The organism is Psychrobacter sp. P2G3 (genome assembly GCF_001593285.1).
Classification (GTDB): Bacteria; Pseudomonadota; Gammaproteobacteria; order Pseudomonadales; family Moraxellaceae; genus Psychrobacter.
Genome location: NZ_CP012529.1, coordinates 2,766,401 through 2,824,071 on the forward strand (window position 1 = coordinate 2,766,401; position 57,671 = coordinate 2,824,071).

General features: G+C 41.3%; 55 protein-coding genes and 1 tRNA gene (2 of these 56 running past the window's edge). 27 read left to right on the forward strand and 29 right to left on the reverse strand.

Annotated elements, in window-relative coordinates; genetic code table 11:
* Both AK823_RS11275 and AK823_RS11280 read left to right on the forward strand, forming a co-directional pair.
* A protein-coding gene (locus AK823_RS11275) for a hypothetical protein (protein ID WP_068329300.1) crosses the window boundary here: on the forward strand, positions 1 to 228 show its 3' portion. 213 nt of this gene lie to the left of the window's left edge; the window shows 228 of its 441 coding nt (coding positions 214-441); the start codon falls outside the window, past its left edge; its stop codon occupies positions 226 to 228.
* A gap of 107 nt (positions 229 to 335) precedes the next feature.
* A complete protein-coding gene (locus AK823_RS11280) occupies positions 336 to 791 on the forward strand; it encodes a cell division protein ZapA (RefSeq protein ID WP_068037608.1) in 456 nt (151 codons plus the stop codon).
* Positions 792 to 860: 69 nt separating this feature from the next.
* Here AK823_RS11280 and AK823_RS11285 read toward each other — a convergent pair whose 3' ends face one another.
* The 4 genes from AK823_RS11285 to AK823_RS11300 form a co-directional block, all read right to left on the reverse strand.
* On the reverse strand, positions 861 to 1,148 hold the full coding sequence (locus tag AK823_RS11285) for a hypothetical protein (RefSeq protein ID WP_082785715.1): 288 nt from the start codon (positions 1,146 to 1,148) through the stop codon (positions 861 to 863).
* 387 nt (positions 1,149 to 1,535) lie between these two features.
* Positions 1,536 to 3,629, reverse strand: coding sequence for a glycine--tRNA ligase subunit beta (gene glyS / locus AK823_RS11290; protein WP_068329302.1), 2,094 nt, complete (start codon positions 3,627 to 3,629; stop codon positions 1,536 to 1,538).
* 9 nt (positions 3,630 to 3,638) lie between these two features.
* Positions 3,639 to 4,625 (reverse strand): glycine--tRNA ligase subunit alpha, encoded by a 987-nt coding sequence (gene glyQ, locus AK823_RS11295; protein ID WP_068037610.1) that lies wholly within the window; start codon positions 4,623 to 4,625, stop codon positions 3,639 to 3,641.
* Positions 4,626 to 5,050: 425 nt separating this feature from the next.
* The gene (locus AK823_RS11300; RefSeq protein WP_068037612.1) at positions 5,051 to 5,263 is read right to left on the reverse strand and encodes a PspC domain-containing protein; all 213 of its coding nucleotides are present in this window, start codon (positions 5,261 to 5,263) and stop codon (positions 5,051 to 5,053) included.
* A 902-nt stretch (positions 5,264 to 6,165) separates the two neighbouring features.
* Here AK823_RS11300 and nadR point away from each other — a divergent pair.
* From nadR to AK823_RS11315, 3 genes are all read left to right on the forward strand, one after another.
* Positions 6,166 to 7,251, forward strand: coding sequence for a multifunctional transcriptional regulator/nicotinamide-nucleotide adenylyltransferase/ribosylnicotinamide kinase NadR (gene nadR / locus AK823_RS11305; protein WP_343286422.1), 1,086 nt, complete (start codon positions 6,166 to 6,168; stop codon positions 7,249 to 7,251).
* A gap of 79 nt (positions 7,252 to 7,330) precedes the next feature.
* On the forward strand, positions 7,331 to 8,074 hold the full coding sequence (gene pnuC / locus AK823_RS11310) for a nicotinamide riboside transporter PnuC (protein ID WP_068329307.1): 744 nt from the start codon (positions 7,331 to 7,333) through the stop codon (positions 8,072 to 8,074).
* Positions 8,075 to 8,237: 163 nt separating this feature from the next.
* Entirely contained in the window at positions 8,238 to 8,678 is a 441-nt protein-coding gene (locus AK823_RS11315) for an Mpo1-like protein (protein ID WP_068329310.1), read from the forward strand.
* 377 nt (positions 8,679 to 9,055) lie between these two features.
* Here the strand turns inward: AK823_RS11315 and AK823_RS11320 are convergent, their stop codons facing one another.
* The 3 genes from AK823_RS11320 to AK823_RS11330 all read right to left on the reverse strand — a co-directional run bounded on the left by AK823_RS11320 (position 9,056) and on the right by AK823_RS11330 (position 11,771).
* The gene (locus AK823_RS11320) at positions 9,056 to 9,664 is read right to left on the reverse strand and encodes a nitroreductase family protein (RefSeq protein ID WP_068329312.1); all 609 of its coding nucleotides are present in this window, start codon (positions 9,662 to 9,664) and stop codon (positions 9,056 to 9,058) included.
* A 190-nt stretch (positions 9,665 to 9,854) separates the two neighbouring features.
* A complete protein-coding gene (locus AK823_RS11325) occupies positions 9,855 to 10,793 on the reverse strand; it encodes a pirin family protein (RefSeq protein WP_068329314.1) in 939 nt (312 codons plus the stop codon).
* Between the two features lie 264 nt (positions 10,794 to 11,057).
* Positions 11,058 to 11,771 carry a pirin family protein gene (locus tag AK823_RS11330; RefSeq protein ID WP_068329317.1) on the reverse strand — a complete coding sequence of 238 codons (714 nt, stop codon included), beginning with the start codon at positions 11,769 to 11,771 and terminating at the stop codon, positions 11,058 to 11,060.
* A gap of 281 nt (positions 11,772 to 12,052) precedes the next feature.
* Here AK823_RS11330 and AK823_RS11335 point away from each other — a divergent pair, with 281 nt between their 5' ends.
* Entirely contained in the window at positions 12,053 to 12,388 is a 336-nt protein-coding gene (locus AK823_RS11335) for a GNAT family N-acetyltransferase (protein WP_068037640.1), read from the forward strand.
* 97 nt (positions 12,389 to 12,485) lie between these two features.
* Here the strand turns inward: AK823_RS11335 and ycaC are convergent, their stop codons facing one another.
* From ycaC to AK823_RS11360, 5 genes are all read right to left on the reverse strand, one after another.
* Positions 12,486 to 13,154: an isochorismate family cysteine hydrolase YcaC gene (ycaC, locus tag AK823_RS11340; protein WP_068037643.1), complete on the reverse strand. Its 669-nt coding sequence runs from the start codon at positions 13,152 to 13,154 to the stop codon at positions 12,486 to 12,488.
* A gap of 321 nt (positions 13,155 to 13,475) precedes the next feature.
* Positions 13,476 to 14,132, reverse strand: coding sequence for a YoaK family protein (locus AK823_RS11345; protein ID WP_227514166.1), 657 nt, complete (start codon positions 14,130 to 14,132; stop codon positions 13,476 to 13,478).
* A 285-nt stretch (positions 14,133 to 14,417) separates the two neighbouring features.
* Positions 14,418 to 15,071: a YoaK family protein gene (locus AK823_RS11350; RefSeq protein ID WP_068039432.1), complete on the reverse strand. Its 654-nt coding sequence runs from the start codon at positions 15,069 to 15,071 to the stop codon at positions 14,418 to 14,420.
* A 106-nt stretch (positions 15,072 to 15,177) separates the two neighbouring features.
* Positions 15,178 to 15,732 carry an NAD(P)H-dependent oxidoreductase gene (locus tag AK823_RS11355; protein ID WP_068037654.1) on the reverse strand — a complete coding sequence of 185 codons (555 nt, stop codon included), beginning with the start codon at positions 15,730 to 15,732 and terminating at the stop codon, positions 15,178 to 15,180.
* 78 nt (positions 15,733 to 15,810) lie between these two features.
* Positions 15,811 to 16,218, reverse strand: a complete 408-nt coding sequence (locus AK823_RS11360; RefSeq protein ID WP_228138855.1) for a DoxX family protein — start codon at positions 16,216 to 16,218, stop codon at positions 15,811 to 15,813.
* Between the two features lie 439 nt (positions 16,219 to 16,657).
* On the opposite strand from AK823_RS11360, the gene AK823_RS11365 reads away from it, so the two are divergent.
* From AK823_RS11365 to AK823_RS11380, 4 genes are all read left to right on the forward strand, one after another.
* On the forward strand, positions 16,658 to 17,266 hold the full coding sequence (locus AK823_RS11365; RefSeq protein WP_068329320.1) for a YceI family protein: 609 nt from the start codon (positions 16,658 to 16,660) through the stop codon (positions 17,264 to 17,266).
* Between the two features lie 187 nt (positions 17,267 to 17,453).
* Positions 17,454 to 18,359 (forward strand): LysR family transcriptional regulator, encoded by a 906-nt coding sequence (locus AK823_RS11370; protein ID WP_068329326.1) that lies wholly within the window; start codon positions 17,454 to 17,456, stop codon positions 18,357 to 18,359.
* Positions 18,360 to 18,482: 123 nt separating this feature from the next.
* Entirely contained in the window at positions 18,483 to 19,652 is a 1,170-nt protein-coding gene (locus tag AK823_RS11375) for a hypothetical protein (RefSeq protein ID WP_203226559.1), read from the forward strand.
* Positions 19,652 to 20,455: an SDR family NAD(P)-dependent oxidoreductase gene (locus tag AK823_RS11380; RefSeq protein ID WP_068329328.1), complete on the forward strand. Its 804-nt coding sequence runs from the start codon at positions 19,652 to 19,654 to the stop codon at positions 20,453 to 20,455. The genes AK823_RS11375 and AK823_RS11380 overlap by 1 nt, the downstream gene beginning before the upstream one ends.
* A 155-nt stretch (positions 20,456 to 20,610) precedes the next feature.
* Here AK823_RS11380 and AK823_RS11385 read toward each other — a convergent pair whose 3' ends face one another.
* Both AK823_RS11385 and AK823_RS11390 read right to left on the reverse strand, forming a co-directional pair.
* The gene (locus tag AK823_RS11385) at positions 20,611 to 21,402 is read right to left on the reverse strand and encodes a glucose 1-dehydrogenase (protein ID WP_068329330.1); all 792 of its coding nucleotides are present in this window, start codon (positions 21,400 to 21,402) and stop codon (positions 20,611 to 20,613) included.
* A 292-nt stretch (positions 21,403 to 21,694) separates the two neighbouring features.
* A tRNA-Gly gene (locus tag AK823_RS11390) sits at positions 21,695 to 21,769 on the reverse strand.
* Between the two features lie 570 nt (positions 21,770 to 22,339).
* On the opposite strand from AK823_RS11390, the gene AK823_RS11395 reads away from it, so the two are divergent.
* From AK823_RS11395 to AK823_RS11410, 4 genes are all read left to right on the forward strand, one after another.
* Positions 22,340 to 23,152, forward strand: a complete 813-nt coding sequence (locus AK823_RS11395) for a M48 family metallopeptidase (RefSeq protein WP_068329332.1) — start codon at positions 22,340 to 22,342, stop codon at positions 23,150 to 23,152.
* Positions 23,153 to 23,504: 352 nt separating this feature from the next.
* On the forward strand, positions 23,505 to 23,825 hold the full coding sequence (locus AK823_RS11400) for a BolA family protein (protein WP_068329335.1): 321 nt from the start codon (positions 23,505 to 23,507) through the stop codon (positions 23,823 to 23,825).
* A 74-nt stretch (positions 23,826 to 23,899) separates the two neighbouring features.
* A complete protein-coding gene (locus AK823_RS11405) occupies positions 23,900 to 24,259 on the forward strand; it encodes a SirB2 family protein (protein ID WP_068329336.1) in 360 nt (119 codons plus the stop codon).
* Between the two features lie 144 nt (positions 24,260 to 24,403).
* Positions 24,404 to 24,805: a hypothetical protein gene (locus tag AK823_RS11410; protein ID WP_068037672.1), complete on the forward strand. Its 402-nt coding sequence runs from the start codon at positions 24,404 to 24,406 to the stop codon at positions 24,803 to 24,805.
* Between the two features lie 117 nt (positions 24,806 to 24,922).
* Here the strand turns inward: AK823_RS11410 and trxC are convergent, their stop codons facing one another.
* Both trxC and AK823_RS11420 read right to left on the reverse strand, forming a co-directional pair.
* A complete protein-coding gene (gene trxC, locus AK823_RS11415; protein ID WP_068329345.1) occupies positions 24,923 to 25,360 on the reverse strand; it encodes a thioredoxin TrxC in 438 nt (145 codons plus the stop codon).
* A gap of 101 nt (positions 25,361 to 25,461) precedes the next feature.
* Entirely contained in the window at positions 25,462 to 26,331 is an 870-nt protein-coding gene (locus AK823_RS11420; protein ID WP_068329346.1) for an MBL fold metallo-hydrolase, read from the reverse strand.
* Positions 26,332 to 26,738: 407 nt separating this feature from the next.
* On the opposite strand from AK823_RS11420, the gene AK823_RS14355 reads away from it, so the two are divergent.
* The 5 genes from AK823_RS14355 to AK823_RS11445 all read left to right on the forward strand — a co-directional run bounded on the left by AK823_RS14355 (position 26,739) and on the right by AK823_RS11445 (position 30,772).
* On the forward strand, positions 26,739 to 27,026 hold the full coding sequence (locus AK823_RS14355) for a metalloregulator ArsR/SmtB family transcription factor (protein ID WP_068039438.1): 288 nt from the start codon (positions 26,739 to 26,741) through the stop codon (positions 27,024 to 27,026).
* Between the two features lie 74 nt (positions 27,027 to 27,100).
* Positions 27,101 to 28,810 carry a SulP family inorganic anion transporter gene (locus AK823_RS11430; protein WP_068329347.1) on the forward strand — a complete coding sequence of 570 codons (1,710 nt, stop codon included), beginning with the start codon at positions 27,101 to 27,103 and terminating at the stop codon, positions 28,808 to 28,810.
* A 148-nt stretch (positions 28,811 to 28,958) separates the two neighbouring features.
* The gene (locus tag AK823_RS11435; protein ID WP_068037681.1) at positions 28,959 to 29,285 is read left to right on the forward strand and encodes a sulfur transferase domain-containing protein; all 327 of its coding nucleotides are present in this window, start codon (positions 28,959 to 28,961) and stop codon (positions 29,283 to 29,285) included.
* Between the two features lie 113 nt (positions 29,286 to 29,398).
* Positions 29,399 to 29,731: a TIGR01244 family sulfur transferase gene (locus AK823_RS11440; RefSeq protein ID WP_068329349.1), complete on the forward strand. Its 333-nt coding sequence runs from the start codon at positions 29,399 to 29,401 to the stop codon at positions 29,729 to 29,731.
* A 180-nt stretch (positions 29,732 to 29,911) separates the two neighbouring features.
* Entirely contained in the window at positions 29,912 to 30,772 is an 861-nt protein-coding gene (locus tag AK823_RS11445; protein WP_068329351.1) for a bile acid:sodium symporter family protein, read from the forward strand.
* A 68-nt stretch (positions 30,773 to 30,840) separates the two neighbouring features.
* On the opposite strand, the gene ahpF is transcribed toward AK823_RS11445, so the two are convergent.
* Positions 30,841 to 32,418, reverse strand: coding sequence for an alkyl hydroperoxide reductase subunit F (gene ahpF / locus AK823_RS11450; protein ID WP_068329353.1), 1,578 nt, complete (start codon positions 32,416 to 32,418; stop codon positions 30,841 to 30,843).
* A gap of 513 nt (positions 32,419 to 32,931) precedes the next feature.
* On the opposite strand from ahpF, the gene AK823_RS11455 reads away from it, so the two are divergent.
* On the forward strand, positions 32,932 to 33,180 hold the full coding sequence (locus AK823_RS11455) for a DUF465 domain-containing protein (RefSeq protein WP_068329355.1): 249 nt from the start codon (positions 32,932 to 32,934) through the stop codon (positions 33,178 to 33,180).
* A 168-nt stretch (positions 33,181 to 33,348) separates the two neighbouring features.
* Here AK823_RS11455 and ahpC read toward each other — a convergent pair whose 3' ends face one another.
* Positions 33,349 to 33,915 carry an alkyl hydroperoxide reductase subunit C gene (ahpC, locus tag AK823_RS11460; RefSeq protein ID WP_068329357.1) on the reverse strand — a complete coding sequence of 189 codons (567 nt, stop codon included), beginning with the start codon at positions 33,913 to 33,915 and terminating at the stop codon, positions 33,349 to 33,351.
* Positions 33,916 to 34,193: 278 nt separating this feature from the next.
* Here ahpC and AK823_RS11465 point away from each other — a divergent pair, with 278 nt between their 5' ends.
* Both AK823_RS11465 and AK823_RS11470 read left to right on the forward strand, forming a co-directional pair.
* Positions 34,194 to 35,102, forward strand: coding sequence for a hydrogen peroxide-inducible genes activator (locus AK823_RS11465; protein WP_068329358.1), 909 nt, complete (start codon positions 34,194 to 34,196; stop codon positions 35,100 to 35,102).
* Complete coding sequence (locus tag AK823_RS11470) at positions 35,083 to 35,742, forward strand: hypothetical protein (protein ID WP_068329359.1); 660 nt, start codon at positions 35,083 to 35,085, stop codon at positions 35,740 to 35,742. The genes AK823_RS11465 and AK823_RS11470 overlap by 20 nt, the downstream gene beginning before the upstream one ends.
* Here AK823_RS11470 and AK823_RS11475 read toward each other — a convergent pair.
* From AK823_RS11475 to AK823_RS11505, 7 genes are all read right to left on the reverse strand, one after another.
* Positions 35,731 to 36,333 carry a methyltransferase domain-containing protein gene (locus AK823_RS11475; RefSeq protein WP_068037712.1) on the reverse strand — a complete coding sequence of 201 codons (603 nt, stop codon included), beginning with the start codon at positions 36,331 to 36,333 and terminating at the stop codon, positions 35,731 to 35,733. The two genes, AK823_RS11470 and AK823_RS11475, sit on opposite strands and share 12 nt — an antisense overlap.
* A 252-nt stretch (positions 36,334 to 36,585) precedes the next feature.
* A complete protein-coding gene (locus AK823_RS11480; RefSeq protein ID WP_068329360.1) occupies positions 36,586 to 37,254 on the reverse strand; it encodes a YgjP-like metallopeptidase domain-containing protein in 669 nt (222 codons plus the stop codon).
* A gap of 146 nt (positions 37,255 to 37,400) precedes the next feature.
* A complete protein-coding gene (locus tag AK823_RS11485) occupies positions 37,401 to 38,957 on the reverse strand; it encodes a DUF1513 domain-containing protein (RefSeq protein WP_068329362.1) in 1,557 nt (518 codons plus the stop codon).
* A 3-nt stretch (positions 38,958 to 38,960) separates the two neighbouring features.
* Entirely contained in the window at positions 38,961 to 40,097 is a 1,137-nt protein-coding gene (locus tag AK823_RS11490) for an imelysin family protein (protein ID WP_068329364.1), read from the reverse strand.
* Between the two features lie 124 nt (positions 40,098 to 40,221).
* Entirely contained in the window at positions 40,222 to 41,862 is a 1,641-nt protein-coding gene (locus tag AK823_RS11495) for a di-heme oxidoredictase family protein (RefSeq protein WP_068329367.1), read from the reverse strand.
* Between the two features lie 276 nt (positions 41,863 to 42,138).
* Positions 42,139 to 43,593, reverse strand: coding sequence for an imelysin family protein (locus tag AK823_RS11500; RefSeq protein ID WP_068329369.1), 1,455 nt, complete (start codon positions 43,591 to 43,593; stop codon positions 42,139 to 42,141).
* Between the two features lie 418 nt (positions 43,594 to 44,011).
* Positions 44,012 to 44,668, reverse strand: coding sequence for an OmpA family protein (locus AK823_RS11505; RefSeq protein ID WP_068037728.1), 657 nt, complete (start codon positions 44,666 to 44,668; stop codon positions 44,012 to 44,014).
* 730 nt (positions 44,669 to 45,398) lie between these two features.
* Between AK823_RS11505 and AK823_RS11510 the strand changes: the two genes are divergently transcribed.
* The 5 genes from AK823_RS11510 (at position 45,399) to minE (ending at position 50,223) form a co-directional block, all read left to right on the forward strand.
* The gene (locus AK823_RS11510; protein WP_068329370.1) at positions 45,399 to 46,361 is read left to right on the forward strand and encodes an acyltransferase; all 963 of its coding nucleotides are present in this window, start codon (positions 45,399 to 45,401) and stop codon (positions 46,359 to 46,361) included.
* Between the two features lie 180 nt (positions 46,362 to 46,541).
* Positions 46,542 to 47,633 carry a hypothetical protein gene (locus tag AK823_RS11515; RefSeq protein WP_228138857.1) on the forward strand — a complete coding sequence of 364 codons (1,092 nt, stop codon included), beginning with the start codon at positions 46,542 to 46,544 and terminating at the stop codon, positions 47,631 to 47,633.
* 217 nt (positions 47,634 to 47,850) lie between these two features.
* Complete coding sequence (gene minC, locus AK823_RS11520; protein WP_068329373.1) at positions 47,851 to 48,675, forward strand: septum site-determining protein MinC; 825 nt, start codon at positions 47,851 to 47,853, stop codon at positions 48,673 to 48,675.
* 442 nt (positions 48,676 to 49,117) lie between these two features.
* A complete protein-coding gene (gene minD / locus AK823_RS11525; RefSeq protein ID WP_068037737.1) occupies positions 49,118 to 49,930 on the forward strand; it encodes a septum site-determining protein MinD in 813 nt (270 codons plus the stop codon).
* A 2-nt stretch (positions 49,931 to 49,932) separates the two neighbouring features.
* Positions 49,933 to 50,223, forward strand: coding sequence for a cell division topological specificity factor MinE (gene minE / locus AK823_RS11530; protein WP_068037739.1), 291 nt, complete (start codon positions 49,933 to 49,935; stop codon positions 50,221 to 50,223).
* A 118-nt stretch (positions 50,224 to 50,341) separates the two neighbouring features.
* On the opposite strand, the gene AK823_RS11535 is transcribed toward minE, so the two are convergent.
* The 4 genes from AK823_RS11535 to AK823_RS11550 all read right to left on the reverse strand — a co-directional run.
* On the reverse strand, positions 50,342 to 50,869 hold the full coding sequence (locus AK823_RS11535) for a cytochrome b (RefSeq protein WP_068329376.1): 528 nt from the start codon (positions 50,867 to 50,869) through the stop codon (positions 50,342 to 50,344).
* Positions 50,870 to 51,056: 187 nt separating this feature from the next.
* Complete coding sequence (locus AK823_RS11540; RefSeq protein WP_068329378.1) at positions 51,057 to 51,602, reverse strand: hypothetical protein; 546 nt, start codon at positions 51,600 to 51,602, stop codon at positions 51,057 to 51,059.
* Complete coding sequence (locus AK823_RS11545) at positions 51,599 to 52,618, reverse strand: chemotaxis protein CheB (protein WP_228138858.1); 1,020 nt, start codon at positions 52,616 to 52,618, stop codon at positions 51,599 to 51,601. The genes AK823_RS11540 and AK823_RS11545 overlap by 4 nt, the downstream gene beginning before the upstream one ends.
* Positions 52,608 to 57,671, reverse strand: the 3' portion of a protein-coding gene (locus AK823_RS11550; RefSeq protein ID WP_068329381.1) for an Hpt domain-containing protein. It continues 1,926 nt past the right edge of the window; 5,064 of the gene's 6,990 nt are visible here — the last part of the coding sequence; its start codon lies beyond the right edge, outside the window; its stop codon occupies positions 52,608 to 52,610. Before AK823_RS11550 ends, AK823_RS11545 begins: the two co-directional genes overlap by 11 nt.

Consider the following 57,671-nt stretch of genomic DNA (forward strand, 5'->3'; position numbering starts at 1 on the left):
GCTGAAGCCCATCATATGATCGGTGAGGAACAAGACAAGCTGCAAAAACAGCTGAGTGATTTGCAACAACAAAATAGCCAATTACAACAGCATAATGATGAGCTCAAGCAGCAAAACAGCGACATCAAAAAACAAAACCATGACTTGCAAGAGAAAAACCAGCTCGCTGCCGAACGTACGCAAGTCGTATTAAAACGGTTGACGCGTATTGATCAAATGGAAGGTTAAGCATTCTTTAAATGCATGCTTTATATAAATGATACTGCGGCGTGTCATATACTGATAGCGCCACTCTACTCATATTATTTTAACGACGTTAACTTGTAGGATCTTTTATGACTGATAATAATAGCAACGCCACTCAAAACGACAAATTGCAATCTGAGCAGAATCAAAAACAGCATGAGCACGCTGACAATGCTAAATCAACCAGTGCGCAAGCAGTAACTTCTAACAATACAGCTTCTAATGCCAGCACAAAATCTGCGGCTCCTGAACCACAAATGAAAAAAGTCGATATCGTCATCGCCGGGGTAACTTATCAGATTTATTGCCCAGTGAATGAAGAAGCAGAACTACGTTCAGCGGTCTACTACATCAATGACTTTCTTCTAAACATTAAAAGAGAGGCACCGAATTTAGGTCAAGAGAATTTACTCGTATTATGCTGCTTGAACCTTTATGAAAAAATCCATGCGCATAAAAAGACAGATAACGAGACTGCGCAAGCGTCCAAACAAGCTGAAGCACTACTCAGCAAAATTATGAAAGATGCACAGTCTATTTTGTAAATTTAAACACAGGCTCTTATCTTTCTTTGATAGTACAACATCCGCTAGTGTAGAAAGCAATGCGAATTATCATTTGTAACTCTTACCAGCATGGAAGTCTGCTTGATGCTCATAGTTGCAAAAGAATAACTCTTGGTTAGCTTCAATATTGCTATCGCTGTTTGCAGCTAAGCTAGGCTTGGTTTCAAGGACGCCGCGATATTCAGCTAAGCTGTTGCCGCAGAAATTACAATGACGCGGTGTGGTCACATCGCCCTCTTTTGGCATCATGCTTTTGGGCGCTCGTGGATACATGAACTTATAAAAGCCCCACATCGAAATCCAAATAATAATGATGATAATAATCGCAGCGAACACAGGAATGCTCCTCGGTTTGGCAGTTAATGCGCTATAGGGATATAGTCAATTCACTCTAAAAACGTTACAGCGAGTCTGATAGAAATTTTTGCAGCCTCTGTCTGCGTAGGCACAGCAAGCAAGAACATTTTCATCAGCCTCGCATGGAACTAAAATGCATGATACTCTTATTTAATATAGGCTATAGCTATGATGTAAAGTTTACTGTAAATCATGCTACTAGTACAATCACTGCTCTGTCTACTTACTGTCGGACTAATTATTAAAAAGCTTAAAGCATTTCTTACCTGTGCATAAAAAAACTGGCTACCTATAGCCAGTTTTTTATGGACGCTGTTTAATGCATAGTTTTTATTGATAGCATTTCAAATGGTTTAGACAACAACCTTACAGCTGCAGCTCACTAATATCAGCCACGGTTAAGAACAGCGCCCGTACCTGATTAAGCAACGCTAAGCGATTGTTCTTTAGCGCTGCATCTTCACTATTAACCATCACATTATCAAAGAACTGTGTCAATGGTTCATCTAAACTGGCTAGTGTTTGCAATACTTGCGTGTAGTCAGCCTTTTCGAGTAGTGGTGTCACCGCTGTTTGCGCTTGACGAACGCTACTATATAAAACCTGTTCGGCAGGTTCAGCTAGCAATGCCTCATCCACCTTATCAGCAACGGTTACTTCTGACTTGGCTAAAATGTTAGCCACGCGCTTGTTCGAATCAGCCAACATTGAGGCTTGCGGTAACTCGCTAAAAGTCTGTACTGCACGAATACGCTGATCAAAATCGAGCGGCATGTGCGGATTAATCGCCTGCACCGCCTGAATAGTATCGACGCTGACGCCTTGCTCAGTATACATTGCTCGATAGCGTGAATTTAAAAATGCCATTACTTGGGTAAAGGTATCGCCCATTTTAGCAATCTTACTGCCTTCAGTGCTAGTATAGTTTTTAATTGCCTGCTCAACCAAAGCGACCAAATTAATCGGCAGCTGCTTTTCAATCAAAATACGCAAAATACCAATCGCCGAACGACGCAAGCTAAACGGGTCTTTTGAGCCTGTTGGTGCTTGGTCTATCGCAAAAATACCGACCAGAGTATCCAAGCGATCAGCCAGTGCTAAGCAAATACCAATCGGCGTTTTAGGTAATACATCACCACTAAATTTAGGCAGATACTGCTCTTCCAAACTTGCAGCAACGGCAGCAGGTTCGCCATTTAAGCGCGCATAGTAAGTCCCAGCGATACCTTGCAACTCAGGATACTCACCAACCAGTGAGCTTGCCAAGTCCGCTTTTGCCAACATCGCCGCACGTACTGTTTCCTCAATATCAATTTGCTCACCTTGTTGCTGCATAAGTGTGGCAACAAACGCGGCAAGCTTGGCAATACGCTCAGACTTCTCCCAAATCGTACCCAGTTTGTCTTGGAATACGCGAGTTTTGAGACTTTCAGTCAGTGCAAACAATGGCTGCTTTTGATCTTGTAAAAAGAAAAATTCTGCATCCGCCAAACGCGGGCGCACGACTTTTTCATTACCCTCAATGATTTGCTTAGGATCTTTTGATTCGATGTTAGTAATAAAGATAAAGTAAGGTTGCAGCTTACCTTCTTTATCAGTCAGACAAAAATACTTTTGATCCGCTTGCATAGTCGAGATAAGCGCTTCTTGCGGTACTTGTAAAAAGCGTGATTCAAAGTCAGCTCGTAGCGCAATCGGAAAATCAACCAACGCCGTCACTTCGTCTAACAGATCCTGCGGTACAATCGCATTAGCATTTACTTGATTGGCTAGTGCTTTGACTTGGTTTTTGATGAGCATTTGACGTTTGTCAAAATCAGCAACGACTTTAAGACCTTTTAATAGCTCTTCATAGTCATTAGCATGAGCAATGGTATGATAATCAGGACTATGGAAGCGATGGCCACGGGTTTGCGTGCCGGTTTGATGGCCTTGGATAGTAGCATCAATGACAGCGTCATCCTGCATCAATACTGCCCATTGTACCGGACGGACGAATTCTTCCCTTGACGCACCTGAGCGCATACGTTTCGCTATTGGCAGGTTATCAAGCGCGGTCTGAAAAATAGCAGGTAACAGCTCCGTGGTCGCTTGACCATGAACCGTCTGCTCATAGCCAACATAATCACCTTTATCGGTGTTAATGGTCGTAAGCTCGCTTGCCTCAATACCTAGGCCTTTAGCAAAACCCATCGCGGCGCGCGTCGGATTGCCATCAGCATCAAATGCGGCTTTAATCGCAGGGCCACGCTTTTGCTCAGTACGGTCAGGTTGCTTGTCTGCAATCCCTTCAATCTGTAACGCTAAACGGCGCGGTGCGGCAAATGCTTTTATACTATCAAAGCTAATATTAGCTTCTGTTAGCTGTTCTTTGACGCTGTTCTCTAATGCATCGCGTAAGGGTTTTAAGCTCTTTGGAGGCAGCTCTTCACACCCCAGTTCAAATAAAATTGTACTCATGGGATGCTCCTATTTATTGTTGTTAGTTGATTGGTTTTTATTTGACTCTTTAGTTTCAGTTGCCGTTTCAGTCTCATCTTTTGGCAAATACTTATCTAAAGCTGCTTGACGATGGTCGTCATCTGCCAATGGGAAGCCCAGCTTGGCACGCGCTTCGACATAACTGACAGCCACTTTACGAGCTAAGGTACGCACACGCAGAATAAAGCGCTGACGTTCAGTCACTGAAATAGCACCACGCGCATCGAGCAAATTAAAGGCATGTGAGGCTTTTAACACCATCTCGTACGCTGGCAATGGCAAACCTGCTGCAACCAGCTTATCTGCCTGCTCTTCGTAAAAGTCAAAAAACTCGCCCATCTTTGGCACATCAGCGTGTTCAAAATTATAAGTGGATTGCTCAACTTCATTTTGATGAAAAACATCGCCATAAGTAACACGGCCAAATTCACCATCTGCCCAAACCAAATCATAGACGCTATCGACGCCTTGCACATACATGGCTAAACGCTCAAGACCGTATGTAATCTCACCAGTCACTGGGAAACACTCAATACCGCCAACTTGCTGGAAGTAAGTAAACTGCGTCACTTCCATACCGTTTAGCCAAATCTCCCAACCAAGACCCCACGCACCGAGCGTAGGCGACTCCCAGTTGTCCTCAACGAAACGCACGTCATGCACCAACGGATCGATACCGATGGCTCTTAGTGAGTCTAAATATAGCTCTTGGATATTGGGTGGATTAGGCTTTAAAACCACTTGGAACTGATAGTAATGCTGCAAGCGGTTTGGATTGTCACCGTAACGACCGTCAGTTGGGCGGCGCGAAGGCTGGACATAAGCGGCATTCCAGCGCTCAGGACCTAACGAACGCAAGAAAGTAGCAGTATGAAAGGTACCGGCGCCGACTTCCATATCATAAGGCTGCAATATCACGCAGCCCTTGTCAGCCCAGTAATTCTGTAAGGTTAAGATTAAATCTTGGAAAGTCATCGGTTGAGAATTCATAAGAAGATCACTATGGAATTAGGAGTGTTAGACCGAACCTGATAAACATTTATGCTCATTGTTCGTGCAGCGCATCCGGCTACATATCTATTTGCCTGCTCACCTTACTAAAAAATGGATATTTTATCCATATTTACAGCAACTAAATTTATCTTACGTTTCAAATATGACAAAAAACGCAGCTATCCTAGTAAATCAATTATCTGGTAAGTTATAAGGTTTAGAATCACATAGCAAAAAAAATACCCAGATGAGTTAACATCTGGGCAGGAGGAAAAGTGTATCGCTGCTATCCTGTTATGGTCAGGCTTTTTGCTTTTTATAGGCTACTTGATATCAACTACTATTTCTTATTAATATTAATCTTGCGTTGTTAAATTTGATGCTATTAATATTATTCTAAAAATATACTACTGATAAGACTGATTGGAAGCCTTAGGCATGACAATCCATAAAACGATATAGATTAAGATACCAGGTACTGCGGCGCTTAGAGTGGAAATTATTACAAATAGAAGGCGTACCCATGTTGGCGACCAACCTACATATTCTGCAATACCGCCCATCACACCAGCGATCATACGGCTGTTCTGTGAACGATGTAATTTTGCTAACTTAGCCAAAGCTTATACCTCTCTTTTTAGACTTATCTTTTAATTTTACTTAATATTATTATTATGAAATTTTTAAATATTACAATTAAGAAGTTAGTCTAATGTTGTTTGAAAAACATATTCTAATAGCTATCTTTTAATTGCTTCTTACTCTTCTTAACTTACGGACAATTATAGCAACTAATTAAGCTTTATCTGTTAGCGGTGTAGGTATGGTTTGTGACTTTATGCTACTTAAACTTGCCCTAACCTGTCCTAAATGGTCTGTAACTACCTGATTCTAAATAATTATTTCAAAATGTTTCAAGAATCGCTTTGTTGCTCCTATCTTACTACTATTCTACTGGCAGTTTGCTATATACTTTTGACTTCTCACATAAGACTGCTAGATTGATACTTTAATGACTAACGAAAACTAAATAATCGAATTATTTATATACGAAATTAGTGCTATATTTTTGAAATTTATGAAGTAAATTAAACAGTTAGTTATGAACAAGTAATTGTGGAAAAGCAGCTACAAGCAAGTGATTATAAATAAAAACATTACTATAAGTACTGCTCTGACAGCTTTTATTGGAAATAGAAATATCTAACGATGAAAAACGTTATGATTTAAACAGACTAAACTATTTATACAGGCTAACAAAAACCAAGCAGCAGTTTACAATAAGGCACCTGTATCAAGGTGCAAAGCTTTATATAGTCTGACCTTAATAAAATCGCTATCCAATGTAATGTGTAATAGAGAATCAATGAAATATTGTATAATCAGTCCTAAATAAAAGAAGTACAAAGATTATAATGCGCTACTAAGATGATTTTTACGCAGCCTCTGTCTGCGTAGGCACAGCAAGCAAGAAAAAATTATCTCAGTAGCGCTGTATTTATTTTTATAGCGGATCGACTGTATAAGTAACTTTTTAGGTAAAATTTTAGGAAATATTATGTACGATAATGGCTTGATGATTGGGCACTTTGAACCACTACATTTGGGGCAGATGCGTAGTATTTTGGATGCTGCAGGGCAAGCAAAATCCTTACACATCATCATTACCGCTCACCCGTCACCGCACCCAGATTTCACTATTACGCTACAAGACAAAGCGCGTTGGCTCCAGATGGCTTGTGCAGATTTGCCATTTATTCACATTCATACCACTCATGAGATTGAGCTGCCACTACACGACAGCTTCGATGATGTGACTATCGATATTGCTGCTAGCAATGCCAAATTGCAACGCCTGATTGAGGCATTAGACCTACCGGCAGAGGCCGTTTTATTCGTTGCGGACAATCATCCAGTGGCGCAGAGCAATATTCAGGAGCAATTACTAATGAAAGTGGTGACTACCCCGCTCCAGCCAGAATTTGACTCTTATGCTATCGCTCGTGATCCCGTCGCCCATTGGTCAGCGATTCATCCACAAGCGCGCGGTGATTACACAAAGACTGTCGCTATCGTTGGCGGTGAAAGCTCAGGGAAGACCACCTTAGTTCATAAACTTGCTAACTATTATGGGGCAAGTTTTGCGCTAGAGATGGGACGACTGTATGTCGGCACGGACCTGGGCGGCAGTGAGATTGGGCTACAATACAGTGACTACGGACCTATCGCGCTCAATCATGCCCAAGCTATGCGAGATGCTGCTGCTGTGGCGACAGCGCCTGTCACTATCGTTGATACTGATTTTGTGACCACACAGGCGTTTTGTGAAGAGTATGAAGGACGTACCCATCCCTTTGTCAGTGCCTGTATTGATGAATTTCGCTTAGACCATACCATTATGCTGGATAACAACACGCCATGGGTTGATGATGGCATGCGCTCTTTAGGTACGCCTGAGGCGCGTGGACGTTTTGAGCAGCGCCTCGTCGATATCTTTGCACGTCACAATATAGCGCCGCATTTGATCGATGAACCCGATTATGATGCCCGCTATCAGCAAGCGTTAATCATTATCGATCAATATATTTATGGCAAAAGCCATGATTAATATGTTCGAAAACACCAAATTTATAAAGTTGCTTTTGTCAGTATTCTGCTGATACTCATATTTTTTAGGAAAAGAAGTTATGCGCATTCAGCTATTGGACAACATTACCGGAAAGTGGGCCATGCAATGGATTGTCATCTGGTTCATTTGCGGCGTTATTGCGTTATCTACAGGGTTTTGGCTTACTACAGAACATACAACACTCGATATATTTTATTTGGGTGTCTCTTTTGTCGGTTTGGTCTGTGTGGTGTCGTTGTCCTTCCGAAAAAACGTTATGGGTAATGGCCTTGGTATGGCGGCGACCGCTGGCGAGGTAGTAGTACAAGCAACTTCTGGTGCAGTAGGCTTGATGCTGGCACCTTTATTTAACTTTTTTACCCATGTTTACGGATTATTTTATTGGTCCAAGCATACTGATCTTGATGGTGACATGGTACCTAAGTCAGCCAGTAAATGGGTCTGGCTTATCACAGCTGCGTTTATTGCCATTGGCTTAGCGCTATTCCCAGTGGTTAACGATCTACTTGCCAGCTATGGCTATGCCGTCGTAGAAGACGATAACAGCAAGTTCTTAGGGATAATTTCTTTCTTTTGGATTAACGTTTTAGCCTTCGTGCTGTCTATTACAGCACAAGCAGCAATGATTCTGCGCTATTCATTTAATTGGTGGCTTTGGATTATCGTCAACTTCGTCTGGTTGATAGTAAACTTGATGTCTGGCAACTATATTTTTGCTATTCAAACGATGGTTTATCAAGTTAACGCCTTCATCGGCTTGTACGAGTGGCATCGTAGTGAGCAGACTTCCTTAGAAGTCTAGGTTTAACAAAGACACTAGATAGAAAATAGATCTGCTAAAACAAGCTCTTATGACTGTATGGTCTAGCTGATAATGTGGTAGATCATCGCAAATAATGCTACAACTAGTAGTTCAGCTTAACCTTAAATACTGAAAGAGCTTAAACACTAACAAGGAGGTTAGTATGTCGCGTATCAATCGTACAGGTATGTCCAAACGTACACTTGAGCAATGGCTGAGTGAGTATGCCGTCAGCCATCAAAACTTAATCAATAAAAAGATCCATTGGCTTTGCGTTCCTACTATCTTCGTTAGTCTGTTAGGAATGGGAATGTCGCTATCGGTCTGGTTTACATTGGTACTTAGCGCCTTAGTATTGTTGTTTTATATGCGCTTATCTACCCCGTTATTTATGGCGATGGGAATTTTTATCCTTATTTGTCTATCAGTGATGACTTTATTGCCATGGGGCTTTAAGGTTTGGGCAGCTGTCTTCATCGTAGCTTGGATTGGACAGTTTATCGGTCACAAAATCGAAGGCAAAAAACCATCATTTTTTGAAGATTTACAGTTTTTATTGATTGGTCCAGCTTGGGTAGCCAATAGCCTTATGAAACGTGAGTAGCGATCAGATAGCAGTGATTATAGTGTTGATTGGTTATTGATCATTCTCATAAAATCTAGGGCGTGTCCTTATAAAACAAATACAGTGCTACTGGGGTAAATTTTGCGTAGCCTCTGTCTGCGTAGGCACAGCAAGCAAGGAAAATTTATACCAGTAGCACGTTATAATAATTGTATTTTTTTACTTAGCATCGACTAGATATCGGTAACGTTTCTTTATGTTTTGAAAAGTTAATTTGAACAGCTAAAAATTTGTAAAAGCCAAAAAAAAGCGCCACCCAACTGATAGTCGGATGGCGCTTTTTGTTGCTGCTTCAATCATCAAACACACAATTCATATAGTATGTTCAGAAGACTAAACTATTTGATAATATTCCATTAACCAAATACTTTCATACGCTCTTCAACAGACTTAAACTCTTTATCGCCTGCTGGCTGCTCAATAGCACCGAATACCATTTGCGCATTCAATTCCCAATGTTCATCAATGTTCCAAGTGTCAGCCACTTTTTTATCGATGATTGGGTTGTAATGCTGCAAGTTAGCACCGATGTCGAGGCTAGCCAATGCTGTCCAGATTACATACTGGTGCATTGCATTGGTTTGGTCTGCCCAGATTGGGAACTTGTCAGCATATAAAGGAGCAGCCGCTTGCATGTTTCTAATGACGCTATGGTCTTCAAAGAACATAACCGTACCAGCGCCAGCTTTAAAGCCATCCATCTTTTGCTTGGTCGCAGCAAATTGCTCTTCATTATCGACAATACCACGTAAAGTATCTTCGGTAATTTGCCAAAGTTTTTGATGGTCATCACCAAACAACACAACGATACGCGTTGATTGCGAGTTAAAAGCTGATGGGGTGTGCAAAATAGCATGCTCAACCAGTTTAACGACTTCATCATTCGATACTGGTAGTTGATTGCTCAACGCATAGACAGAACGACGCTTTTCAGCAAGTTGATGCAACTTCTGTAAATCTGACATAGTACTTCTCCAAATTATTAATATGAATGGGTTAGAATAAATGCTAGATGAGTATGGTTAAAGAGTTAGACTCAATAACCATTCGCTAAAACAATCTAACTGATTATAAAGAAAACCAGCTTAAACTCGTACTTTCTTTTCGTAAAAAAACTTAACAATGTAATATATTATAAAAGTTATATTAAACAAACTAACCTTTAAAACCTTCAGGCAATTCTGGAGCAGGCAGACGCTTCATATCAGAATCAACTTCACCGAAACGTTCATGACCATTGTTCCAGTCAATAATTGATTGTTCAATCTCAGCTTTGTTGTCTGCGACGAAGTTCCACCATAGTAGCACTTGGTTGTTCAAAGGCTCACCGCCGATAAACATCACACGCGTACCTTTTTTGGCGACTAGCTTAATGCTTTCATTGTTGGCGACATCGGTATCATGAAAGCGCAGTAATTGATCTTGTGGGCATACTTTGCCTTCAGACTCAATCTCGCCTTCTGTAACCAAGATACCATATTCAAAACCTGGCTCTAAGTTGAGCGTGACTTCACCATCTTCTAAAAAGTAGACATCAATACCGACCATTTTTGAATATTGGATGGTAGGCGCTTCATAGCGCTCGCCTGATACGCTAGTATAGCTACCTGTCGTCAGTATCATCTCCACGCTATCCTCGCGCCACGTTGGCAGCTCTGGATAATGATGGAAGTCTGGCTCAATTTCTTTATCGGTAGGCAATGCAATCCATAGTTGTACCATGCTCAGCGCACGTGCCGCATCTGACGAGCCACCAGTATCTGGAAAGACGCTCTGCTCAGTATGGCTGATGCCTCGGTTAAGGCCTGTCCCTGCGGTCATGACGTTGACTTGATTTTTAGTGATCACTTGCTCATTACCCAAGCTGTCTTTGTGCAGCACTTCGCCATTTAACATCCAGCTAAAGGTTTGCAAATTAGTATGCGGATGACGGCCGACTTGCATGCCTGCATCATCTTCATCGAATTCAGCTGGGCCTGCATGATCCAAAAAGCACCAAGCGCCAATAGGCTTTTTGCCCGTATTGGGTAAAAGACGGGCAATTGGAATACCGCCAACATCTGCCAAACGTGGTTCTAAGATATCGATACTCATGGTTCACCTCTTATTATCAATTATGTGATATTCAATGGGATGTACATGACACTGTGCAAAATATGGTATGTACAAAATACAATAGGCAGAAGTAAAAGTAGCGCCGATAAACGATTTACCTGTCATAAATATAAATGTTATCAATATTTCGATACGCTACTTTTAACTATAGTACCTTATGACTCTAATAACCTCTAAATATTAGCATTTAAAGAGTAGCACCAAAACAGTTTAGAAACTGCTTTGGTACCTCTAAGAAGTGTCTTAGAAACTCATCGGCACTTCCATTAGTAGTACCTTAGCATCTTCTTCTACGTCCATCGTGAAGTTCTTAGTATCCCAAGCACCAAGTCCATCACGAGTATCCAAAGTGTTACCGTTTACGTTTACTTTACCGCTAATGACAAATATATAGACACCGTTATTAGGGTCATTTAACTGGTAAGTCTGAGTCACGCCTTTGTCAAAATCACCCATGCTAAACCAAGCATTTTGATGAATCCACACGCCAGCATCATCAGCGTTTGGTGACAATACTTGATTGAACTCGTTTGGCTGCATGATTTCATCCATGCGTACTTGCTGATAACGAGGCGCTACGTTCATTTTGTTTGGAATGACCCAAATCTGTAAGAACTTTACGTCCTCTTTGTCATCGCCATTCATCTCACTGTGAGTAATGCCAGTACCAGCTGACATAACTTGGATTTCACCCGTTTCGATAATGCCATTGTTACCAATGTTATCGCCATGACCGAGCTTACCAGATAATGGAATACTGATGATTTCCATATCGCGATGCGAGTGCTTACCAAAACCTTGACCACCGATGACAAAATCATCATTGATGACGCGTAGTGCGCCAAAGCCCATACGCTCTGGGTTGTGGTAATTTGCAAAACTAAAAGTGTGCTTGCTTTTGAGCCAGCCATGGTTTGCATCGCCACGAGAATCTGCTGCATGATAGATAGTTTTCATAATTTATCCTTATTTATTGAGGAGTTAAACATGTCTGAAAATTTACTATTAACGAACTTGTCTAAACAATGGAACTATTATAATTGTTGTTGAAGAAGAGATAAACATGGTAAATCGCAAATAACTATTCTTATTCTAAGAACAATTAAACAACCTTAATAGAGTAATATATTCATAACAGAACAATCAGCATAAGCTGTTAATATTATTAATGTTAACTAAATAGAGTTAAGTCTATAAAATGTTAAATAGATAAAACCAACTAATAAGGAAAGTTAATTATGTCTAATGAGTCAAACAGAGAGTCTTTAAATTACGAGCTGATCGATAATACTGAGCGAAAACGCTTTGAGATTCATGTTGATGGTCATATTGCTTTTGAGGACTATGAGTTTTTTACCACTAGTCAGGGTGAAAAAGGCATTGAATATAAACATACTGAAGTGCCAAAAGAATTGAGTGGACGCGGTATCGCAGGTTACCTTGTTAAATCAATCTTAGATGATGCTGCTGCTAAAGGTTTACGGGTCAAACCCACCTGCCCTTACGTCAATTCTTATATCGACAAGCATCCAGAGTATAAAGCCAACTCTGTATTTCATGACGCAAAACCTTAATAAAGTATCAAGTCAATAATAAAAAACGAGTCAAAAAAAACGCCATGCTAAAAAGCATGGCGTTTTTGATTCAACAATAAACAGTCAATAGCTTATATTACTTATTGCTGTCATCAGTTAAAGCGTTGTAGCTGTCGATTAATGGAGCATAAGCTGGGATTGTTTGATAGAAAAGGTCTAGGTACCCTTCCATATCTTCACGCCAGTCACGACGGATTTCATTGGCTACAGCGAACCAAGTCAGTGGTTGTGCGCCAGCAGCTACCATACGATCGATAGCAGAGGTACGGCTAAGCTCATTAAATGTACCTGAAGCATCAGTCACCACAAATACTTCATAGCCCGCTTTTAGGGCAGATAACGCTGGGAATGCAACACATACTTCAGTCACGATACCAGCAATAATCAATTGCTTACGACCAGTGGCTTCAATGGCTTTAACAAAATCTTCGTTGTCCCAAGCATTGATCTGACCAGGACGAGCGATATAAGGCGCATCAGCGAACATCTCTTTTAGCTCTGGCATCATAGGACCGTTTGGACCTTGCTCAAAACTAGTCGTCATCACTGCTGGCAAGTCAAAGTACTTAGTCAATTTTGCAAGTGCCATGACGTTATTTTTGAATTCAGCTGGCTCGATGTCACGAACTAAAGATAATAGACCTGCTTGATGATCTACGAATAACACAACAGCATTATCCAAAGATAGACGGTTGTATAAGTTGTCATCAGTTTTTAAATTTTCATTAGTATTTGAATCAGACATAATACTTTCCTTTTTTAGTGAAAAAATCAAAGTGGTCTAGTGCCGTTATCATACACGAACCATTTATTATAGTTAAGTTTAACTTAAAACTTACTATGCAATAGTAAATATTTCTTAAAAATATATTAGCATAACAATTTTATATTTCATTAATATGCTAGTATGTTGTTTGTTAGCTTTATGTTAAAAATTCTTTTTAAATCATAATGATAGCTATTAAATTAAAAACCTATCTGAATTTAAATATTTTTATTTATCACTTCTATCATTATTTTTATTACTGTTACTTTCTATCATTACTACTATTTAATCGATATAGCATTACTTACCTGTTGCATGTTTCAAAGACTGCTTATTACGCATTTTAATTGCCGCGTACAGTACTGGTAGGATGAAAGGTGCTATCGCCCATAGACCGATATAAATGTATAATACCGCGCCAAAAAAGGCACCTAAGGTAAAGCTAGCAACCAAAGTAAAGCTATGTCTCAGACTGTCCATGTTGCAATTATTGCGATCAAATACATAGTCAGACAAGTCGATACCAAGCTGAGTAGTGTTACCTGTCATCAGTAATGTAGGTTTCATCTTACCCATTACTGTTTTACCTGCAGTATTACGAATGGCAAAAGCGGTTAGACCTAAAAAGCCAGTAAAGGCGACTTCTAGCGTACCAGCTTGCTCAAAAGGACCGAAATAGATAGCCGACGCTAAAAATGCGAGTAAAAAGGCGACTTCCGCAAACAGTAAATTACTAAGTATTGGTTTGTTTGCGCTGGCAATATTGATAGCGCGTTTGGTAAGAATGACTGTAATCAAGAATACTGGTAACGCGCCTAATTTGACCCAAAGCCCATCACCACCTTCGACAAGTCCACCACCTGCCATCACCAAGTTACCTGTCACATGGTTGGTAAAGAAGCCGAGCAGTCCGACGAAACCAATGGTATCAATAGCACCGCCAACCGTAGTTAACATTACAGGTATCTGGTAACGTTGCCAAAACGTTAGATTAGAGTCTGGGTTGTTGTCCCGTACCTCATCACTTTCATCTTTTCTCTCATCTATATTAGCCATTGGACTCTCCTATGAATTTTGTAAACTCATTAACAATTTTTTGTATAAACTTCTGATTACGTTCGCTGATTTAACTATTATAATTGTTGACTATAAATAGATAAACCACGATGAACACAAATATAAGTTCTTGTTTTAAGAACAATAGAGCTCATAATCATTCAAAAATTGAAAGCGCTTAAAGCCTTAACCAATATTTCGTAAAAAATCCTTATCTCTAGACAAAATCGACAAGTAAAGAACTGGCAGTACAAATAAACCAACTGCCCAATAGCTCAACTTAACATACAGAACAGCGCCTAATAACGCACCAATCACAAAGCTCATGACCAACGCTGAGCTATGAACTAACTTTTTAGCATTCTCAGACGTTCTATTTGATAAGTAATCTGATAGGCCTATTCCTAACTGCGTAGTATTGCCTGTCATCAGTACCGTTGGACTCATGTGCTTAATGACTGTTTTGCTGGCCGTATTACGAATCGCTAAAGCCGTTAAACCTAAGCCACCAGTTATCGCAACGGTAATAGCACCTGCATCGATAAAGGGTTGAAAAGACAAGCCCGCGATCATAAATGCGGTCAAAAACACTGCTTCAGCTAAGAATAAATGACTCAGGATCAGCTGCTGTTTTTTGCTTTTATCTATGTATATCTTCGTTACTACTACCGTCAAAATAAACAGCGGTACAGATGCAAGCTTAATCCATAGACCATCTTCGCCTTTCACCAAGCCGCTACCTGCTAGTACTAAGTTACCAGTAACATGAGCGGTAAAAAACCCAAACAAAGTTATAAAGCCAATGGTATCAATGGCACCGCCAACGACCGTGAGTAACACGGGCGCTTGATAACGTTGCCAAAAGCTTGATGGCTTACCATCTTGAGCACCACTCTTATCATTCTTAGATACAGTATTGTTAGATTCAATGTTGTTAGAGGCGCTGTTATGCACTGGCATTTCCGGCAAACACTACAAACTCATCCACAAACTTTTGCAGGAATTTTTGCGTGCGCTCACTGACGCTACCATCTTCATTTAGGCTATCAGTAGCATGGCCTAGGTATACTTCAGGGCTAATCATCATTTGAGCCGATAGCATTTGCATGCTTTTACGGACATCGAGACCGCTAGCTCTGCCACCATAAGTGCCAGGAGACGCTGTCACTACTGCTACTTTTTTGTCTGTCCAAGCGCTATCGCCATGAGGACGAGAGGCGATATCGATGACATTTTTTAAGGCAGCAGGCATCGTACGATTATGCTCTGGTGTGACAATCAATATGGCATCAGCATTTTTAATCTGCTTACGGACACGATCATAACTCTCAATCGTCTGGTCATCATAATCTTGATTATAAAGAGGCAAGTCTGCGATATTCACTTCTGTCACCGTGAGGCTATCTGGAAATTGCGACACCATATATTCTGCAAACTTACGATTGATTGATGCCTCTCGTAAGCTACCAATGATTAGGGCTATATTCGTCGATGCGTTCATAATGATGAAGACCTCCTCTTTACCGTACGTTAATTGATTTAATTGTGCTTAGCTTAGCGTTACTTAATTTAGCGTTGCTTAGTGTAACGTTCTTGTTCTGGGTGCATGATCTTTATCAACTGAATAAGCGCCTGGACCATGAGCAAATATCATTAAGAAACCACCAGCCATCGCGATGTTTTTCATAAATGGGTTCATCTGTGATTCGTCATTCCAGAATTGATGGAAAATAAGCGCAGAAACGATATTGAATCCAACAAATAACAATGATATTAGACGTGCTTTAAAGCCAATTAAGATAGCAATACCACCTAATAACTCAAGTGCAATCACTAGTGGCAATAGTAAGCTTGGTACGCCTACCGATTCCATATAACCTGCTGTTGCAGCGTAACCCGTAATCTTAGAAAACCCTGAAAAAATAAAAATCATTGATAAAAATAGGCGACCAATAGGGGCGCTCATATCTTGTAATTTATCCATCATTACTCTCCATAAATTTATGAATATATATTTACGAATGTAGATATATTTAAGTTTTTTTCGACTGTTTGTTCAGTGGAATTATTGTACACATTGACTAAATTTATATAAACAGCAATAATCACAAATATCTGTTCTTATTTTGAGAACAATTAATAATTACTTAATTACTTTAGCGGGGTTTATTTATTGAAGTATTTACAACAGCCCCAAATAGTACAAAAAATAACGGAAATATACATTTTTCGATACTGTTGAGCATCAAATACAGTCGTTTTTTGCTAAACTTATCAATTCAATGCATAAGCTATGCTTAACAAGCAAGCTTCCAAATTAAATCAGTCTTTGAGCTGATAACTGAAAAAGGCGGTATATTTACTCAACCCTGTACTTGCTTATATGTAACCTAATCAATTTACTTACTTAAAAAGGATTATCTATCATGACTTTAAAATCTATCAAACAAGCAAATCGCGTTGTGGCTTTTGCTGCTATCAGTGCTCTTGGCATGCTTAGCACTTTAGGTCACGCTGCTACTTACGAGCTTGACCCTCACCATACCGCAGTGCGCTTTTCTGTCGATCACTTTGGCACCACGACCAACGCTGGTGGCTTCCATAATCTATCGGGCACACTTGAGTACGCACCTGAAGATCAAAAAGGTTTTATAGGGATTACTATCCCTATGGGTAGCTTGAGCACAGGCCTCAAAATCTTTGATGGACATCTAAAATCTGCTGACTTTTTTAATGTAGAAAAATACCCAACGGCTTATTTTAAATCTACTGAGTGGCAGTTTGATGGCGATAAAGTCAAGGCAGTCAAAGGTGACTTAACGCTGCTTGATAAGACTCACCCTGTGACTTTAACGGCTACTAAGTTTAACTGCTATGACAACCCTTTATTAAAAGCTGAAGCTTGTGGTGGTGATTTTGAAACCACTATCGATAGAACCAAATGGGGTATCGATACTTATACAGATGGCGGTATGATGAAAGACATCAAACTGGTCATTCAAGTAGAAGCCAGCAAAAAGGCAGATCTTAAATAAGGCTGGTTCATCCCCTTAAAACAATATGTAATAACACATTATTTAATAGAAGTAGGCTGGGTTTTTTAACCCAGCTTTTTTGATTCTGCGAGATTTTGCAAGGGGAGTTCTACTTAAAGAACTCCCCTTGCAAAGCTATAAGATAAGATAATACGATATAGCGGGCAACGATAATAGGGTAGCTAGGATGGGACAACTAGAAGATATGGCAATGTTTGTACGCATTGTCGAAGCCGGTAGTATTACTAAAGCCGCTGAGCAGTTAGATGTTGCCAAATCGGCTGTGAGTAGGCGTTTAAAGGATTTAGAGACTCGCTTGGGCAATCAGTTGATAAGCCGGACCACTCGGCAGTCTAACTTGACCGAGGCTGGTGAGCATTATTACCGACAGGCGAACAATATACTCAGTGAAGTGGACGCACTTAACGAGCAGACCAGTGGTGCGCCTACACGCATTGAAGGCACGCTAAAGATGACAGCACCCCTGTCATTTGGGCTTATGCATCTGAATGATGTGATTGATGAGTACGCCAATCAACATCCCAATCTAAGCTTTGATTTGGATTTTTCTGATCGACACGTTGACTTGATTGAAGAGGGTTTTGAGTTAGCCATTCGTATTAGAGAGCTACAAGACTCCAGCTATCAGGCAAAGCGTTTAGCGCTGATTCGTTATGCGCTTTGTGCCAGCCCAGAGTATTTAGAAAAGATGGGAACGCCTGAGACCCTAGAAGACTTACAAGAACATGAGTTCTTGCAATATGGTCTGGGCAAAACAAGCACGTTAACCCTGACGGACGCGCAAGGGAAAAAACACAACCATACAATAAACGCAAAAATCAAAGCGACTAATGGTGAGTTCTTAGTGGATTTGGCAGTGAAAGGTCATGGTATTATTTTTATACCAACCTTTATCGCTTACCAAAGATTGGCCAAAGGTGAGCTAGTGCCTATTCTTAAGCAGTATCAATTGCCCACCCTTAATGCTTATGCGGTTTACCCTAAGAACCGCTTCTTGTCACAGCGCTGCCGTTATTTGATTGACTTTATTGCAGAGCGTTTTGGCGACCATCCTTATTGGGATGAGTTCTGATAAACAAATACATAATCTGACCTAACATAGTAGAACCCAACAGTTTTCTAAAGTCGCTATAAACCTTAAAACAATGTTGCTAGTATTGTCTCAAGATATCCATCAGTCATAAGGAGATGCATTATGGATTTGCAAGCACTAGGCATGAAAGCGATTAACGACTTTGATAACGTACGCCAAAGTCCACTACCTCAAGAGCGTCTAAACACAGCTCGCAAGCAGGCAAGCGCATTCAGAGAACGCTTTATGGATGAGCCACCTGTTCAATTTTATCAAAGCGCCGATATGGTTAGAGTGCCCTACCCAACATGGTACGCTTACAGCGGCGTCTATACCCAAAGCACTTATAAATTCCCCTACCTTCATATTCTTAACCGTATTTTTATCATTCAATATCATGACTTTTTAGGCGAATTAAAGACTTTGCTGTTCTCTCCTTCTGATATCGAAGCAGACCGCGAGACGCCGTTTTTTAAGCGCTTAACGGACAAGATGCCCAACTGGTCACCGCTTGAAAGCGTGGTCGCTCCCATCATCCGTGATGTGGCAGGTGCACTTGCGGAAGTCGGCTTAGCACCAGAAGATGTTGATTACATCAGCTATGATCATCTGCATACCCAAGATATACGTCGCTGGCTTGGCACTAAAAATACAGGCACTACAAACACAGGCACGAAAGATAACGCTGCCTACTTCCCTAATGCCAAAATTTTGGTGCATGAGCAAGAGTGGCTAAGTACCACTGCCTTGCTGCCAGTGCAAGCGGATTGGTATTGTCCCAACGGCATCGAAGGCGTCGACCCTGATAAAGTCATTAAGTTTACTGGGAGTATCCAATTGGGCAAAGGCTTGGCGCTGGTGCATACTCCAGGTCATACCGAGGGCAATCATTCACTAGTCGCGCGCGTGCCAGATGGTATAAGAGTCACCTCAGAGAATGGCGTCGGCGCAGATGCTTACGCTCCAATGAACTCAAAAGTGAATGCCTTTCGCCGTTATGCTCAGCAGACAGGCATGGAAGTCATCCTAAACGGCAACACGCTTGAAGGCAGTAATGAACAATATATCTCGATGGTCGTTGAAAAAACCATCGCCGGTCCCTCTAAAAACCCTGACTTTCCTAACTGCGCTTCAAGCAGTGAAGCGACCCCTTACTGGCTTATCCCTGGTCATAAAGTCAGTCATCTCATCGGTGAGGCAAAATTCGGAACTTTACAGAAAAAATCGGAAAAAAGTCGCTCAGCGCAGACAACTGCCACGAAAGATAGCTCAATGCAAAAGGAAAGTGCCTAATGGGTTATTTTACCAATAAGACGGTTTATATTACTGGCGCAGCCTCAGGTATTGGATTAGAGACTGCTAAGCAACTGATTAACCAAGGTTCTAACCTAGTACTGTTTGATGTACAACCGCTTGATGAGGTGCTATCAAGCTTGCAAGCTATGAATAAAAATGACGCTTCAATTGCAACCTATCAGTTGGATGTGACCGATGCGGATATGACCACTAAGCAAATCGCTACAGCTGCCGAAAGCTTATCGCCAGATATTTTAATGCATTTCGTGGGGATTACAGGGCCTTGGACTTTTGATGATATGAGCCAAGAGCAATTTGAGCGGGTGATGAACATCAATCTATTCGGTACACGCAACGTACTGTCTGCTGTGCGTCCGTTTTTATCACGTGGCAAGCAAGTCATGGTTACCGCTTCCATGTCATCCTTCACTGGTAGTTATGGCTACAGCTCTTATAGTGCCTCGAAGTTTGCCATTTGGGGCATGATGCAGTCGATAAACTTTGAATGGAAGCCATTGGGTATCGATATTACCGTCTTCGCCCCACCGCCGATAGATACACCATTGACACAATCTGAAGTCGGCGTCATGTCGCAAGCTGGCGTCGGTATGAAAAAGTTAGCAGGTGAGCTGAAGATTGAGGGCGCGGTTAAATCCATGTTAAAAGGCGTAGAAAACCGAGAGTTTCTAGTCGTACCAGGCGTAATAGCGAACTTAATTAGATTACAGTTGCGTTTTTTTCCAGTGAAATGGGTGAATTGGATAGGCAATAAAACCGTGGCATTGTCCATAAAGAAGTAAATAGTTTGTTAATTAACTTACAGACAAAAGCCAAGCATATTGCTTGGCTTTTTTTTGTGAAAATATACTGATAATAAAAAAAGCATCATCTAGTCAAAAGTCAGATGATGCTTTTACTTTAATACTTTGATTTCAATACTTTTATATCGTCAATTTTAATCTAAAGTTTGCACACCGCTACCATTTACAAACAGTGTCTGACCACTCACCCACTCTGATATGGGTGCGGAAAAATACAGCATCGCACCAGCGATATCCTCTGCTTCACCTAGACGTTTAATAGGCGTATGCGCTAGCATCTTCTCTTCAATCTCAGGCGTGAGCACTGTTTTTAGTGCGTCCGTTTGCGTGGCACCAAGGCCAACGGCATTAATACGTACTTCTGGGCCGAAGTCATGAGCTAGGTTGGCTACCATATGGTTCACCGCGGCTTTCGATGCTGCATATCCACTCATATCAGGGCTTTTATTGATACTCGACATCGACGTTGTGATAACGATTGAGCCGTAACCTGACTTTTTCATATGCGGTACACATAGCTGACATAGGCGCCATGCGCTAAAGACATTTAACTCAAAATCACGACGGAAGTCATTCACCGAAATCTCAAACGGATTCTCTTGGCCACCACCGCCACCACCAGCGTTATTAATCAATATGTTGATAGAACCAAATGTTTCCATAGCTTTATCAACCATAGCGACCAAATCTTCATCTTTTAAGATATTACACTCAACCGCCAATGCTTTGACACCATAGCTTTCGATTTCTTGTGCAGCCGCTTTAGCATCGTCAATTTTTAAATCAGCGATGACAATATTTGCCCCAGCTTGTGCTAAACGTAGCGCAGAAGCCTTACCAATGCCATTGGCACCGCCAGTCACGATGGCAGTTTTGCCAGATAAATCGAATAATTTATCAAAGGTTTTAGGTTCAAATGCTTGCATACTTATTCCTTATAATAGTTATTTATATCATTCTTTATATTACTGGCTATAAATTGGTTGTCGGCTCTAACTGAACCATTTAATAAGTATGCGTGGTTTGGCGCATACTTATTAAATGGTTGATGTGACAAATCATCAGTCTTTTGTAATCGACACTTTACAACGAGAACAGTCGTTATAAAAATATCGTATGTTCCAGTAGCTATTAGTATTAGAAATTAGCGCTATAAATTTTACCCATAAAAAAAGCCCCACAATGAAGTGAGGCTTTAGTGCTCTTTCAAGCCATATTTGGAGCGGGAAAAGAGATTCGAACTCTCGACCCCAACCTTGGCAAGGTTATGCTCTACCACTGAGCTATTCCCGCTGGATATCAAACCGTAATATTAATAACTACTACGTCTCGATAGGCTGGCTATTTTAGCAAATATTCTGTGAGTGTCAATATGTTTTTTAAAAATTATTGCTAATATTGTTATTTCCAGACTAAGCTAAAGAGATAATCTGGCATAAACTACTGATTTAATGACAAGTATTAATCGTAAATTGTGTTTGGATTATTTTACGGTGGTAAGAGAAATATATCTGATGTTATGCTTATTTTGTTAATAACCATACGTTTTACAGTTGTAATATATTCATCTACCCTACTTATAACTTTTTTTATCGCTCACTCTTGTCTCCATGTACTATCACCTACCTTGCCTTTCTGTACTTCACTTACAATCATACGTTGTATTGTTACTTTTCCTGCATTGGTTTTACCTCGTTAACATTATTATACTTATGTCTGACAATAGTTCGGGTAAAATTTTACTGGTTAGGTAGATTAGCAAACGGTAGTAGAACTTAAATAACAAACTATCATTTTGTCTACTGTACTAATATCAGCTTTGTTCAACTTTTCTTTTTACTATTTATATCGAGGATATTTATTATGAAAAAACTGCTTACCACTACGGTAATGACAGCTTCACTGTCGGCACTTGCATTGACTGGCTGTACCAGTACCACAAATAGTGGTGCCGTTGGTGTTGACCGTCAGCAGCTGTTACTAGTCTCGAATGAGCAAGTTTTGCAATTATCAGCGCAAAGTTATGCCAAAACAATGCAAGAAGCAAAGGCGCGCGGCTTACTCGACACCAATAAAGCCCAGCTCAATCGTTTAAAGAACATCTCTAACCGTTTAATCGGTCAAGTTGGTGTGTATCGTCCAGATGCAGTGAAATGGCAATGGGAAGTGCATACTATCAAGTCTGATCAGCTAAATGCCTTTGTCATGCCTGGTGGTAAGATTATGTTTTATTCAGGCATCATTGACCGTCTAAACCTGACTGACGATGAGATAGCTGCCATTATGGGTCATGAGATGTCTCATGCGCTTCGTGAACATTCACGCGAGCGTATCTCACGCGAATATGCCACTCAAACAGGTATCGGTGTAGCAGCCAGTATTTTTGGTTTGTCACAAGGTCAAGCACAGTTAGCAACCGTAGCCGGCGACCTAGGTCTAAGCCGTCCGCACAGTCGTACACAAGAAGCTGAAGCAGATCAAATTGGTCTTGAGCTAATGGCACGCGCAGGTTACAACCCGCAAGCTACTATTAGCTTATGGCAAAAAATGCAACGCGCTAGCCAAGGTGAGCCACCACAGTTCTTAAGTACTCACCCGAGTAGCAGCAATCGCATTGTCGAATTACAATCATTAATGCCTAAGGTAATGCCGCTATACCAAAAATCACGTCGTTAATCGTGAGTTTTTAGACGTTATATTTTGAGTAAGTTCCTGGAATAAGTTGCTATAGATCATAACAAGCAGAGTGCAAACCATGTGTTGCGCTCTGCTTTTTTGTATCTCTAGTTAAGAAGCTTTTGCACCAAAAAACCGTTTACTCGATAATTTTTGGCAGTTAGAGATTCTGTTCTTTAGAAGTTATATTTCTTAGAAGCCATGCCCAATTTAATAGCGCCCTGTACAGCTAGCAGCGTCTGCTATAATGGGCACAATATGTCATTCACAAATTGCTAAATTCTAAATAGTTACCATTAGACAAAATTTATTAAGAAAAAAACATCAAGCAAGAATACATTTAAGGATTGCTATGAATACCACACCTACTGCTGATGCTCTAAGTGCCGAGCTACAAGCCCTACAACCTCAGCATATCGAACTGATTAACGAGTCAATGAATCATGCTGGTTATTTTGAAGGTAAAGAAAGCCACTTTAAACTGACCATCGTGAGTGACGCCTTTGAAGGTAAGCGCTTGGTTGGACGCCACCAATTAATATACGGGCTGGTTACACCATTACTGACCTCACAAGGCGGCCAAGTACACGCCTTAGCTATTCATGCGTACACACCGACCGAATGGCAAGGCCAAAGCCCTGATAGCCCGTTATGTGCTGGACAAAACAAGTAGTCAGTCATATTCATATAATAATTAGATATTATAAATAAGCTTGCAAATTGCAACTGTAAAGGAAACCACATTCGATGAAACATTTACATATGCTAATGGCATTACTAGTCGTTGTACTATTTTTATATCAAAGCTATCTGGTATTAAGCGCCAATAGACGGGCACCACGTGTGGTTAAAATAGCCAATCATATTGTCTATGCTTTAGTCATACTTTCAGGGGCTATGATGCTGATGCAGCTGATGAGTGCGAACGCACCTGTCCAATGGGTATTTGCTAAAATAATCTTACTTGTCGCTGCCATTAGCGCTAGTATTAAAGCATTCAACAATCATGCGACACCTACCCAAAGAAAAACAGGAATTCTCATTGCGGCTGTTGCCTACATTGGTATTGTGATACTCGCCTTTGCTAAACCTGCAAACTTATTTTGATCCTGATTCGATCGTCGATTTATCCTTAATAAAATTATTAACTGCACGAAATTACATTTAATAATTGGTGTATTTTTCAATATCTTAATCACTTTATTTTTGCTATCTTAAACAAATACAATCACTTAGCCTTATGGAGCCACTATGAAAACTCTTACTGCAGCGACACTACTAGCATCAGCTGGCATTTTTGGTCTCTCAGGCTGCGCATCTACCGGTAATATCACGCCACAATATGTACCGCCAAGTACCTATCAGAACTATAACTGCCAAACACTTAGCCAAGAATATAACCGTGTAAATCGTTATGTTGATGCCGCTCGTAATGAGCAGTCAACTTTGTCTACTTCAGGTGTCGGTGTTGGGGTTTCTGCTGGACGCTGGGGGATCTCACCTAATATCAGCTTTGGGGTTGGTAAAAGCAACAATACTAAAGCCCGCGATGCTAAGTTATCACGGCTTTACGGCGAGCGTGACGCGATTGTTCAATCTGCCCGTATCCAGCGTTGTAGCTTCGTCAATGGCGTTAAGATTTATGGTGAATAAATAAACTATATATAAAGTCGTTAAGGTATTATCGTTATCTCATCAAAAAAGCCAATACGCAATTAACGTATTGGCTTTTTGTTGTCTAATCATAACGAGCAATAACTCAGTCTAAGATTAAGAATTTAAGCTTTGCACCCATTGAACGATTTGTCCGCTAGGTAATGCGCCTGACTGACGCGCGACTTCTTTACCGTTTTTAAAGGCCACCATCGTCGGCAAGCTGCGAATATTGTAAGGTGCAGTTGCTTGCTCGTATTTATCAGTCTGTACTTTAGCAAAGACCACTTGTGGCAATTGACTGGCTGCCGTCTTAAACTGTGGCGCCATCATAATACAGGGCTGACACCAGCTCGCCCAAAAGTCAATAATGGTCAATACATCGTTTTTTTGAATGATTTTATTGGCTGTTTGCGCGTTTAGCTCATGAGGGCTACCGGTTAATAATGGTTGACCGCATTTACCACATTTTGGCGCAGCACTCAGCCGTGCAATTGGTACACGATTGGTTGCTTGGCAATGCGGGCATACTAGATGAGAGTTTGGCTCACTCATTATAGAACTCCTGTTTCAATGGCTATCATGATTTATTTTTATTCAAACTATTCACTAAGCCATGTTAAATATACCATAACACTGTACTTATCCATTATCCATTATCCAAGTGCGTTAATGGGTATTTTTAGATAACGAGTACCGTTGTCTTCTGGCTTTGGAAAGTGACCAGCATCAATATTGACTTGTACCGCTGGAATAATCAGACGTGGCATTCCAAGAGTAGCATCACGACGTTCACGCATCTGTACAAATTCTGCTTCATTAATACCGTCTTTCACATGAATATTGCCCAGCTTCTGCGCAGCGACAGTGGTGGTTGGGCAATGCTTGCGACCTTTACTCGGATAATCATGACACAGATACATGATCGTATTTTCAGGGAGTGCTAACAGTTTTTGGATTGACTGATACAGCGTTTTGGCATCACCACCGGGGAAGTCGCAGCGCGCCGTACCCACATCAGGTGCAAATAATGTATCCCCAACAAAGACCGCGGTTTTTTCTTTATCAGTAGCAATATAGGCCATATCAGCACGCGTATGACCTGGCACATACATCGCGGTGATGGTAATGCTACCAAGCTCTAATGTCTCACCATCGTCTGTCAAAATATCAAACTGGCTGGCATCGGTACGAAAACTGGTATCGAAGTTAAAAATCTGTTTAAATATTTTTTGTACTTCGGTGATATGCTGACCTATAACTAATTGGCCGCCAAGTGTTTCTTTTACATGGATAGCAGCCGATAGATGATCCGCATGCGCATGGGTCTCAATGATATAGACTAGCTCCCAACCATGCTCACGTACAAACTCAATGACCTCGTCAATGCTTTTGGTATCAGTGCTTCCTGAGTTGGAATCAAAGTCCAATACCGGATCGATAATCGCGCACAGTTTTTGCTGAACGTCGGCTAGTACGTGCGTATAGGTCTCGGTGTCGCTATGTAAGAATGAATGAACTTGCATGGCTGCCTCTCTACTTTTATATGAATGATTTAATCGTAAGAGTAATTAATTATATGGGCGTTCGATAATAAGAATGTTTTAATCTCTAAATAACACTTAAGTATAATATTCAGTCGTATATAATATTTAAATGTGCTAACGACTTATTTAAGACAACCAATATAGCAACTACGATACATTTTATCAATTTATATAATGTAATTAATGATAACTTGCTATAATTTTTGATATCATTGATAATTAACTATCTATTTATTAACAAGACAGCGCCCTCTATCGCTCTCTTATATAAGGAGCTCACTCTGACTACTTCTACTTCAGCATTGGGTACATCGACTCACAGCATTAGCGATGATGTATCACTTGATAATACAGCCGACTTTGCACCAATAGATCTTGCTAAGCAAATGCAACAAGCATCCATGCAAGCCAGCCAATTATTGAAGTCGCTCTCGCATCCCGATCGTTTGCTTTTATTATGCCAGCTGACTCAAGGTGAATACTGTGTCGGTGAGCTTGAAGGCTTGGTCGGTGTTGGACAGCCAAGTCTATCGCAGCAGCTGGGCATCCTACGTAAGGATGAACTGGTCACGACACGTCGCGAAGGCAAGCAAATTTACTATAGTATCGCAAGCGACGATGCCTTAGCCGTACTAGAGCTACTGTATCAACGTTTTTGTGCCAAAGCAGAATAATAGCGTACTAGCCTTACTCCTTAATACAACAGGGCTTAATGTAATGATGCTTTCTATTGTGATGACGTATTGATATGGCCTCTATCGCCGCTCGTCTGATTCCTACTTGGCTGCGTCAATACCAGCTAACAGCCTTGCCAACGGATGTCGTCGCTGGTCTTGTGGTAGGCGTACTCGTGATACCGCAAAGCCTAGGCTATGCCGTGCTCGCAGGATTGCCACCTGTTTATGGTTTATATGCGGCGATTGTGCCTGTCATCATCTACGCTTGGCTTGGCTCTAGTAATGTACAAGCTGTCGGACCAGTCGCCATTACCGCTATTATGACTGCCAGTAGCCTGCTTCCTTACGCTGAGCAAGGGACTGAGCAGTACGCGTTGATGGCAAGTTTACTGGCTCTAATGGTAGGGACGCTGCTATGGATTGCTGGGCGATTAAAGCTCGGCTGGATTATGCAGTTTATCAGTCGCGGGGTCTCGGCAGGATTTGTGAGCGGTGCTGCCGTTCTAATCTTCGTCAGCCAGCTTAAGTACTTAACCGACATTCCAATCGCTGGTAGCAGCTTAATCGGCTATTTATCTACCATGCAGATGTATGCGCGCCAACTGCATCCACTGACCTTGCTCATTGGTGTTGTTGCCTTTGCACTTTTGGTGGCGAACCGTTACGCGAGCAAATGGGTATGGCGCACATGGCTATCATCGTCCTATGCTAAATGGGCGGAGCGCTTATTCCCGCTTATCTTACTTGTTATCGCGATTGTACTCAGTATGGCATTGCATTGGAGTGCGCTTGGAGTAGCGACCATCGGTAGTATTCCGCAAGGACTACCGAGCTTTACGCTGCCTCATGTGCCAGATGTTCAAGAAGCGCTCAAGCTTCTACCGACAGCAGGACTAATGGCGCTTATCATCTTTGTGTCCAGTAGCTCAGTCGCTAGCACTTATGCTCGGCTACGTGGTGAGAGCTTTGATGCCAATCGTGAACTGACCGGACTTGGACTGGCAAACCTCTCTGGTGGGCTGTTTCAAAGCTTTGCGGTTGCAGGTGGTTTTTCACGCACTGCTATCAATGTCGATTCAGGTGCCAAAACCCCAGTGGCCAGTCTTGTGACGGTGCTGGTGATGATTGCCGCGCTGATTGCCTTTGGTAATGCGCTTGCTCCTCTACCCTATGCGCTACTTGGCGCGACTATCATGGCCTCAATCATTGGGCTGGTCGATATTGACACATTAAAGTCTGCTTGGCAGCGTGATCGCTTAGATGGTGCAAGCTTTATGGCGGCGTTCGCAGGTGTGCTGATATTTGGGCTAAATACTGGATTGGTCATTGGCCTGATGGTGTCATTCGCCAGCCTTATTTGGCAATCGAGTAAGCCGCATGTTGCCATCGTCGGACAGTTAGGAGGTACAGGACATTTTCGCAATATCAATCGTCATGACGTAGTGACCTTTAATAATCTATTACTATTGCGTATCGATGAGAGTCTATTCTTTGGTAATAGTGAGTCAGTGCACCTGCGTATTTTAAACGCTTTGCAACAGTATCCAAACGCAAATGAACTTATCTTAATTATGTCGGCAGTCAATCACATTGACCTAACTGCGCAAGAGATGCTCAGTACTCTCAATAAAGAGCTAGCGCTGCAAGATAAGCGTTTACACTTTAGCTTCGTGAAAGGTCCAGTCATGGATGTCATTGGACATACCCCTCTGATTACCAAGCTATCAGGACAGGTCTACCTAAGTACCTTAGATGCCGTCAATGCATTAAAAGATAGTTAGCAACCACTTTGTTTATACATTAGACCTTCAATCACTATTGTTGCCTACAACAAAATATCGCTATGATAGAGCCTGTGTTATGCTAGCTTATTGTATTGATAAACCTTCTTTAATAAATGCACTTTAACAAACCCAATTGAATCTATTTATGACCGATGATATAACGATCTATAAGCAAATTTACCCAAGCCAATGTATCAAAATTGCAGAGCTTGGCTATCGCTCAGTGCTCAATATACGTCCTGACGCTGAGGTTGATACTCAGCCTAACAGCTGTGATTTTGCCACGGCTACCGAGCAGGCGAACCTAACTTATCATCATATACCTTTTGATGATGAGCGCCTAAGCATGATGACTGTGCAGCAATTTGCTGATTTTTATCGTACCGCACCCAAACCTATATTGATGTTTTGTGGTACCGGTGCACGCGCTAAATTGCTGTATCAAAGCGCGTTGATGCAAGGCTTGTTATAACGTTTATATATTGAGCTTAAAACAATGGGTCTCAAAAACAACGTATCTGAGAAAGTAATATCTTAAACAAACACTAACTACATTAAATAAATCATTCTAAGAAAGGAGCTCCTATGAGCCATCAAGTTAGCATTACAGGACAAATCACCCCTGACCAAATACCTATGATTGCCGAAAACGGTTTCAAAACCATCATCAACAACCGTCCTGACGGTGAAGAGCCTGGACAGCCAACCAGCGCTGATATCGAAGCGGCTGCTAAAAAAGCGGGCCTTGCTTACAAAGAAGTGTCTTTTGCTGGTAGTGAGCTCAATCAAAATCACGTCGAAGAATTCGCGGATTTCTTCAATCAAGCCGAGCAGCCAATGCTCATATTCTGCCGTACGGGCAATCGCTCAACGGGTATCTATGAAGCCGCTAAGCGTATGGATTTGTTAGACGATTAATAAATTAGAGGTTTTAACTATTTGAGCAAGCGTTAACTAATTAAGTCCATATAAACATGTGGGCTTTTATAACAGTTAAGACGATGTTTTAAAGTATATTTGAAGTTATAAAACCACAAGGAATGTGGACTATTTGAAAAGTCATTCTAAGATGACTTTCATTTTTACAAGGAATGTTTCATGAGTAATACTGCGCTGGCCTTACTCCCTCTGGCTCTTGCCTATATTATGTTTACCTTAGGAACAGGGCTCAAACCCAGTGACTTTAAGGTTATCGCTAATCACCCCAAAGCGTTTTTCGTCGGATTAGTAAACCAAGTCATTATTGTGCCTTTAGTCGCTTTAGCAGTAGTCCTAGTGATGGGGCCACCACCAACCATCGCCTTTGGTATCATGCTAATTAGTTTTTGCCCAGGCGGCGTGACCAGTAATATGCTCACCTATTATGCCAAGGGTAATGTCGCGCTTTCAGTCGCGCTTACTGGTGTGGTTAGTCTATTATCGGTCATTACTTTGCCCATCTTAATTACTTTAGCCTTTAACCATTTTATGCAAGACCAAGCCAGCTCTATTAGCGCTGTAAAAATTGGTGTGGTGATGTTTTTATTAACGACTTTACCCGTCACCCTTGGTATGCTTGCTCGCTACAAATTCACTAACTTCATGGTGCGTAGGAGCAGTATTCTAAATGGCTTAGCCAGTATCTTTTTTGTATTGATTGTTTTTGCAGCCATCGCTTCCAACTGGGAACTCCTAAAATCACAGTTAACGTCAATGGGGCTTGAGCTGGTCCTTATCATTATGGCCTTATTTGTGTTAAGCATTTTGACTTCTAAAGCGCTAAAGCTTAGCTGGTTTGATACCAAAACCATTTCAATAGAAACCAGTATTCAAAACAGTACGACTGCAATTACTTTAGCCCCTATTATTATGGGAACGGCAGTTGGTCTACCTGCTATTGCCTTACCTGCTGCTGTATATGGGGTGCTCATGTATGTGATTGCGCTGCCAATTATTGCTTTGATTAGAAATAAGAATTGATTGTTTCTGACGTAAAAAAACCACCTCAAAAGAGGTGGCTTCTCAAACTAACTTTATAGATGAACGGCTTACTGCATAACTAAGTATTCAAAAGCACTTAGAGCAGCTTTAGAACCCTCACCCATCGCAATGTTAATCTGTTTAAAGGGTACCGTCGTTACGTCACCACAAGCAAAGATACCTTTGCGATCGGTACGGCAACGCTCATCAATCTCAATCTCACCAAAACGGTTTAAATCGACAAAGCCTTTAATGAATCCAGTATTTGGCACTAAGCCAATCTGTACGAACACTCCTGCCAAGTCACGCTCATGGGTCTCACCTGTGCTGCGATCTTGATAAACAATAGAAGTCACTTTACCATCAGTCGCTTTAATCTCTTGCGTCGCCGCCCCAGTGATAAATTCAATATTGGCTTTTTCTTTGGCTTTGTTAATCAATACCTGATCCGCTTTTAAATCATCTGCGAATTCAAGTACGGTCACATGCTTCACGATACCTGCAAGGTCTAATGCTGCTTCGACACCAGAGTTACCGCCACCGATAACTGAGATGTCTTTATCTTTAAAGAAAGGACCGTCACAGTGCGCACAGTAGGCAACGCCTTTACCGATATTTTCCTCTTCACCTGGTACACCAAGTTTACGCCATTGCGCACCAGTCGCTAAGATAATACTGCGAGTCTCAAACTTCTCACCCGTGTTTAGATGAATGCTGTAATTTTCTTCTTCCGTCTCGCTAATTTCTTTGACACTCACGTGCTCTTTGAGCGTGATATTGTACTCTTGCAAGTGCTTTTCAAAATTGGCAGACAATTCATTGCCTGTGGTCAATGGCACAGAGATTAAGTTTTCGATATCTTGTGTATCTTTCACCTGTCCACCGATACGATCTGCGACCATCGTCACTTTTAAGCCTTTACGCGCGGTATAAATCGCGGCGGCAATCCCAGCAGGACCAGCACCGATGATAGTGACATCTTGCTGCTCTAACTGCTCGGCATCATCGTCCGCTTCTGCTAATAAATCAGGGAATTGCTCTTGTAGCTTTTCAATGAGCTTGGCGGTATCAATCAGACCATTAGCAAACGGTTTACCGTTTAAAAATACTGCCGGTACGCCTTGGATGTTATTTGCTTCTACTTGCTCTTGGAACAATGCACCATCGATCATTTCATTGCTGATATCATCATTTAGTAGCGCAAACTGGTTCAACGCTTGAACGACTTCTGGGCAACTGTGGCAAGAGAGCGACACGTATGTTTGAAACTGTAATGGCTTATTGAAACGCTTGATGAGCTTTTGGATACCCTCATCTAGTTTTAGCGTATGACCACCAGCTTGTAAGATTGCCAAGATAAGCGAGGTAAATTCATGACCGCCTGGGATACCACTAAAGACGATACCAGTATCAGTCAACGTGCCACCAATATGACTACGGACCGCAAAGCTAATCGGACTTGGTAAGCTATCATCATTCGCTGTTGCATCAAAATTAATCTTATCGGTAGTGCCAGCAATTTTGGTCAAAAAATCAATTAGCTCTGCACGTTTTTGATGCTCACCACTACCCAATACGAAAGTAATTGGACGAGTCATATTTTCGCTATAGCTCTTAACAGCGTCTAATAAACTTTGATCTATCATGTTTGTTCCTCATTGTTATTCAATATGTAACGGCAACTAAGCGGCTGCACGTTTAAAGATGGAAAATTTGAAGTGAGTAATGTTGTTTAAAGTATAATTTGAATAAGGCCTACGCCCTTTAATGTCCTTATTATCATAGGTTTCGAGGGTTTGAGCAAGCAGAGAAACTCAAACTTTATATTTTATAAAACCAATCGTAAAACTGTTTTATCAATTAAATATAAATTGATAAAGCCATAATAGTCCCATTATAGTTATGGTGTAGAGGTTGTTTTTTCGCTACAATCGAGTGAGGCGAATAGGAAAAAGTCTTATTTACCTACTGGCGGATTGACTTTTAAGAGTGTTTGTTAAAGTCTTTTCTGCTGAGCTTGAGCCTTATCACTATTAAGTTAATAGCGCTTTGGCTCAATAAAATCTAAGTCTCACAATCATAGCAATTCATCACAGCAACCTTAACGACAATGCGCTGATGCTTATTGTAAGCTTGCGCTTCATAACAAGGATGACAACATGAGAAAGACTGATACGTTACAAGACAACAGAGAGATTATTGCAGAACTTAAGCAGAAAGACAGCCACTTTGCCAGTATTTTTGATGAGCATACTCAGCTTGATCAGCAAATCAATCAACTTGACAAAGATTTGGTTAAGCACGCCAGTCGTGACGAGGAAATAGAACAAATGAAGCGACGAAAACTGCATTTAAAAGATGAGATTTATAAAATAATTGATAAAAATAAACTACAATCTCATGCTTAATACTTCGTTTCTTATTAGCAAATAAAAATAAAAACCCTTCCTAGTTAACAATATAAAAAGACCCCATCAACTTATGCTGATGGGGTCTTTGTCTGTAGCGTTTATCTATCCAAGTGAAACTTTGTATACAACACTACGAACATCTAAATCATTCAAATAAAGCAATACTTAGATTTTACCAACTAGATCAAGGCTTGGTTTTAGAGTGTCGCCACCTTGTTCCCAAGCTGCTGGGCAAACTTCGCCGTCGTTTTCACGAACGTATTGTGCTGCTTTTACTTTACGTAGCATGTCTTTTGCACTACGGCCAATACCGCCAGCGTGAATTTCAGCAACCTGAATCAGACCATCTGGATCGATTAAGAAAGTACCGCGCTCAGCTAGACCAGCTTCTTCGATCATAACGTTAAAGCCACGAGTGATACGGCCAGTAGGATCACCAATCATTGGGTAAGTAACTTTACCGATAGCATCTGAAGAGTCATGCCATGCTTTGTGCGTGAAATGAGTATCGGTTGATACTGAGTAAACTTCAACGCCTAGACCTTTTAGCTCTTCGTAATGGTTTGCCATGTCTTCAAGTTCAGTTGGGCAAACAAAGGTAAAATCGGCTGGATAAAATAGGAAAATTGCCCAGCTGCCTTTTACATCTTCTGAAGTGATAGTTTTGAACTCACCGTTTACAAATGCTTCTGCTGAAAATTCTGGAATTTCTTGATTGATAATAGACGCCATGATTGGCTCCTTTTTTAATTAAGTGTTATTGAGTTAGATTGTGATTATTTATTTGATTGTTTCTGTTAAGCCTTTAACTATCTGGGCTACCTGACAAACTATACGCGAATTCTACGGTTAATCTAGTTAAAAGTTTTTAATGTGATGTTTTGTTTTATTAAACTTGTTAAACTATTCTATCTACTTTTAATCATCAGTGTACTATCGGTAAATTGCTATCATATACTGAATGAACAAGTATAAAAATTGCATTAAAAACCCATTAATAGAGAGGTTTTATGATTACCTTACGTCAGCTGGAATTTGCCTTAGCCGTTGCTAAACACCGTCACTTCAAACGCGCTGCTGAAGACTGTAACATTTCGCAGTCTGCATTGAGCTTAGGTATCGCAGAGCTAGAAAAACAGCTGGATACGCAGATTTTTGAGCGCAATAATAAACAGGTGCTGATTACCCCTATCGGGCAAGATATCCTAACGCGGGCACAGCGGGTGTTTTCTGAAGTGAGCGATTTGACCACGCGCGCGCACAGTCATCAGACGCCGCTTGCTTACCCTATGACAGTAGGTATCATTCCAACGATTGCGCCTTACCTATTGCCTAAAGTACTGCCTGCACTACGAGAGCACTATCCAGAATTCCGTATGACCATCGTTGAGCAACAAACCGAACGCCTGCTCGAACAAGTGCGCTACGGTCATATTGATACTGCCATCATTGCGCTACCTTATGCGGTAGACGGATTACATAGCTTTGAGTTTTGGGCGGAAGATTTCTTTGCGGTATTCCCAAAAGACGACGTGCATGCCAAGCTTGAAACCATCAACTCCGATGAGCTAGCGACTGCCAATCTTATGTTGCTGGGTGAAGGACATTGCTTGACCGATCAGACCTTATCTGTCTGTCACTTTGATCGTGCAGAGATGAAATCAAGCTTCTCTGATGCTAGCTTAAACACGCTTATCCAGATGGCACTTGCCAATATGGGTACGACGTTAGTACCAGAGATGGCGTTAGATCAGCTGCACCTAGAGAATCAAAATGCAGTCGCTGTACCGCTAGCAGAAAAAGGACCACATCGTCATATCGCCTTCGTTACGCGTTTAAATTACGCTCGTGTCGATGACGTAAACTTACTCGGAAAGGTGTTTAAACAGGCATTTGAAGATGCTGCTAATAAATCTTGATCTTGGCAAAAATTTTGCCCTGCACTTATCTGCTATTAATAGCGATATCGAGCCAGCGAAAGTTAATGCGCTTTGGCAAGATATCGCTGTTCGTTATAACGAAACGCAGCGCGCTTATCATACCTTAAGCCACCTTCAGCAATTGTTTGAGCAGTTCGAACAGATTAAGCGTGAGCTTAGTGAGCCACATATTATCGCATTAGCATTGTACTACCATGATGTAATTTATGATCCAACGCGCGCGGATAATGAGCTAAAAAGTGCAGAGTATGCCGTCGGGGCGCTAGGCCATTATCTGAGCGCTGAACACTGCCAGCATATCTATGCGCTTATTATGATGACCGCCAGTCATCAGCTTAATGAGTTTACAGACCCTAACAAAAGCAGTGACGCTGCTTATTTGCTAGATATGGATTTGAGTATTTTGGGTGCGTCTTGGCCTGAGTATGAACAATATGCACAAGCCGTACGCCAAGAATACATGCATGTTCCGCTTGCAGATTATCGTATTGGGCGAACGGCTGTATTAAACGGACTCTTAGCGCATCCTAAACTTTATTTGACTGACTATTACTATGAGCAGTTAGAAGTACAAGCTCGGGATAATATTAAGCGCGAAGTTAATTTGCTACTTTGCTAAGAACTTAATAAATAATTCACTTCCCTGTCGTGCTGGATGCGAGTTATAGCTCGTCTCCATAATTTCAATGTTAAAGTGAGTCTCAAAACGTTGTTGATACTCATCTCTCGTGCCACCAAAGGGTGGTTCCTGACGTCCAAAGTCGACATTAAATAATAAGCCAACCAATTTTCCTTGAGGCTTTAGCAGCGTTGCCATTTGTTGCACATACTCATCACGGCGTGAGGGGTTTATTGCACAAAAAAACGTCTGCTCGAGTATCCAATCAAACTGATATTGCTCAGGGGATAAATCAAAAAAGTCCGCACAGATTAAATGCTCATCCGGAAAGTCAGGATAGCGCTCAGAAAAATCCTTAATTGGCGCAGGGGCAAAATCAACCAAAGTGACATTGGTAAAGCCTTGCTCATGCAGATAACCCACCTCGTAAGCATTACCTGCACCCGGCACTAAAATAGCTTGGTCTTTAGCCGATTCAGGCAATTGGTCAATATAGGCTTTGAGCGGTGGCGATACCTGACCCATGTCCCATTGTATGCTCCCAGCCTCATAACGCTGCTGCCAAAACTCGGCTTGATTGACACTATCCATATAACCATCCTTGTATACTGTTTTTATTTTTATAACAATACATTTTGTACCGTTATGAACTATCATATCAGTCTTATCAAGCTTTTTTTATATTATTTACGTGGTGTATAGTTAAACCACTTAAAAGCGATACAGTGCAGATAGAATGGATTTTTTGCAGCCTCTGTCACGCTTGCGAACAGCACGCAAGAAAAATTCATACTAGCTGCACATAGCTATTAACGTATAGATTTTATTTCTCACTAGCTATATTCAATCTAACTTTCCCGTCTTACCTGCCAGCATATTATGCCAATGCTGATAATCCGGCATTGCTGTCGCCACCGTTTGCCAAAACGCACGGCTATGATTGGCATGATGCAAATGACATAGTTCATGGACGATGACGTATTCTGTGCATTCAATAGGATAAGCAGGCAGATATACTGATAGCCAAATCCGTCGCGCGCGGGTATTACAACTGCCCCAACGCGTATGCATTTTTTTCAGGCGTATCTCATTAGCATGAGCACCGACAACTGGTTGCCATTTTTCAAACAGAGAAGGCATTACTTCAGAGAGCTGGTGCCGATAATAAGCAATTTTTTCATCATGACGTAAGGTAAATAATTGTTCTACACCCCACAACAGAATAGGACTGTCGGCAGTTGAAGATTGCGCTGAAGGATTTCGTTTGCGCTTATATTGTTCCAATACTTGCGCATGGTTGGCGATCGCCCATGGTACGCGTTTAGCGACAGCTTGCGCAATTTGCACTGTGGTAACGAATACTGGCACGGATACCATCAACGTATACGGCTTTAAGCGAAAGTTAATATTTTTGACGCGCTTTTTGGTCACGTGTAGCTCAATGCCCGCCTGCGCAAGTTGTGCTCTAACAGTATGTAAACTGATGTCGTATCCCCCTTGCTTAGTCGTCATTAGAGTTGACCCACTATAAAATAAATATAGTACTAGTGGGATAAATTTTTCGCAGCCTCTGTCTGCATAGGCACAGCAAGCAAGGAAAATTTATTTCAAGTAGCACGTTATCATAGTTATTCTTTTTTATTTAGCACTCACCACAGTTACAGCGTTTGTAAATGATTGTCAAAAGACATCTTATGCACCTTACTGTCTTTAATAATGCGCTGAATTTTCTCAGTCTTATCCTGGTTAATTGACCCTGTCGCTGATGTATCATTCACCTCTAACGTCGTTAACTGACCTTGTCCATCACTAACGATAAAACCTGGCTTTTTATCAGTGAACAACACTGATGCTCCTGCACAATCTGGCAAACTGACATCATCAATCAATTCTCGAGTGCTTAAGTCATAAATCGCTGCACAGCCGCCAATAGGTGTCGTCACACATAATAGGTGACGCTTACTGTCGACCGCCACGCTAGCAATATATTGATGAAAGCGTTGCCATTGATTATTAGGCATAATCAATGGTTTAAAGTCAGAATTACCGCGCTTATGAGTGAGCACCAATGGCACATTGATATGCTTATCACCTTGAAACTGAATGCCAATCATTACAGTTCCATCATTATGCATAGCTAGATGACGTACGCTCATTTGATTGTGCTCAGGGAAAATCTGCTCAAGCAATGAGCCATTATGACGATTAAGATACACTAATGACGGACGCATGCTGTCTAGATTTAGCTCTTCACGAGAAGCTTGCTCGGTCTTAATACCACCATTAGCAATCACCAACGTTTCACTATCAGGATGCATAATTAGCTCATGCGGCCCAATACCATGCGAGTCAAACTCTGCTACTTTTTTATAAGCATCATGAGCATCATAGATACCAATTTTACCGTCTAAACTTATGGTGTCATTCTCGGTCACATACAGCAATTTACCATCTAAGCTATAGCAAGCATGACCATAAAAATGGCGATGGTTTGAAGCTTTTATAGCGAACTTTACTTGCCCAGTCGCTGTATCTAGCACCCAAAACTTCTCGCTTGGACGCCGTCCCATCACTACAACATCACGGTTATGGTCATTATCGCTCAGCTCATTTAGAACGTTAGAGATAGGCTGCACAACGATATCATGCACACGTTCAGGCATGGTGGTCTGCCAAACGACTTCCCTATCCCCATCGATACCAACCACACCGAAGTCATTTTCAGGATTATCATCATTCATTGATGAAATATTTTTTGGCATAGAGGCCACACCACTCACCCAACACACTGAGCGCGCTAGCATGGTCGTAGTATGAACAGCGCTAAAGTCGGTAGTGTTACTATCGCTACCTTTATCATCTATAGCTTTATGATACGACTGTTGCCACGCAGCAGCGGCTTGCTGACAAGCATAGCGAAATCGCGTTAACTGCGGCTTAGATGCTGAGGGCAAGTGAGAGCGAATACCAGTCGCATAATCTACCAAGCTTGCATCAGGCTGACGCTGCTTACGATAGCGATGATGGATACCGACAAGTGCGGCTGTACCCATTATAGTAGACAGTGCTGTTAATGCTGAGGTTGTCAACAGCTCATGGCCTAGTCGAGTATTGTGTCTATTGTTTTGATTATTAGACTGTTTGCGTGTTAGACCCTGTGACTCAGAAGAATCTTCAGTCACTAGCGCTACTGTCTTAGCCCTCATGATCTGCATAGTTTAATCGCCATCAGTGCTATTAAAGCCCACACGAAGACCAAGGGTTGGAATCAATTGGCGCTTAATAACACGAGTAATAGTAGTCAGATGCTCATGCAATTCTTGCTGTGTGGCTTTATCCGCAGTCGCTAAATCTTCTGGCATTTGTGCCAACAGCGTGGTGGCATCAGCAAGTGCGGTTGATAAACTATCAGCCACTTCGTTTTCGTTATTACTGCCAAGGATAGCGGTTAAAATTGGATCGGTCAGCGCTTGATTTAGTGTAGCCAATTTAGCATTGATGATAGCGCGGCTTTGCCCGGCTGTAGCGGCCGGCAGGTGACCTTTGGCCTTACCCGTTAGACCCAAAGGCTGGTCTATGGCATTAGACTTCATGGTCTCAACCAACGATAGTAGAGAATTAAACCATTGGTTCAAACCTCGATCGCTATCTGCTGTTTTATCAATCGCTAATAGTTCAGTGGCATTCTGCTGCCAGTTGTCTTCGATATTTTTTAGGCGTGTACTTAAGGCGCTACTTGCGCTTATCACATAAGCACATTGCCCAGCATCCAAGCTGTCATTAGCATATAACGCTTCTTCTAATCCTGGTACCCCTTGCACAATGGCGCTTTCATTAGCCAACTGCTCAGCAGTTAGTGTGGGATTGGCAGCGATAAGATCTGCAACGCCACCATGTACCAGTCCGCGCTCGTCAGGATAATAATTAATATATAAATTGCTCATACTGGCAGTTGCAGGGCCGAAATTGATCATTTCAGCATTCGCCCATGCTTGTGCTAACACGAGCCACTGATCGCGCAGCGCTTGTAGCTCATCACCACTTATTGGTGCTTGCTTGCAATGCTTTTGTGCCAAGTCATGCAATAGATTGCTCTGCTTAACAGCATCTGCATAAGCTGGGATAACAATATCATCAGCCACATGGGTCAGATAGGTTTTTTCAGTATCTGCGCTAATATCGACGGCGACAACTTTATCTACACTGCCGCTATTACTATCTGCTGCGCTATTTTGCGCAACTTTTTGGCTATCAACTTCTGGCGCTTTATTCTCGTCAGCAGGTTTGACGCAGCTGATAAGCAGTCCAGCACTTAAAGCAGATAGCGCCATTGCTAAAGCATGGTTTATTTTCATAAGTTTCTCGGTATTTATATGAGTAATTATTAATATGTTGACTGGTTATTTATTCGTTGAAAATCTAGTCACTAAGACCTGTTTATTAAGACCTGCCATTAAAAATAGATGAATAGCATCGCTTTTATAATGATTTTAAGAACGCATTCAATTCAGTACGCCCTTGTTTGTCTAACTTTAATACTTTTTGTTTCTGTGTTTCAGCTTCTCCGCCATGCCACAATACCGCCTCCATCAACGTACGCGCACGACCATCATGTAAAAATGTCGCTTGCGAATCAACAGTTTGTGCAAGACCAATACCCCACAATGCCGGCGTGCGCCATTCATAAGAGTTGGCTAAAAACTCAACTTGCGCGTCTTTCGGTGGCAATTTTCCCGCAATCGTCCGATCAGCAAGGTCATCACCCATGTCATGCAATAGTAAATCCGTATAAGGATAAATCACTTGCCCATGCTGCTCAAGATGGTCGTCATCGGTTTTTGGCAACTGATATCTTGGCGTGTGGCAACTTTGACAGCCCATATCATAAAAACGTTTTTTGCCCGCCAGTACCAGTTTATCGTCGGCATTGCGGCGATGCGGTACCGCTAAATTACGCGTATAAAATTCGACAAACTTAGTCACATCATCGTTGACTTCGACAGGTGGCTTGTCATTACCTTGCTCATCAGCGCCGGTAGTAGCGCTCAAGCAAGCCGTTTGCGTCGGCATACAGGATTCATGAGGACGGATATTTGAGGTCAAACCCATGTCTTCATTAAAAGCACTTTGGTTTTGGGTAATAAGCTTGGTTTGACCTGCTTTCCAGCCAAAACGACCTAAGGCTGTTTTTCCTGTTTGCGGATCCATTACCCAGTTAAATTTACCGCTAATATCGTCATTAGTATTATTTTTATTGACGCTGACGGCTTGTTTCTTAATAGCTTCATCCGGAATTTGCTCAAGTAAACCAAGCCCAATCATCGGTAAGGCCACTCGCGGCGATACCATTAGCTCATCATCAAATGCACCATAACCAGGTTTGGTTAAGTTAAAAGTTGGCGCACGCAATGTTTCGACATGACCATCGGCAAAGGTGACTGGCTTATCTGTCCACTGCACTGCAATTCTTGCTTCGGCAGGCACGCCTTGAATACCGCGGTCTTGCAGCTGACCACCATACATCGGGTGAACGACTTTTTCGATAAGCGAGTTCTGCAATTGCTCTCGCTGCTTATCCGTCGTCGCTGGCATCGCAAGGCGAATGAGCAAGCTATCTGCATCGTCATCGCTACTCATAGGCGCATGACCACGGCCATCTTTTATATGGCAGGATTGACAAGCAGCGACGTTAAACAATGCCCCAAGACCATCACGACTGTCGGTACTAGCAGGGGCAACGACCCACGGTTGCCGAAAGAAGGCATTGCCAATAAAAAAGTTGCCTTTACGCGAAGCAGATACGTTTGATGAAGGCTTAGAGTAACTCTCGGCACTGGTAATACTAATGCCAGTGTCGCCACCTTGCTTAATCTCTTGCGGATCAAATGTGGCCAGCTGCTGCATTGGCACGCCAGCGAGTGCTTCAACGGTTTGTATACGTTCAGGTGCTAAAGCTTGATTTTTTTCAATATCAGAAACGTTATTAGAAACATCGCCAGTTGGCTGACAAGCATTAAGAGCCATTGCACTTATAACAGTTAGCGCAAGTTTGAATGAGACACCTTGCAAGCTTGAAGAAATGAAAGGGAAAGCAAAGGATTTGGTATGAATGGAGCTCATAGGAGTTGCCTTAGTTCTAGATTAGAACCATTAAAATGGCTTGCTATAACAGTATTTATTTCTTATCAATATAGCGGTATAAAAATATATCGACGCTATAACTTAGCGCATTGACCTATTTTATTAAACGTAAAAATACGTTGCTAACTGTCGTTAACAACGCATGTATTATATATAACTTGCACTTCTACAAATATATCTCTCATCAGCTTGTAGTGACTTATCAGACATTATTGATAGCATCAAATTGTTCTACGTAAACAAACAGAAACCCGCTTAGAACTGAGAACCTGCGTCCGCATCTAGATTATCAATACCGACGGCTTTTGCCGCATTTTCAATACCAGCAGTCAGCTCTTGTAAGCTAGTAATGCTATTTTCAATCCAACTACGGCGGACATTTTGTTCTTCAGCCGAGATACCTTGGCTGCTAACTTGACCCGCTGTAGCAATCATTTGGTCAACCTTAATACCTTCTTTTTCGCCTTTTTCAACGATGACATTGAAAGCATCTTCTACTTTTTTAAAGTCAACAGCCAGCTTATCAGCCGCATCTGTATGACCATTATCGACGAGGTACTGCTTGATGCCGTAGCCTCCAACGTTCTTACCAGCAACCGTTTGGTAGCTACCATTGAATACATTTTGAATACCGCGTGCATTGTTAGCATAGCTAAGATGTGTCAAGTCACTAAAACACTCGTGCTCATCTTCGGTAGAGCCAGTGACAAAGGCTACCTGTATACGCTCAGAGGCCAACTCTCCTAATGCTAAACTACCCATTTGGTACATTATCTGACGCAGACCGTTGTCGTTTTTGCGCGCTATCAGATCGCTACGTAAAGTGTTTTCGCTATCAGGCTGCCATTCGGCTTCCATCGCGGCTAAATCATCGATCAATAACTGAGTAGCGGCTTTTAGAAACTCACCACGACGCTCGCAAATACCAGCATCTTTGTTTACCGTATCGCCGCTAGTACACTGCCCTGCCTCAGTGACATAATCCGTTACTGGACGATTACCTGCTCCTGCGCTTACACCATTAGTATCTTGCCCCCATAACATAAACTCAATCGCATGATAGCCAGTGGTCACATTGGCTTCACTACCACCAATCTCATTCATTTCTGCTAATAACTTGGGAGTAATCGTACTGGTATCTTGCTTTAGACTACCGACCGTAATGCTGGCGCTATTGATGATATTATCTTGGCTGTTGTACTCGCCCTCGTAACTGTCACTGACATAATCAATCAGCGCCTCATCAAGGGGCCATGCATTGACCTGCCCTTCCCAGCTATCTGTACTACCAATTGCACGCTTATCATTTGCAGACACAAAACCTTCATCAAAACGGAAAATCTCAGTTTGCGAATATGGCTGACGTGCGGCTTTATAGGCCGCTTTTGCAGCATCAAGGTTGGCTTGCGTAGGTGTTGCCACATACGTTTCTACCGCAGTTTGCAACATTTTAGCTGTATCTAGCGAATCTTTGTAGGCAGCATGAGCCATGTTTGCATAGCTGCTAATTAACCTATCAATGTGAGCTTGCTCTGCAGCTGATAGTTTTACATTACTACTCGATTCTGTGCTCTGTACTTCTGTTTGCGTACCAGTCTCTGCGTCTTCATTGGTTTGCTTAGTACAACCCGACACCATTAATAACCCTGCAAGTGCAGCAGCTAAAGTAGTTGGTAAAATCTTACGGCTCGTCACTGTGGTAATCGTCATACACATCCTCAAAAGATATCGCAAAAGAAAAAGAAGTCATCAATTTTGATTAATTAGCATCAAGCATTTTGACCATATTACAGCAAAGACAACTTACGTCAGACCATCATTGTTAGTCGTAGATGATAAGATGTTCCATATTGTAATAATAGAAAACACTGATGGATTATAAAGTTATTGATAATCATTATCAATATTTAATTTAGATTAATATCACCTTTTTAGCGATGTTTATTTGCCGTAAAATAGAATTCTTCATAGCACTTTCTGAGTTACTTAATCTAACCTTTGTCATATCAATCTTTTCGATTACTAGCTCTTAATTTTTACTCTAAATTTAGCCAATAAAAAAGCCAGCGTAGGGCTGGCTCTTTTATTGTAATATTCTTAAAACATAGACTAAGTAGTAATCTAGTTCTTAGTTTACGCTCTGTGGTGAATTGATAGTTAGCTCAACACGGCGGTTTTGCTGACGACCATAATCAGTGTTGTTATCAGCTACTGGACGTGATTCGCCATAAGCAACAACGTTGATACGGTTAGAAGCAACACCGCGAGCAGTCAGATAGTTAGCAACTGAGTAAGCGCGGTCACGGGATAGACGCATGTTATAAGCATCTGCACCTCTGCTGTCAGTATGACCTGCAATATTTACTGTCGTCTTATTATACTGATTCATCGTTGATGCAAGTTTATCAAGCGTTGGCTTGAAAGATGAGCTTAATGTTGCATCATCAAACGAGAAAGTAATGCTACCTGGCATAACTAGGTCAATATTACCAGTTGTTGGGTTTTGCTCAACCGTTACGCCCGTACCAGCCATTTGTTGCTCAAGCTGCTTAGCTTGACGCTCCATATAATAACCAACACCAGCACCTAAAGCTGCGCCGATAGCCGCATCACGACCAGTCTTATCGCCACCAGTTGCTTTAGAGATAACTGCACCACCAGCTGCCCCAGCTAACGTGCCAATAGCAGTTTTGTTCAAGCGTTGTTGCCCAGTGTTTGGATCAGTAGTACAACCGCTAAGTGCTAGACCTGATGCTACTGCTGCGATCATTAATTTATTACGCATAATATTTCCTCTTAAGTTAAATTTATTAATTGTACTCTTTTATATTCTAGAGTTTTTCCGTCTAAAATCATGCCATTAATATGAATAATATGCTACATGTTAAAAAGTTTTTTACAGTTAATGATTATAACGCTTTTTAGAAGAATCAGAAGCAATTATATATGACAGTAATATACCTTCACAAGATACCAAACATTAAACAGCTTATTAGGTGTTGTTCACACTCGTCATCATTATCCCAATCTTGACTTCACTGTGTGTAATATTTTGTCACATCTATGTATAGAAAGTGAATGAAACCTTGCCGCTATTATCATAGCTATGAACTTAACTACACGGAAATTTTTTTGAAACTCATTAATATTGTATATTTTTTCGTCTATGATGCGTATTAACCATCCAACTAAAGCTCGATTTTAGACAATAGTTTTTTGAATAATGGCTTTGAGAAGTATTTATAGCATTTGCTACCATGAGTCACGTTAACACTCGTACACTGGTAATGCTTTCTGCTAAAATCGTGCAATCTTAGTATTATAGATTTATTATCTCATATAAATTTTTGTGACTTACGTTGCTACATTCGTTACTACATTTTTATGAACCATTAATATATGAACCACTAATATTTAGTTTAAAAAGTTGGAACATGACCATCACACCAGCTTTTAGGTTGATAGAACACATTAGCAATTATTAAAATAAAATGATAAATAGAAAAGGACTTATCATGCGACTCACTTCTACCATTCAAAAACTGCATGAGCATGCACCTAGACTGGGCAAAGCCATCTCTCTCGCAACGGCTACAGGCGTTATTACTGGCAATAGTATTGCCGCTGGTATACCGATATGGTTCATGGGTACCGCTAAGGCAATTACTGGCTCGAAAATTGCTGATGATAGCGTAATTAAAGTTACCAATTATTGGATTAATAGTAATAACGCCTTGATTGATAATATTTTACCAAATAAAGATTGGCGAATTAACCTACCTGATGACGTGCATCCAGATGGTAAATACTTGCTGATTAGCAATCATCAATCATGGGTTGACACGAGTATCGTACAATATGTGAGTGAAAAACGCTTACCCTTAACGCGTTTCTTTACCAAGTTTGAGCTGATCTACATTCCTGTGATTGGACAAGCATTTTACTTTTTAGACTTTCCGATGATGCGCCGGCACTCAAAAGAAGCCGTTGCAAAAAATCCAGCTCTGCAAGGTAAAGATATCGAAGAGGCTAAACGCGCTTGTTCCCTATTAAAAAACAAACCCTTTACCCTACTCAACTATCTAGAGGGTACAAGATTTACCAAGGCCAAACAGGCTAAGCAGCAATCGCCCTATACTCATCTACTTAAGCCACGTGCAGGCGGTCTAGCACTTGCTATTAATGCTTTAGGTGAAGATATCGATGGCATCTTAGACATGACCATCGTTTACCCTGACGGTATACCAACCTATGGCGATTTATGGAAAGGTAATATCAAACGTTTGGGCGTCGATGTACGTTATATTAAAATGTCTGATACATTATTTACGGCTATCCGAAATGGCGGTTATGAAGAAGATGAATCGGTTAAGGCGGAGATGTTTGATTGGATTGCAGACGCATGGCAACAGAAAGACAAACTCATCGATGAGATGCTAGCCGAGTTTGACACGAAGCTTGAATCTCAGAGCGTTTAATACTTGATTGAACAAATCCTATATCTTATTAGCTTTTATTGATAACGATCTGCTGATTAACTATTAACATGAGTCATTGTGAACTACTAATAACGTAAATTTCTTACAATGACTCATGAATTTATAAGCACCGAATATCGTCGCTCCAACCTAACCACTTATTGATAATAAGGTACGACTGTGTCCGCCTCTACTACTGCCAATCCTGCTACAGATACGAAGCCGCTGCCCAATCAGCTAAAAAATTCCTCATCAGAACCGCAGCACCCTATACGTCCACAGCCGAATCGTCTTAAGCTGACCTACGATATCGTGATGCTAATTGCTATCAGTATTGATTTGCTATTTATTAGTATAGACGCAATTTTGATGAGTAACTTTAGTAGCAATGTGGCAGGATGGTTAGCAATCAGTGATGGCCTTAGCTGGTATCAGACCAGTCTGCATGATCCGTTGCGTACTGTGGGTGGATTTTTTACCATATTTTTGATTATTGAACTGCTTTTGCGCTGGGCAATTGCTATTAAAGAAAAGGTTTATTATCGCTGGTTTTTCTTTCCGTTTGTACATTGGTATGAGGTGCTTGGTTGTTTTCCACAACTGCGGGCATTACGTTTGTTTCGGGCAGTAGTCATCGGTCGACGTTTGCATCAACTTGGCTATCAAGTATTACCACAACCTTGGATTAACCGCATTAAGTTTTATATTGATCTCATATTAGAAGAGCTATCTGACCGCGTCATCTTAACAACCATTTATAACTTTCGGCAACAGCTTACTGATTCTGAAGTACATACATCGCTGATTAAATCGACTCTAGATCGTAATCGTGAGCAGATTGAAGCTATGTTGTTATCATTATTACGTCAAGAGCTCGTTCCACAGCTCCAAAAGCTTGCAGGTCAATCAGATGGCGGCAAGCTTATAGCGAACGAAGTTGGCAACGCCATTCAAGATGGACTTGCCAATACTCCTGAGCTACGTCGTTACCTACGTCTGATTCCAATTGCAGGTAGCTTAATTGAGTCACAATTACAACATATTGGGCATAACATCGGCGAAAATGTCGTGTACTCTCTCAACGAGCGACTATTAGATGCTGAGCGCATCGATGCATTGATGGTAACCATTGCTCATAGCATTGCAAGTATTGACGTCAACAATTCGGCTCTTGAAGCATTACTTGCCAGTGTTATCAATGATAGTTTGAACGAATTTGAAGCGCAAATAAAAATACAGCAGTGGAAACATCAGGACATGCTTAACTTTTAGGGCGTATAAAGCGCATAGAAGATGCATACTACTCTTAACAGACGTTTGGCTATATTTTATGTCAGCTCTTATGTCAATTTTTATGTCCTTAGGGGCTTGTTAAGCACTAGCATCCCTTAGTACACTGCTCATTGATAATGAATATTTTGACGATCTACCCATAATAATAACTGCGCCGTGATCGCAGCGACATTAGTATCTTTTAAGGATTTGCATTATGACGATTTCGGATACAGGCCAGCAAGACATGACATCCCAACCTGCGATAACCTTTTATGGAAAGATGCTGACGTTCTCACGCTTGCAACTGAGTACCGACGACCTAACGGCTATTGAAGCTCATCTGGCGGGTATGCTAAGCAATAAGACCAGTCACATCCCCGTCCTTATCGACAGTAGCATTGAGCAAGATTTACCCGCTCTAATCGAGCTTTTATGGTCATGGGGGCTACAGCCTATCGGTGTAGTAAATGGCCTACTTGATAAGCAAGCACGTGCGCAAAGAATGGCAATATTTCCCGCAGATGGCAAGCGTATAGAGCGCATTGTATCTAGTAAAAAATCCGTTACTCAGTTAAGTCAAACCACCTCTGAAACAGCAGAATCTCAAGCTGAAAAGAACAATAGCACTGACGATACTGCAGCGCAGACGGACACTAGTATCATAGATGTACCTGCAGAAACTCTATTAAGTAGTGACCATATTACCAGTATGATTTATGACCAGTTGCTACGTTCAGGACAAACCATTAATCATGTTGGTGGTGATTTAATATTGACCAATAGTGTCAATAGTGGGGCTGAAGCCATTACCGATAACAGCCTTCATGTTTATGGCCGTGCACAAGGTCGCCTAGTCGCAGGGGCAACTGGAGACAAAGATGCTCGTATATTTTGTCAGGTATTCAATCCATCATTAGTATCTGTGGCTGGCACTTATTGTCTGCGTGATAATTTACCTGAGAATACTATCGACAAGCCGGTACAAGTACGCTTTGTAGAAGGTGAAGGGCTGGTATTTACTGTGATGGAGAATATCTAACGAGTGATTGTCTACTATGATAGTGTTGATGCGACTAATATAAATAATAGTGTTGATTACTGCTCTAAATATTAGAAAAAAACTGTTGAATATAATACGTTAATATTTGGGAAAGGTAATTTAACAAAACTATCCTACTATAAATCTGTGAGTCAGCCACTATCTACAAGATTAGTAAATAATTATATAAAATAGTATTTATCTTAATAGATTTTTAGCGTTTCTTCTGGACGTACTATAAATTTTTGTTGATTTATGCTAGGCTTACGCTCGCAGATAGTAGTCGTATTACAGTTGGTTATTTTATTTACAAGCAGTTACTTATAAAGGCTTAGTCATATCTTACCTTGTGCTGCGAGCACTAATATTAAGTATTATATGTACGTTTATTAAACGATTTTTATCTATCGAATATCCCATTTAATTATAGGAGTGTGCCATTGTGGCGAAGATTGTTGTAATCACTTCAGGTAAAGGCGGCGTAGGCAAAACTACGACTAGTGCCTCTTTTGCCGCTGGTTTAGCGTTACGTGGCTATAAAACGGTTGTTATCGATTTTGATGTGGGCTTACGTAATCTAGACTTGATTATGGGCTGTGAAAACCGCATCGTATATGACTTCGTTGACGTAATTAACGGTAACGCTCGTCTATCGCAAGCGTTAGTCAAAGACAAACAGCTAGAGAATTTGTATATTTTACCTGCTAGTCAGACCCGTGATAAAGATGCGTTGACAGACGAAGGCGTGGCTGAAGTTATGTCTGAGCTATCTAAGCAGTTTGACTATATCATTTGTGACTCTCCGGCTGGTATTGAGCGTGGTGCACAGCTAGCGATGTATCATGCTGATGAAGCTATCATTGTTACTAACCCTGAAATCTCATCAGTACGTGACTCTGATCGTATCATTGGTATATTACAAAGCCGTACCAAAAAGGTAGAAGATAACCAAGGTTCTATACGTGAGCACCTAATTATTACTCGCTATAATGCTGAGCGTGCAGCAGCTAATGAGATGATGGATATTGATACCATCTCTAACGATATTTTAAAAGTGCCATTACTTGGTGTTATCCCTGAAAGCCACTCAGTGCTTGAGGCATCGAACCACGGTGAACCGGTAATTCATTATACTGATTCGGTCGCTGGTCAATGCTATGACGATATCGTTGCCCGTTTCTTAGGGGAAGAACGTCCGCTACGTCATATTGACGTGAAGAAGAAGAGTCTATTACAGCGCTGGTTTGGGGGTTAATAATGAGTAAGAAAAAAGGATTTTGGAGTAGTCTGTTTGGTACTGACGATCAAAGTAACGCCGGTAGTGCCAATATGGCCACCGAACGTCTTAAAGTCATTGTTGCTAGTGAAAATCGACTAAATAATCGACTGACTGCTGATCGTATCGAAAAGATGAAGCGTGAGATATTAGAAGTGGTTAACAAGTATGTTAACGGCGTACAAATTGACGACGTTAATATTAATCATCGCTCTGAGGATACTCTTGATGTTCTCGAGATGAATATTAGTTTACCCGAACACAAGAAGTAAATTGGACAGATCACTATAAGCTGTAGCCCCTCATGCAATGCAGACTTAAACGAGAAGCCCTCAGTAATATACTGGGGGCTTTTTGTTTAAAAGTAATTGGCGATTTCGATATAAGTCACTATTTCATACGTGAAATCAGATTGTCCTTTTTAACAAACTGATGGTATAAAGCAGCGCCAATATGGATTAGAGTAAACGCGATAATCATAGGCCAGATGATATCGGTATGTAAATCATTATAGAAGCGTGCGGCACTACGATCTGGCGTAACAAATACTGGGATTTCAAACAGCCCGAAAATATCGACAGGTCGACCACCGTAAACAGACATCATTAAGCCTACAAAAGGCATCGCAATTAACAGTCCATAGAGTACGAAGTGTGACACTTGTGACATCAGCAATTGCCATTTTGGCATTGGTACTGGTGGCGGTGCTTTAGTAAATACACGGTTGATAACTCGTGCAATCATCCAAAAAAGCAAGCTAACCCCAAAGGCCTTGTGCAGTCCGATATATAGACTGCTATCAAAATTCCTATATAGCAACATCATTATCCATGTCACTAGCAACAAAATCGCACTAATCCAATGAAATAAGCGGCTACTGACTGACCACTTTTTCACATTCGAATTGATATTACTCATAGACTATTCCATACAGGACACTACTGCCCTATTAAAATCACTTTAAGAAATAGCTCAAACAATACCTTTAAAACGTACTTTTAACAACCATTCTCGTAAAGCATGTTAACGTTTCCAATAAAATGATGACATTATCTGCAATGCTTGAATAGGTGACTAATCATATCGGTTGTATAGTAAATCTCAATTAACCATCCAAATTGGTTAGTTGATGAGCAATTTTGTCCAAATCTGGTATCAAGTAAGCCACATCATTGATAGTAACTGTTTGGAACATATAAGATGTAATGACATTTTCTTTGAATGGCGTGTCTACTGTTTTTCCCTCTCCCATACTATCAGCAACACTACTATTATCCTTACTATTGCTCATAGCAATCTGTGCGTAATGCTCAGGTAAGTCAGCATCTTTAACATCTGAGATACTGACTTTCATCTGACATAAATCACCTGTTGTCTGTAGAGCAAAACGATGAACAGTGGTATTACCCTCTAGTACGATAGTTTTATCAATAGGCTTATCATGCGATAACAAATGAAATACTGCCATTTCTTGCTGTTCCCATGGATACGCCCATACAAGCTCATTATAGTCATCAATACTTAAAATTAAACTACTTGGGATAATCCAATCTGGCTGGTTTTCAGCAGGAATGATAGTTACCTCAAGCATTCCATTATCAGTTGTTAATAGACTAACAGCTTCAAATGAATGTTTTATAATTGGGTTCATACGTCGCTCACAGTAAATGAAGGTGAAGTAATAGTCGCTGTCATCTCACCAATATAATCGGTAAGTTTTTGAGCTAATAGTTCAGGACTACCTATGAATTGGCAATGACCTGAGTCGATAATGGCTTGCGGCTGGCTAGGACAAGTACTTGTGCTTGGATTCTGTGCCCATAGCTGACTGTTGTTATCTTGAATTAAATCCAAATACTGTGTGCCGTCATTGCCCATACCAGAAAATATAATGCTCACAAGATCACTACCGTAAACGTCACTAGTGTTTTGAAGCAGCTGACCAATAGCAGGCTTATACTCTCCTGCCCATATTTGCTCTGTTAATATGACTCGACCATCTGAGTCACATACAATCTGCCGATCAATTGGTGCAATTAAACAGTGTCCTGTCCGCAGACGCTGAGTAGTCGTAATTACTTGGCAGCGCCAATCGTTATGACGACTTAATATCCTAGGCAAAGTCTCTATCATTTTATGATTAAAATGATGAGCTAGCAAAATGCAGATGGGTAGCGAAGGTGGTAGGTTATCTAAAAACGTCTTAACCGCATTAGGGCCACCCATAGAAGCTCCTAAGAACACTACATAACGCCAAGGCGGAGGATTGGTATCAATCACCGGACTATCTAACAACGACGGCTTGTTAAGTAGTTTGGCTAATTTACGCTTCAGCTTGCGCTGCCATTTTGCATAATGTTGCATCTCGTTTAGGTAGGGTGCTGGGCTAAACCCTACCAGTACCGCACTGGATTTGGATGCAGTAATAACGCTGGCTATATTGTTATCATAGTCGCTATCAATCAACCAAATATCAACCTGAGCACTGTATAGTTTGGGCTTATCTTGTAACTGTTGCCGCGATAAACAATCAATTAAAGTAAAGCCCAAGCTGCGGACAGTATCGTTGAAAGCCAAACGCTGATGTTGACTCTCCGCAATCACCAATACTTTAATGTCTAGATCTTCTTTATCACTGAGGATAGATGAATGGGTCTTATCCATCATGACTCAAGCTTATCTTTTGACCAAGTAATAGCTGCATTCTGTCTAATAGTTCAGTTTCTTGGAATGGCTTACCCATGTAATCATTTACGCCAATCTCTAATGCCCGTTCGCGATGTTTTTCACCCGTACGCGAGGTGATCATGATAATCGGTATATCTCGCAGACGCTTATCAAACCTTACTTGCGTTGCAACTTCGAAACCATCCATCCGCGGCATCTCGATATCTAATAAGATGAGATCAGGTATAGTCTCCTGTAAGATATCGATGGCATCAATCCCATCTTTAGCAACAGCGACGTTGATACCTTGACGTTCGAGTAAGCGCGACGTGACTTTGCGCACAGTTACTGAGTCATCAACCACGAGTACTGTGATTTGTGACTCTACTCCACCACGTTCAGGTTTCGATGCTTGAGTCGCATTTTGCGCTGGAGCGTTACGCATCAGTGCAATAAGGTCTAAGATTAGCATAACTGACCCATCACCCATGATGGTAGCCGCCGAGATACCTGCCAAATGCGATAATTGGCGACCAAGTGGTTTTACCACAACCTCAATACGAGACCCTGCAATTTGATCAACTTGCAGAGCCAGTTTCTGACCAGCACGGTTCTTAATAACAATAAGCGGCAAGCTGGTGTTGGTACTGACCATTAATTCATTAAGCTTACTGCCAGATAAGATTTCGTTTAAATAACGAACCCGATAATCCTCATCTTCAATATGTAAAGTGGCAGCACCAGATTCATAATAATCATAAAGCTTTTCTGGATTAACACGTATGACGCGCTCGATTTGTACTAGAGGTATTGCATAATAGCGATCTGCTGCACGTACTATCAAGGCATCAGAGACAGCAACTGTCAATGGTAAACGTATGGTAAAGCGCGATCCTTTACCTGCTTCAGACGTTACCGAGACCATACCACCCAACTGACGAATCTCGCTAATAACCACATCCATTCCTACCCCACGTCCTGAGATCTGAGTGACTTGCTGGGTAGTTGTAAGACCGGCGTTGAAAATATATTGAATGATGTCTAGGTCGGTCAGACTATTATCATTTGGATCAATCAAACCCTGAGCGATCGCTTTATCTTTTACTGCGTCAACATTGATGCCGCGACCATCGTCAGTGAGATTAATGACAACTTCACTACCCTCTCGTAATACCTCTAAAGTAATATGACCGCTACGATCTTTACCTGCTGTTAGACGAGTTTGAGTATTTTCAATACCATGATCGACCGCATTACGTAGCATATGCTCTAGAGGTGAGGTAATGCGCTCTAGAATGGTTCTATCCATTTCGTCATCAGCATTGATAATCGTTAGCTCTACCGACTTATTAAGTTCGTTAGCAGTCTGGCGCACGATACGCTCAAGACGTGGTGTCACCCGTGTAAATGGCACCATACGCGAGTTCATTAACCCGTCTTGTAATTCAGTCTGGGTACGTGATAATTGTAGCAATAGACCTTCGCTATCACGCGTCTTCTCTAATAAAGTGTTATTAATTTCGATTAAGTCAGATGCTGACTCTGTCAGCGATTTGGACAACTGATTTAACGATGAATATTGATCCATTTCTAGCGGGTCAAAGTCTTCATTATTAATCAACTCATCATCATCAATCTGCGATAAGATTTGTGCTTCAAGCTCAATCTCCATCCGACGTAGCTGATCAGCTAAGCGCTGAACAGTGGTCCCCATTTCCTCAATACTATTAGTTAAGCTACTTATACCCATATCGATACGAGCACGGTTAATCGCTGATTCACCTGACAGGTTAATCATATGTTCAATCAGGCCACCTGAAATACGAATCATCTCGTTATTGCTGGTGCTTTGCTCTTGCTCTGCAAAATTACCTGCCATAGATGGCATCTCATGCAGATTTTCGACTACATGCCCTGACTGTTGCAGCATTTTTGCAGCCAAAATCATACTGCGCTGAGCTTGCAACGATACACTAGGAATATGCTTTAAGTCGTCAGGATTCTTACTAAACTGCTGTAGGGACAAAATCAATGCTGCAGGTGTCGATGGGTTAACCTGTTGCTTGAGGATAAAAACGGCATCAGCCAGCCAGTCATGACAATCTGTCAGCAACTGTGAAATCATTTTGGTCGCTGGTCTTCGAAGAATAGCCAGCTCTTCGTATACTGTCTCCATCTCATGCGCTAGATCAGCAATACCATTCGCCGCCACCATACGTGCGCCGCCTTTAATGGTATGTAAATCTCGCTGTAATGCTTGCAGTGCAGCCACGTCACTGACGTTACTTAGAAATAGCTGTAAATATTTATTACTACTGGCAACAATTTCGTCCGCTTCTTCTAAAAACACTTCTAAAATATCAGGATCAGGCAAACCTTCTGTCCATGAGTTTGCAATGATGCTATCAAGACTAGGGATATCAGAAGCTTGTTCGATATCTTTTTGACTGCTTTCTATCTTATCTAAATGATCATTCTCATGGTTCTGAAGTGCTGGCAAGACTAGAGTAATCGCTATCGGTAGCTGTTCACTACGTTCAAACTGTTGCAGCTGTTTAATGAGCTCATCAGCGTGAAATGCCTCTTGATAGCGTACAACGTAATCAATCTGCAAGGACAAGGTATCTTGTACCATTTGCATAATGGTTAGCCATTGGGCAGTTGGGTGTAACCGTTGTTCGACAAAAGCTTCATAAATGCTTTCTGCTTCGTGTGTTAAGTCACCGATACTACGAATACCTGCCATACGCGCGCCACCTTTGATAGTATGCAGGTGGCGTTGTAATACTTTTAAAGCTGCGGTATTGGCACTATCAGCGCGCCACTTACTAAAAGACTGCGCAATGGCGCTATCTAGCTCTTGCGCTTCTTCTAGGAATATTTCTAGTAGCTCAACATCGGTATCGATTGCTTCAAGCTGTAACGTATCTGCTTGTATGCTTTGCACAGTCGCCGTTGGCTTATCGCTATCTTCAAGAACTATCTCGTTGGGAGCAACCACATCATTTAAAGCATTAGAATGTTCTTCAACGTCTATTGTATCAATTGCATATAAATCGCTGAGTATTTGCTGATCAACTTTTAATGACATGCTACCTGCCAACGCATCAAACAAGCCTACTAGCTGGCGATGACCTGCACACAATGCTGTCTGCACTTTTTTATCGTGAGTCGCTTCAAGATTACCATCAAGATAGCTGTACACTGAACCTAAAGCTGCTAGTAATGAGGTGAATTTGGGAGAGTCTCCAGTCTGACTTGCTAGCTGTTCAATTTGCTTGAGTTGCTGCTGAACGTAATCCTGAACCTGCTCAATATTTCCATTATTTAACGCCTCACCTAGCTCCCACTCAGCATTTAAAAGTGCGTCAACGTCTGTCTCTAACAGCTGCGAAATACTCAGTTTATTGTTTGTTAGTGTGCGTGTCACATCAGACTCGCTTAACATAGCTTGCAAAGAAGCTAAATCTTTTTTATTGCGCAGACTCTCATCAGACAGATTTTTCTGCAAACTTTGTTGATAAGCATTCAGATACCCTTCGATTAATGCTACTGATTGACCCAATGCTTGCAAGTGCTGAGCATTCATTGGCGTATCATGGTTTTGTAGCTGCTCTAAGCTATGTTCTATTGTGGCACTAATATCACTAATAGCAGCAAGCGCACTAGAACCTGAAGCCGCTCTTAAAGTATGGAAAGCGCGTACAATCTCATCAGTGACTTCTATATGCTCAGCATCACTATGAGCTTTGACAAAATTACTGATATCTTGTAATAGTGACTGAGCCTCTTCAACAAATATCTTATTGAAGGCTTGTTCTTCAGCACTCTGCGGCGTTGTAATTACTGGTGCATCTGCCATCATCTCATTAATAGAATGAATGGTCTCTAACATGCCATCATTGTCATCGTTACTCATGTCATCGCTGCTATTACTGGAATCACTGTTGATTACGCAGGCACTAGCTTGGCTATCTGCGTCTAACCATCCTTTACGTAAGCTATCATAGCTAAATTTATCACCATGCTGCTTACTATAAGCATTGGCACATGCTACCCATAACGGCACTATCGTTGGATAATCCTCGTTATGGCTCTCATTATTATTAGCGAACGTCTTAACCAAGTCCGGATAGCTAGCTAGAACATCAGCTATAAGCTGTACAATATCTGCAGACACTGAAATAGTATGGTCTAAAATACGATTAAGCATGTCTTCGATAGACCATGCAAGCTCACCAGTATAGTACGCACCAACCATGCGTCCTGAGCCTTTTAAGGTATGAAAACCTCGACGCACTTCTTTCAACTCAGTTAAGTCAGAAGTTGCATTACGCCATTGCTCGTATATTGGTGTAATCTCAGCTAACACCTCTTCTGCTTCTTCAATAAAGATCTCTTTGATATCCGGATCACTATCTTGAGAGTCGATAGGTAACTGTTGTGCTTGTTGTATAAAAGGCTCAAGGACTGCAGGAATATTTAAATTGGCGACTTGCGTAGAATTGCTTGCTGCAGTTGCATGAGATTCAGAACTAAAATCAGTTGCCGAATCAATATAGATATTTGCCGTATTTTGCTCACCAGTTGATTCGAGCGGTGCTTCTTTTAAATGAGTCAATGCTGACGAGTCTGGTTCTGTAGATATATCCATACCATAAGATAAAGGCTGTCCTGCTAGTAAATTACTCGTTTGTAAAATAGTAATGGCAGGATCCATACTGGGCTCTTGTAGTGCTGTAAAATCTGTAACTAACACTGATAAGCGTGTGGTAGTCTGGGTTACCAATGTAACCATATCTGTAGTCACTGGTAAGGTTTTGTCTAAGACTCGGTTTAGCAGATTTTCAATTGCCCATGCCATCTCACTCACACTAAAAGCGCCAACCATACGTCCCGATCCTTTCAACGTATGAAAACCTCGGCGCACTTCAGTTAATGGTGATAAATCTTGTACATCTTGTTGCCAAATAGGTAAGAAATCTTCCAAATCAGCCAGTACTTCTCTTGCTTCTTCGATGAAAATGTCGCGAATCTCTTCATCCATCTCAAA

What these genes read in the sequence shown, in the direction of transcription:
- AK823_RS11480 (WP_068329360.1), bottom strand. Translation starts at nt 37,254, where the DNA reads ATGACGACTAAGCAAGGGGGATACGACATCAGTTTACATACTGTTAGA.
- AK823_RS11345 (WP_227514166.1), bottom strand. Translation starts at nt 14,132, where the DNA reads ATGTTAACTACGGTTGGCGGTGCTATTGATACCATTGGTTTCGTCGGA.
- AK823_RS11495 (WP_068329367.1), bottom strand. Translation starts at nt 41,862, where the DNA reads ATGAGCTCCATTCATACCAAATCCTTTGCTTTCCCTTTCATTTCTTCA.
- AK823_RS14355 (WP_068039438.1), top strand. Translation starts at nt 26,739, where the DNA reads ATGCAACAAGCATCCATGCAAGCCAGCCAATTATTGAAGTCGCTCTCG.
- AK823_RS11375 (WP_203226559.1), top strand. Translation starts at nt 18,483, where the DNA reads ATGGATTTGCAAGCACTAGGCATGAAAGCGATTAACGACTTTGATAAC.
- AK823_RS11395 (WP_068329332.1), top strand. Translation starts at nt 22,340, where the DNA reads ATGAAAAAACTGCTTACCACTACGGTAATGACAGCTTCACTGTCGGCA.
- ycaC (WP_068037643.1), bottom strand. Translation starts at nt 13,154, where the DNA reads ATGTCTGATTCAAATACTAATGAAAATTTAAAAACTGATGACAACTTA.
- ahpF (WP_068329353.1), bottom strand. Translation starts at nt 32,418, where the DNA reads ATGATAGATCAAAGTTTATTAGACGCTGTTAAGAGCTATAGCGAAAAT.
- AK823_RS11545 (WP_228138858.1), bottom strand. Translation starts at nt 52,618, where the DNA reads ATGATGGATAAGACCCATTCATCTATCCTCAGTGATAAAGAAGATCTA.
- AK823_RS11445 (WP_068329351.1), top strand. Translation starts at nt 29,912, where the DNA reads ATGAGTAATACTGCGCTGGCCTTACTCCCTCTGGCTCTTGCCTATATT.
- minE (WP_068037739.1), top strand. Translation starts at nt 49,933, where the DNA reads ATGAGTAAGAAAAAAGGATTTTGGAGTAGTCTGTTTGGTACTGACGAT.
- AK823_RS11360 (WP_228138855.1), bottom strand. Translation starts at nt 16,218, where the DNA reads ATGATGGATAAATTACAAGATATGAGCGCCCCTATTGGTCGCCTATTT.
- AK823_RS11470 (WP_068329359.1), top strand. Translation starts at nt 35,083, where the DNA reads ATGCTGCTAATAAATCTTGATCTTGGCAAAAATTTTGCCCTGCACTTA.
- AK823_RS11320 (WP_068329312.1), bottom strand. Translation starts at nt 9,664, where the DNA reads ATGTCAGATTTACAGAAGTTGCATCAACTTGCTGAAAAGCGTCGTTCT.
- AK823_RS11325 (WP_068329314.1), bottom strand. Translation starts at nt 10,793, where the DNA reads ATGAGTATCGATATCTTAGAACCACGTTTGGCAGATGTTGGCGGTATT.
- AK823_RS11500 (WP_068329369.1), bottom strand. Translation starts at nt 43,593, where the DNA reads ATGACGATTACCACAGTGACGAGCCGTAAGATTTTACCAACTACTTTA.
- trxC (WP_068329345.1), bottom strand. Translation starts at nt 25,360, where the DNA reads ATGAGTGAGCCAAACTCTCATCTAGTATGCCCGCATTGCCAAGCAACC.
- AK823_RS11355 (WP_068037654.1), bottom strand. Translation starts at nt 15,732, where the DNA reads ATGAACGCATCGACGAATATAGCCCTAATCATTGGTAGCTTACGAGAG.
- glyS (WP_068329302.1), bottom strand. Translation starts at nt 3,629, where the DNA reads ATGAGTACAATTTTATTTGAACTGGGGTGTGAAGAGCTGCCTCCAAAG.
- AK823_RS11435 (WP_068037681.1), top strand. Translation starts at nt 28,959, where the DNA reads ATGACCGATGATATAACGATCTATAAGCAAATTTACCCAAGCCAATGT.
- AK823_RS11315 (WP_068329310.1), top strand. Translation starts at nt 8,238, where the DNA reads ATGTCGCGTATCAATCGTACAGGTATGTCCAAACGTACACTTGAGCAA.
- glyQ (WP_068037610.1), bottom strand. Translation starts at nt 4,625, where the DNA reads ATGACTTTCCAAGATTTAATCTTAACCTTACAGAATTACTGGGCTGAC.
- AK823_RS11420 (WP_068329346.1), bottom strand. Translation starts at nt 26,331, where the DNA reads ATGCAAGTTCATTCATTCTTACATAGCGACACCGAGACCTATACGCAC.
- AK823_RS11370 (WP_068329326.1), top strand. Translation starts at nt 17,454, where the DNA reads ATGGGACAACTAGAAGATATGGCAATGTTTGTACGCATTGTCGAAGCC.
- AK823_RS11335 (WP_068037640.1), top strand. Translation starts at nt 12,053, where the DNA reads ATGTCTAATGAGTCAAACAGAGAGTCTTTAAATTACGAGCTGATCGAT.
- AK823_RS11535 (WP_068329376.1), bottom strand. Translation starts at nt 50,869, where the DNA reads ATGAGTAATATCAATTCGAATGTGAAAAAGTGGTCAGTCAGTAGCCGC.
- AK823_RS11490 (WP_068329364.1), bottom strand. Translation starts at nt 40,097, where the DNA reads ATGAAAATAAACCATGCTTTAGCAATGGCGCTATCTGCTTTAAGTGCT.
- AK823_RS11405 (WP_068329336.1), top strand. Translation starts at nt 23,900, where the DNA reads ATGAAACATTTACATATGCTAATGGCATTACTAGTCGTTGTACTATTT.
- AK823_RS11410 (WP_068037672.1), top strand. Translation starts at nt 24,404, where the DNA reads ATGAAAACTCTTACTGCAGCGACACTACTAGCATCAGCTGGCATTTTT.
- AK823_RS11510 (WP_068329370.1), top strand. Translation starts at nt 45,399, where the DNA reads ATGCGACTCACTTCTACCATTCAAAAACTGCATGAGCATGCACCTAGA.
- AK823_RS11330 (WP_068329317.1), bottom strand. Translation starts at nt 11,771, where the DNA reads ATGAAAACTATCTATCATGCAGCAGATTCTCGTGGCGATGCAAACCAT.
- AK823_RS11430 (WP_068329347.1), top strand. Translation starts at nt 27,101, where the DNA reads ATGGCCTCTATCGCCGCTCGTCTGATTCCTACTTGGCTGCGTCAATAC.
- ahpC (WP_068329357.1), bottom strand. Translation starts at nt 33,915, where the DNA reads ATGGCGTCTATTATCAATCAAGAAATTCCAGAATTTTCAGCAGAAGCA.
- AK823_RS11385 (WP_068329330.1), bottom strand. Translation starts at nt 21,402, where the DNA reads ATGCAAGCATTTGAACCTAAAACCTTTGATAAATTATTCGATTTATCT.
- AK823_RS11540 (WP_068329378.1), bottom strand. Translation starts at nt 51,602, where the DNA reads ATGAACCCAATTATAAAACATTCATTTGAAGCTGTTAGTCTATTAACA.
- AK823_RS11505 (WP_068037728.1), bottom strand. Translation starts at nt 44,668, where the DNA reads ATGCGTAATAAATTAATGATCGCAGCAGTAGCATCAGGTCTAGCACTT.
- AK823_RS11365 (WP_068329320.1), top strand. Translation starts at nt 16,658, where the DNA reads ATGACTTTAAAATCTATCAAACAAGCAAATCGCGTTGTGGCTTTTGCT.
- AK823_RS11455 (WP_068329355.1), top strand. Translation starts at nt 32,932, where the DNA reads ATGAGAAAGACTGATACGTTACAAGACAACAGAGAGATTATTGCAGAA.
- AK823_RS11465 (WP_068329358.1), top strand. Translation starts at nt 34,194, where the DNA reads ATGATTACCTTACGTCAGCTGGAATTTGCCTTAGCCGTTGCTAAACAC.
- AK823_RS11475 (WP_068037712.1), bottom strand. Translation starts at nt 36,333, where the DNA reads ATGGATAGTGTCAATCAAGCCGAGTTTTGGCAGCAGCGTTATGAGGCT.
- AK823_RS11440 (WP_068329349.1), top strand. Translation starts at nt 29,399, where the DNA reads ATGAGCCATCAAGTTAGCATTACAGGACAAATCACCCCTGACCAAATA.
- minC (WP_068329373.1), top strand. Translation starts at nt 47,851, where the DNA reads ATGACGATTTCGGATACAGGCCAGCAAGACATGACATCCCAACCTGCG.
- AK823_RS11380 (WP_068329328.1), top strand. Translation starts at nt 19,652, where the DNA reads ATGGGTTATTTTACCAATAAGACGGTTTATATTACTGGCGCAGCCTCA.
- pnuC (WP_068329307.1), top strand. Translation starts at nt 7,331, where the DNA reads ATGCGCATTCAGCTATTGGACAACATTACCGGAAAGTGGGCCATGCAA.
- AK823_RS11400 (WP_068329335.1), top strand. Translation starts at nt 23,505, where the DNA reads ATGAATACCACACCTACTGCTGATGCTCTAAGTGCCGAGCTACAAGCC.
- AK823_RS11280 (WP_068037608.1), top strand. Translation starts at nt 336, where the DNA reads ATGACTGATAATAATAGCAACGCCACTCAAAACGACAAATTGCAATCT.
- AK823_RS11485 (WP_068329362.1), bottom strand. Translation starts at nt 38,957, where the DNA reads ATGCAGATCATGAGGGCTAAGACAGTAGCGCTAGTGACTGAAGATTCT.